This is a genomic window from Tenacibaculum skagerrakense (assembly GCF_004345825.1).
GTDB classification, from domain to species: Bacteria; Bacteroidota; Bacteroidia; order Flavobacteriales; family Flavobacteriaceae; genus Polaribacter; species Polaribacter skagerrakensis.
Genome location: NZ_SLXM01000010.1, coordinates 57,672 through 115,342 on the forward strand (window position 1 = coordinate 57,672; position 57,671 = coordinate 115,342).

The window sequence follows — 57,671 nt, forward strand, 5'->3', positions numbered from 1 at the left end:
CTGTTGAAATTTATTCAGAAGAGAATGTCGTTTTAGGGAAAGGTGTTGTAATTGCGGCTAATTCAGTATTAACAGTAAATATTGAAATTTCAGATTTTGTGTATATAAATACTGCTGTAGTTATAGCTCACGATACTAAAATTGGAAAGTATAGTATGATTATGCCTACAGTTTCTATATCAGCAGGAGGCGAAATTGGAGAGAAGGTTTATATCGGAAATGGAACTAAAATTGACTATGCTATTCAAATAGATGATAATGCTGTAATTAAAGCAGGATCAATCTTAACTTCATAAAACGATGTTTATTTAACATATTTGGTTAATTTTAGTGTTTTATAACTAAGTTAATGAAAGGAATTATACTAGCAGGTGGATCAGGAACAAGATTATATCCTATTACTAAAGGTGTATCTAAACAATTACTTCCTGTATATGATAAACCGATGATATATTATCCTCTTTCGGTTTTGATGTTATCGGGTATTAGAGAAATTTTAATCATATCTACACCAGACGATTTACCAAATTTTGAAAAACTTTTAGGAACAGGAAAAGAGTTAGGTTTAAAATTAAGTTATGCAGAACAACCTTCTCCAGATGGATTAGCTCAAGCTTTTATAATTGGCGAAAAGTTTATAGGGAAAGATGATGTTTGTATGGTTTTAGGCGATAATATTTTTTATGGTCATGGACTTCCTGAGTTATTTGCTAGAGCTATTAATAATGTTACAAAAGAAAATAAAGCTACAATTTTTGGATACTATGTAAAAGATCCTGAACGATATGGAGTAGTAGAATTTGATAAAAGTAATAATGCTGTTTCTATTGTAGAGAAGCCAAAAAAGCCAAAGTCAAATTATGCAGTGGTTGGCTTATATTATTATCCTAATTCAGTTGTAGAAGTGGCAAAAAATGTTCAACCTTCCGATAGAGGAGAATTAGAGATAACCTCTGTAAATCAACACTACTTAAAAGAAAACGAACTTAAAGTTGAGTTAATGGGAAGAGGTTTCGCATGGTTAGATACTGGAACACATGAGTCATTAATGGAAGCTGGACAGTTTATAGAAACGATTGAAAAAAGACAAGGTCTTAAAGTAGCTTGTATAGAAGAAATAGCTCTTTATATGGGGTATATAACAAAAGAGCAAGTCAAAAAATTAGCAGAGTCCTTGCAGAAGAATAATTATGGTCAATATTTACTAAACTTGGTTAAAGATTAATTATGAAGTTTATTAAAACAGCAATTCCTGATTTAACAATTATAGAGCCGAAGGTTTTTGGCGACCATAGAGGATACTTTTTTGAGTCTTTTAATTTTAATGAGTTCAAAGAAAATATTGGAGAGGTTCATTTCGTTCAAGACAACGAATCAAAATCTTCCAAAGGTGTTTTAAGAGGATTGCATTTTCAGAAGCCTCCTTTTGCTCAAGCTAAATTAGTAAGATGTATAAAAGGTAGGGTGTTAGATGTTGCTGTAGATATCAGAAAAGGTTCTCCAACTTATGGGAATTATGAAGTAGTTGAATTATCTGAAGAAAATAAAAGACAGCTTTTTGTTCCAAGGGGTTTTGCCCATGGTTTTATAGTGTTGTCAGAAGAGGCAATATTTGCCTATAAAGTAGATAATTGGTATGCACCAGAGTATGAATCTGGTATACTATGGAATGATGAAAGTTTGCAAATAGATTGGAAGATTACTGTAGATGAAATACAACTTTCTGATAAAGACAAGGTATTGCCTTTATTTAAAAATTTAGAGAGTCCCTTTACGTACTAATATGAACATACTAATCACAGGAGCTTCCGGACAATTAGGATCTGAAATAAGAGAAGAATCTAAAGAATCGTCTCATACTTTTTTTTTCGAAAACTCTAAAACGCTCGATATTACTAATTTCTCTAATGTTGAAAAGTACATAAAACATAATAGTATAGATTTTGTAATCAACTGTGCAGCATATACCGCAGTAGATAATGCAGAAGATGATAAAGTCAGTGCTATGAATGTTAATGCCGAAGGTGTTAAAAATTTAGCCGAAGCAATAAAAGAGAGAGGAAAGATGATTCATATTTCTACAGATTATGTTTTTAGTGGAAATAATACGTTTCCTATTAACGAGTCTGAGGAAGTTGACCCAGTTAATTATTATGGAGTTTCTAAACAAAAAGGGGAAGAATATTTTTTAGAGTCAAGAGTTCATGGGATGATAATTAGAGTGTCGTGGTTATACTCTTGTTTTGGGAAAAATTTTGTTAAAACAATGATGCGATTAGGAAATGAAAAGCAAGAAATAAACGTGGTTGATGATCAGATAGGTACTCCTACTTATGCAAATGATTTGGCTAAACTTTGCATTTTTTTGATAGATACCGATTTTAAAAATAAGGCTAGAATTTATCACTATTCAAATAAAGGAGCTATATCTTGGTATGAGTTTGCTAGGGAAATAATGAAAACAGCTAATCTATCTTGTAAAGTAAATCCTATCAAAACAAAAGATTATCCTACTACTGCAAAGAGACCTAGTTTCTCGGTAATGGATACTTCTAAAATAAAGGGTGATTTTAATATTGAAATTCCGTTTTGGAAAGATGCATTAGAGAGATGTATTAGAAATTGTAAAGAGTAAGATTATGGAAAATATTTTAATAACTGGAGGTGCTGGTTTTATCGGTTCACATGTAGTTCGATTATTTGTTAAGAAGTATCCTAATAAAAATATTATCAATCTAGATGCTTTAACCTATGCAGGTAATTTGGAAAATCTAAAAGATATAGAAGGAGAAAAGAATTATACATTTGAAAAAGCTGATATCTGCGAACTAGAACATATTAATTTCTTATTTAAAAAGTATGCGATTGACAGTGTTATTCATTTAGCAGCAGAATCTCATGTAGATCGTTCTATTAAAGATCCTTTAGCATTTGCACGGACTAATGTTATGGGAACTCTAAATTTATTACAAGCTGCTAAAGATAACTGGGGAGATGATTTTACAAATAAATTATTTTACCATATTTCAACGGATGAGGTTTATGGCAGTCTAGATGATAAAGGGTTTTTTACTGAAAATTCACCTTATGATCCTCACTCTCCTTATTCGGCTTCTAAAGCGTCATCAGATCATTTTGTAAGGTCTTTTTATGACACGTACCAGTTGCCTGTAATAATTTCGAATTGTTCAAATAATTATGGTTCGTATCAATTTCCTGAGAAACTAATACCATTATTTATTAATAATATTTGTAATAAAAAGCAGCTTCCAGTTTATGGAAATGGAGAAAATGTTAGAGATTGGTTATTTGTTGAAGATCATGCTAGGGCAATAGATATAATTTTTCATAACGGTAATATAGGTGATACTTATAATATTGGCGGGTTTAATGAATGGAAAAATATAGATTTAATAAAGGTGTTAATAAAGACTGTTGATAAAGTATTGGGAAACCCTGTTGGCACATCTGATAAACTAATAAACTTTGTGAAAGACAGAAAAGGACATGATTATAGGTATGCAATTGATTCAACTAAATTAAAAGAAGAATTAGGATGGGAACCTTCATTACAATTTGAAGAAGGTATTGAAAAGACTGTAAAATGGTACCTAGAAAATCAAGATTGGGTAAAAAACGTGACAAGTGGTGACTACCAAAACTATTATAAAGAAATGTATGAAAATAAAAATCCGATATAACTAACTTTACTATATCGGATTTCTTATTTTTTTATTGATTGTAAGAACTACTTCAAACGCTCTAAGGTTAAGTCCTTTGTGTATCTTACAATAAATAATCCTCTGTTATTTGTTGTACCTAGGAACTTTTTCTTAAAATCAAATTTGTTTACTAGTCGCATAGATATACCTTCTTTATAAGTATCTATTAAATCTTCACCAGAAGCCATTCTAATTAATACATCATAAGTTAAATCAAAACCTCGAATAGCATATTCAGAAGGAATATCTTTATTTTTAGAATTATATTTTTTAATAAAACTCTTTAGATTTTTATCATTTTCATCGTAAAAGTTATCAGTAACATACGTGAAGTCAATTCTAGCTAACGTGTTGTTATTGATGTCGTTATATGCAGGTGCTTTGTCAATAGTAAAAACTTGAGCAGTTACATCTTCAGGTAATACAACCATGCTATTAATTGCATCGGCTATATATGATTTTTCATCGGAAGTGAGAATTACCCAGTTATGAACATTAGGCTTCATTTTTTCAGTAAAACGTTCTTTTTTAATAAAGCCATCTTCTGGTTTTAATGTGTAAATATGTTTTATTGAATCATTTTTCTTAAACTGTTTTTCAAGAAACTCTAATTGTTCGTCCGATTGCTTTTGTCCATCACTAACAATAAATATAGTTTCTCCTTTGTAAATTTCATTTAAATACTCAACTAAAAAAGCACTATGAGTCTTTTTATCTGGAGCAGATTTAATTACGTTAGAAGAAGAAAATTCGTCTTGACTTTTTGAAAAGTGTGGAAAAACAACAGCGTTCTTAGCCTTGTCAGCCACTCTTTCAACTTGATCAGAATAAAAAGGACCAATTATAACATCACTCTCTTGAAGTTTATCTTCATCGATAATTCTTTCAATTAAACTTCCTCTGTTTCCAGTATCAAAAACTGAAACATCAACTTGGATTCCCATGCTAGTAATTGAGTCCAAAGCCATTTCTGCTCCCATGTAAAAGTCCGTTACCATGTTCGCTACTCTAGCGCTACCTCCAGATTTTAAAACATCAAAAATATCTTCTTCTGGAAGACTATCAAGTTCTTTTGCTTTAAACGGTAATAAGAAAGTAAGTTTTATAGGTTCTGAAATAGCAATTGTATCTAAATACATAGTTGAGCTATCAGAAGTTAGTTTCTCTTCAATTGGTCGAATTCTTAAAACCTGACCTATAGTTAATGAATTATCAGCAATTTCTGGGAACTCAGGGTTTAAATCAATAAGTTCTTGTTTGCTAATATTGTAAAAACGAGTTAAACTATAAACTGTTTCCTTAGGTTGTACGGTATGAGTAACATGATTTTTTAAGTCTTCTTCTCTAGAAATATATACCACCTTTTTCTCAGCTACTTTAACTTTTAATTCTTGTCCAACACTTAATAAATTATCCTTAATCTTGGGAAACTCAGGGTTTAACTTAATTAGTTCATCCTTAGTGATATTGTAAGTTTTAGTCAAGCGATACACAGTTTCACCTGGTTGTACTGTATGAAACTTATAAGTATATATAGTTCTTACAATTTGAGTAGAGTCAGGAACTTCTTTAACTTTATCTACATCAGTTGTGTCTGGAATTTCTTGATCAGTTTCGGTTTCAGTTACCACCTCCTTATCTTTTCCTTTATCTGTTTTTTGAATTATAGGAAGTGTTTTCTTAAATTCTGGATTTGGTATAATGATAGTACTATTAACAGTAGGATTATCTCCAACATCAGGATTTAATCTTTCTAAATCTTCAGTTTTAACATTAACTTTCTTAGCGATGTCTTTCAAAGTTTCACCCTCTTGTACTTTATAAGAGATATACCTTTTTTGTTGACTACAAGAAACCAAAAGTGCTAAGACACATGTAATAGCCCAAAATTTTATTTTATTCATATAACTTTTTTTAAACCAAAAATGAGACCAATTTTTATTCCCATTCTATTGTTGCTGGAGGTTTAGAGCTGATATCATAAACGACTCTATTTACTCCTTTAACATTGTTTATTATTTTATTAGATGTTTTTTGTAAAAATTCATAAGGTAAATTTACCCAATCAGCAGTCATACCATCGGTACTTTCAACTGCTCTTAGTGCAACTACCTTTTCATATGTACGTTCATCTCCCATAACTCCAACAGAATTAACAGGTAATAAAATTGCGCCTGCTTGCCAAACGTTGTCGTACAATCCATTTTCTTTCAATCCGTCTATGAAAATAGCATCCACTTCCTGCAAAATACGAACTTTTTCTGAAGTGATATCTCCTAAAATTCGAATTGCTAATCCTGGTCCAGGGAAGGGATGTCTACCTAATAACTCTTTGTCAATTCCCATCGATGCTCCTACACGTCTAACTTCATCTTTAAAAATCATACGTAAAGGCTCTACAACTTTCAATTTCATAAAATCTGGTAAACCACCTACGTTATGATGACTTTTAATTGTTGCTGACGGACCACCATTTACTGAAACTGATTCAATTACATCAGGATAAATAGTTCCTTGTGCTAACCATTTTGCATTTTCAACCTTGTTAGCTTCATCGTCAAAAACCTCAATAAAAACTCTTCCAATTGTTTTTCTTTTAGTTTCAGGATCACTAATACCAGCTAAGGCAGATAAAAAACGTTCAGATGCATCTACACCTTTAACGTTTAATCCCATTCCTTCGTATTGCTTAAGTACATTTTCATACTCATTTTTTCTTAGAAGGCCATTATTTACAAAAATACAGTGTAAGTTTTTACCTATTGCTTTGTGAAGTAAAACTCCAGCTACAGTTGAATCTACCCCTCCTGATAAACCTAAAATTACTTTATCATCTCCTATTTTTTCTTTTAAATCACTCACTGTTGATTCAACAAAAGAATTTGGTGTCCAGTTTTGTTCTAATCCAGCTATATCAACTAAGAAGTTTTGCAATAATTGAGTTCCATCAGTTGAATGATAAACTTCTGGGTGGAATTGAATTGCGTATGTCGTTTCCCCATCAATTTTATAAGCAGCATTTTCGACATCGTGTGTGCTAGCTAATAAAATTCCGTTTTCTGGTAAGTTTTTTATAGTATCTGAGTGGCTCATCCAAACTTGGCTACCAGTTGTTATATTTTTAAAGAAAACTTCATCTTGTTGGACAAATGAAAGGTTAGCTCTTCCATACTCTCGAGTATTTGAAGGAGCTACTAAACCACCAGAGAAATGAGCTAAATATTGAGCTCCATAACACACAGCAAGTAGTGGTTTTTTTCCTCTAATGTTTGACAAATCAGGATGAGGTGCTTCTTCTGATCTAACAGAATAAGGACTACCTGATAAAATCACTGCCTTAAAGTTGTCTATGTTTTCTGGAATCTTATTGAAAGGATGAATCTCACAATAAATATTTAATTCTCTAACGCGGCGAGCAATTAACTGAGTGTATTGCGAACCGAAATCTAAAATAAGTACGTTGTGTTGTTGCATCCGCAAAAATAATAGTTTGATTTTATTTTTGCTTGTATTTTTTTAGAATTTAATAACGATAAACAATTGCATTAATATTCATACCTGCTCCAACTGATGCTAAGATAATTACATCTCCTTTTTCAACAGTATGATTTTCAATTTTATTATTTAAAACTAAATCTAACAATGTTGGCACCGTAGCTACAGAACTGTTTCCTAGTTTATGAATACTCATTGGCATAATAAATTCCGGAACAGGTTTTTTATAAAGTCTGTAAAAGCGTTTGATAATTGCTTCATCCATTTTTTCATTTGCTTGATGGATAAAAACTTTTTTAACTTCAGAAATATCAACATTACTTTTATCTAACGCTATTTTCATAGCATTTGGAACATGATTTAAAGCGAATTCATATATTTTTCGTCCATACATTTTAATATAGCGAACATTTGGATCTTCATTTTTATCATAAGAATTTCCAAAATATAAATGAAAAGCTTCTTTTTTTGCAAAAGTTTGTGAAGCATGACTCAAAATTCCGCTTTCAGTATCTTCAGAAGCTTGAACAATACAAGCACCAGCTCCATCACTATAAATCATAGAATCTCTATCGTGTTTGTCAATAACTCTAGATAAAGTCTCTGAACCAATTACTAATACTGTTTTTGCTATTTCAGCTTTTATAAACGCTTTTGCTTGAATTACACCTTCAACCCAACCCGGACATCCGAATAAAATGTCGTAAGCAACGCAATTCGGATTTTCAATTTTTAATAAGTGCTTAACTCTAGTAGCCAAACTAGGTAGAATATCACTTTGTATAGCATCACTTTTTACATCTCCAAAATTATGAGCAAAAATTATATAATCTATAGTTTCGGAATCAATTCCTGCGTTTTCAATAGCTTTTTCAGCAGCTAAATAACCCAAATCAGATGCGTTAAAATGATTTTCAGCATACCGGCGTTCTTCAATACCAGTTATTGTTTTAAACTTTTGAATAATTACAGTATTGTTTGAATCAAAAGAAGATCCATCGGCATTTAAAAAACGATTGCCGTTAAATTGCTTGTTTTCCTTTTTGATGGTTGGAATGTAGCTACCAGTTCCTGTAATTATTGCTGTCATATTTATAACTATTAGGGCTTACTATAACAACAAATTAACAGGATTTAGTGTGTATAACCAATTAATTGTCAAAAGTATATTTTATTTTTATGAATTTCTAAATTTAAGATATTTTAAATTGTGTTATCCTTAAAAAATAAACATGAATATTATTAATAATTAATCTAAAACCTTTTAGTAAATGTGTTTTTTGCAATAAAAAACTTAAAATACTGAAAAAGTATAATTTAAAGGTATGAGCTGTCAAATGAAAAAGGTAGGAGAGAAGCTAAAGAGCTAACTTTAATAATTTTACCAGTTTCTCCCATAAAAATTATTTCAATAGGTTCTTTTTGGTTGAATTCATACTCATATAGTGCTTGTCTACATGCGCCACAAGGACCAACTGGATTTTTAACTTCTACTTCAGATGAAGCTGCTGTAATAGCTATTTTTTTAACAACCATATTTGGATACAAAGCTCCTGCGCTCCAAATAGCTACTCGTTCAGCACACATACCTGATGGATAAGCAGCGTTCTCTTGATTGTTTCCAGTTATAATTTTACCATTATCTAACAATAATGCTGCACCTACTTTAAATTTAGAGTATGGAGCATAGGCATTATTTCTTGCTATAATAGCTTCATTCATTAATTCTTGTTCATCTGAAGTTAACTCAGAAACAAGATCATACATTTTCGCTTTTAAAGAAAAATCGATTTCTTTCATAAATTTTAAAGTCAAAAAAAGCAGTCATGTCGACTGCTCTTCTATATTTTATACTAATATACTAAAAAACAATATTAATAATCTTCATAAATTTCTCCGATGTCAAAAGATAAAGAAAAACGTAATGTGTTTTCTAATGGGTTGTTAACATCAGATGTATTTACTAAATATGATAAGTCTACAGAAAAAGCTTGGGCTGTAAAACCAGCACCTAGTGTAAAGAATTTTCTATTTCCTTTTGTTTCACTTTCATTAAAATAACCAGCTCTTACAGCAAATGCGTTATTATATAAATATTCAGCACCTAAAGACCAGTTAACTTCTCTTAATTCTTCACTAAAAGGTCTATCTCCTAAAGAAGTAAACATTCCTTCAAACCATCCACGAGATGAAAGAGAACCACTTGATGGTACTAATAGTTTTCTAAATTCAAGATTTACACCTAAAGTGTTATAATCATCAAAGATGAAGTCAAATCCACCTCCTAATTTTCCAATTGTAGGAATAAAGTTTTCTTCACCAGGAGTATATTCAACTTTTGGTCCAATGTTAGCCACATTAACACCAATACGGTAGCGACCATTAAAAGTTCCATAATTTTCTTCGTCAGATTGATAATAAGCAGAAATATCTACAGCAAATGAATTTACAGCTTCTAAAGAGTTATTATCTACATCAAGATTTGAGTTAATATATTTTAAACCAACACCCATAGAAAACTTTTCACTTAATTTTAAAGAGTAATATCCTGATAAAGCAAATTCACTTGGATTAATGCTACCAGTACTGTTTCCACTGTTATCTGTTAAGTCAATTCTACCTAATGAGAAAAATTTTAAATCTGCTCCCCAAGCACTATTTTCACTAAATCTATTTACAACAGAAAAATTACCTGCAAAAATATCATCTGTTAAGTTTCGTAACCATGGTACATAACTTACTCCTACACTTAATTTACTTTTGTTAAAAGCAATTTTTGCAGCGTTGTGGAATAAAGCATAAGCATCTGAAGATGTTGCTACACCTATTTCTCCCATACCACCAGCTCTTGCATCGGTACTAATTTGAAGAAAAGGAACAGAGGTAGTAATTGCTCCCTCATTAATTTGAGCTCTTGTAGTTAGAGCTAAGAAGTTAATTAATAGTAGCGTTAATAGTGTTGATTTTTTCATTTTTAAATTTAACATTGTTTTGGCAAATATATAATTTTATTATAGTATAACCAGTTTCTCATATTTTTCTGCGGAAAGGTTGCTTACTGTAGATCTGACTTTTAGTTTGTATAAGTAAACGCCTTTACCAATTTTATTACCAAAATCGTCTAATCCATTCCAATTTATACTTCTAGATAATCCCCCAGTAGTTTGAACGGTTTGGTTTATAGTTTTAACGAGTTTACCTGAAATTGTAAAAACTTGAACTTGAACTTCTAAAGATTCATTTGGTTTGTTGTGATTGAACCAAAACTCAGTATAGTTAGTGAAAGGATTTGGATAATTCAGTACATTTTCTAAAACCAGTTTAGCATCGCTCACAACCTCAAAGGTTAACGTAGCTTCAGATGAATTATTATATGTATCCCATGCTTTTATTTTTATTGTATGTGTTCCTACAGATAAATCTCTAAGTTGGTAGTTTACAGTTCCTTTAGTAAAGTCGTCAAGATCCGTTTCATAAAAGTCATTAAGAATAATAGGTTCCGATTGATTGTCGTCTAAAATAGCAACAATATCATGATCAACAGCCGTTATGGATGTGTTAATTCCACTTATGTCGGATAGTTTTATGATTAAATTAGGAGAGGTATTTGTGGTTCCACCATCTATAAATGATTCGTCATTCATAAATGGTTGTATTTCCGGGCCAATAATATCTTCAGGAGCATTATTGTTAATTCCACCGACTATTACATCTAAATTAATTCCTGATTTATCAATTTCTTGATTTTCTGCATAAAAACTAACTTTTGCATTACCGTAAGTAATTTTAATGTCTTTAGGAACTATAAATTCGAAGCTAAAATTACCGTTTTGTACAGATGATTTCCCCCTAAAAATTTTACTTTCTTGAGAGTCAAAGGTGTTCACAATTCCAAAACCATCATTGTCTAAAGTAGTTTTATCAATTGGTTTATCAAAAATGGTGGTGAACACAGTACCATTAAAATTATTTAGCGGAGTTCCTGAGTTGTCGGTAACAATACCATCTATTTTAATTCTTGATAATGCCTTTAAAGTATCCACAGGCTGTGTTATTGGAACATCATTAATCCTGCTAATTCGAACGTCAGGTTTTGGAATGGCTAATTTCATAGCTGGATCTCCAAAATAATAAATGAAAAAACGCTGACTACTCGTAGTTTCATTTTTTGTTTTTATTAAATTAGTTGAAATTGCATCATTAGCATTATCAAAGTCCAAAACATAAGCAGTTAAATCTTTATTGAAAGCTTCTCCAAGAGAAATAAAAATATCTCTAGTGGTGGTAATCATACTAACAGAACCTCCATTCGGATTTAAAAATAATTGTTCTCCAGCAGTATCTCTTAGAGGATTATCAAAACGAGAAAATTCACATGTAACAGTTATAAATAGAGGAAGAAAATTATTGTTAAAATCTTGTATTTGCGGAATTTCTAAAACACGTTCCGCAGCTAAACCATCTTCACCACCATGTCCGAAATAATCAAAAACCAGCGTTCCTTTTTCAATAGCATTAGTAATTGCATTTTTCACTAATGGATAACGTTCACCACCTGATGAATTTTCTTGTTTGAAAGCATCAGCATAAATTTTATTAACATTAAAAATAGGTTTGTATTTTTTAATACTATCTGCAACTTCTTCCAAACCAGATTGTAATGTGGCATCTGTAGAAACATCAATATCATCGGCAACTAAAGTAACAGTGTTTCTCCAATCTCCGAGAGAAGTAGCATTGTAGTATTTTAAAATTTTATTGACAACATTATTTGCCTGTTGAACAGTTGAAACTGGGATTCTACCTGAACTGATATCTATGTTATCATTACCTAACATTCTTCCATCTGCATCATCAATCATTACAAAGTAATCATCGGTAACATAAGAAGAGACTAAGTCAAAACTTTGTGTAGCATGAAATGTTGGTACAATATTATTATTCCCAGAGATTCGATCTTTATAATCGTAAGATGAATCACCAAAAAAACAAACATATTTAAGTTTGTTTGTAGATGAGTTGTCGTAAAGAAATTTTATAAAATCTCGTATTCCAGTAATGTCTGGACTACCAGATGAGAATTCATTATAAATTTCTGACAGCAATACAACTCTAGCATTGAGACCTGAATTGTTTTGATGGTAATCAGCTAATCTCTTAGCTTCATTAAATAAGTTTTGATTAGTAATAATCAAATAATCTATATTGACTAAAGAATGTAAGTTTTGATTTGTGACTGTTCTATCTTGAATTTGAATAGGATTGTAAAAATCATTTTCATTTACAACTACATATTCATTTAAATTGCCTCCATTCGCATTAAAAATAAAGTTAGCAGTTGAACCAGATTCATTTTCTACATTGGTTATATTAATTGGGTCAGCAACATTCCACACTTGAAATATATCTGAAGAATTTCCAATAGAATATTGAATGATACCTGTACTTTTTGCTTGTGCAAAACTTCTAAAACCAAATTGTTTTCCTGAGGAAATTAGATTTTTCTTTCCAGTTACCTCAATGTAATCTAAAAATGCTCTAGCGGATGGATTACCATTATTATTGTAATCTAATTGAATTGAAATGGAATTAGTACCATTGACCTGAGATATACTTTGTCCATATCTTGCTAATCCTGAAGAAGTAGAAGTAGAAACAGGAGGGAAACCTATGGTAGGAGTGTTGTTACCATTAACGGTTATATTCATATTAGAAGCAGTCGAAGATTGAGCTGCTGCCGTAACCTTAACATTTACTAACGAACCAGGTTGAGCATTTTCAAATGGGATTGTAAAATTTTGAGAACGATTAACTGAAAAATTTTCTCCAAACCACAATCTACCTACAGCTAATAAACTAACATCTTCTTTTTCATAAAAGATAAAATCATCGTAGGCATTAATTGTAGTTGTAGGAGTTCCACTTACTAAATTCTCATTATTAATTCTTTTGCCAGGCGTATCTCCAATAGTTATGAAATAATAAGCTTGATCTGAATAAATATTTTGAACGTGACTAGCAGTTTCATTTACAATATCCGTTGTCCAACTATGAGGTCCAATTCCATAAAAAAGAATATAATCATTACTATTAAAAGAACCGTCTTCGGCACCATTAATGTAAATAGCATTTTCTTGTAAATCAGAATATCTAAAGTCAGAAGCTAATTCAGGTAATGTTTTTCCGCCATTACCATATATTTTGATGTTATTAGGATTAATTGAATTGGTGTTGATTCCGAGATTTCTTAGAAAATTAGCATCTATTTTAAAAACTCCAGTAGTGTCGATTGCAAATTTATACCAAGTTCCAGAAGAAAGAACTGAATTGGTACTTTGACTACCACTGAAAAAACTTGTAAATAGGAATAAAAAAAATAGAAGTCTTTTCATAAATTCAAATAAGATAACGAAATGGTTATGACGTTAGTATATCTTTTTGCAAGATTACTTATAATAAAATGAAAAAGCAATCGTTAAGAAAGAGTATTTCATACATATAATAAAATTATTATATTTATATAATTGTATTCAATGATAAATGTTGTAAATTGCCGCACCCTAAAATTAAGTAAATACATGAAAAGTACATTTAAGTTATTTAGCTTACTAACTATCTCTATTGTCGTTCTATCTTCATGCCAAAGTTCATCAAGAGGATCAAGTTCTTCTTCTTTGACAGGTTGGAATTTTAACGATCCTAGCTATGGAAACTACCTTAAAGGAGAGTTTAAAGATAATACTGTACCACCAGGTATGGTATATATTGAAGGAGGAACTTATACAATGGGGTTAGTACAAGATGATGTGATGTTTGATTGGAATACTACTCCAAAACAAATGCATGTTCGTTCATTTTTTATGGATGAAGCAGAGGTTACAAACGCTGAATATGGTCTGTTTTTACAATATACCAAAGATGTTTTTCCTCCAGAAGATCCACAATTTAAACACATTTACCCATCAATTTTACCAGATACTTTAGTTTGGAGAAAAGGATTAGGTAATACAAATTTACTTTCGGAAAGTTATTTAAGACATCCGGCATATTCAGAGTATCCAGTAGTTGGGGTTACATGGTTACAAGCGAATGAGTACTGTAAATGGAGAACGAATGCTGTTAACTTAAAAATATTAATGGATAAAGGGGTAATTACTAATATTTTTAAAGAAGATTCGTTACAGTTTAGAGGGAAAAATAATTTTGATACTGATGTATATTTAGATCAACCATATGCTTTATTTGATGGTGATTCTACTATTTATAAAAAAGGAATTCCTGTGCCTAGAAAAAAAGGTGAACCAAAACCTGCTAAAGGAGAGTTTACAGGAAGACAAGTTACTTCTTCAGATGGTATTTTATCTCAGAAGTTTAGATTACCTACGGAAGTAGAGTGGGAATATGCAGCAAAAGCTATTTTTGAGAACAGAGAATATAATAATATTAGAGGTAGAAAAAAATATGCTTGGTCCGGAAAATATACTAGAAACAGATCAAATTCAAAAAGAGGAGATCAGTTAGCTAACTTTAAACAAGGTAAGGGTAATTATAGTGGTATTGCAGGATGGAGTAGTGATGGTGCAGATATTCCAAACGCTGTTAAAAGTTATCCACCGAATGCTTTTGGTTTATACGATATGTCTGGTAACGTTGCAGAATGGGTAGCAGATGTATATCGTCCAATAGTTGATGCTGAAGCTAACGACTTTAATTATTTTAGAGGTAATATTTTTACAAAGAAGTTAATTGACCAAGAAGGTAAGGTTGTAATCGTTGATGATAGCCAAGTTGAGTTAGATACTTTAGTAAATGGAAAAGTAATGCCAAAAGCTTTACCAGGTTCATTTAGATACATTCCGATTACTAAGGACGATACTTACATGAGAAGAAATTATTCTTTTGCAGACAACTCTGATTTGAATGATGGAGATCAAAAGTCGTCAAGATTTTTTAACTTAGAAGAAGATCAATTATCAGGTACACCTAGAATGTATAATTCACCAATTAGACCTGAAAGTGAAAGAGATTCTTTAGGTAATACTATTGTTAAATTAGAATACGATAAGAAAAATAGAACAACTTTAGTAAGTAATAAAACGAGAGTATATAAAGGAGGTTCTTGGGCAGACAGAGAGTATTGGTTAGATCCTGCTCAAAGAAGGTATTTCCCAGAATATATTTCTACCAATTATATCGGATTTAGATGTGCTACTGATAAAGTAGGTCCTATGGTTAGAAACGAAAAGAAAACAGCTACTCCTAGATATAATTATTCTAACAAATAAGATTAAAAATATTTATAAGTGTAATAATAAATACACATTAATAAAACCTCGCTGATTTCAGTGAGGTTTTTTATTTTTACTTCATGAATATAAAAGAACTTTACAAATTGTATAGTGCTAATTTTTTGGTTGATACTGATACTAGAAAAATTAGAAAAGGAACCATTTTTTTTGCTTTAAAAGGAGCTAATTTTAATGGGAATAAATTTGCTGAGGAGGCTTTAAAAAAAGGAGCAGCTTTTAGTATTGTAGATGAAGAAGAATATAAAACAAGTGATAGAATAGTGCTGGTTGATGATGTTTTAGAAACATTACAACAATTGGCTAATTATCATAGAAAACAGCTTGATATACCCATTATTGGTTTAACTGGTAGTAACGGTAAAACAACAACAAAAGAGTTGATAAATGCCGTTATATGTAAAAAGTATATTACAACAGCTACATCAGGCAATCTAAATAATCATATTGGAGTTCCATTGACAATATTATCTATGAATAGAGAAACAGAGATAGGAATTGTTGAAATGGGAGCAAATCATATAGGAGAGATTAAATTTCTATCTGAAATAGCTGAACCTTCTTTAGGATATATAACTAATTTTGGTAAAGCTCATTTAGAAGGGTTTGGTTCTGTTCAAGGAGTAATTGAAGGAAAATCAGAGTTGTATAACTTTATTAAGAACACAAATAATACATTAATTGTAAACCCTAATGATCCTATACAGATTGAAAAATCTATTAATACAAATCGAGTTTTATTTGAAAATACAATTGAATTTGTTGATGCAAATCCTTTCGTTAGAATCAAATATGATGATTTATTAATTCAAAGCAATTTATTAGGTGCTTATAACTTTAATAATATTGCTGCAGCTATTACCATTGGAGTATATTTTGATGTAGATAAAAAACGTATTAAAGAAGCAATAGAACATTATATACCAACAAATAATCGCTCTCAAATAGTTAAAAAAGGAACTAATGAAATTGTTTTAGATGCTTATAACGCAAACCCAACTAGTATGCAGGCTGCTTTAGAAAATTTTAATAACTATGATGCTGCTCGTAAAATGATAATTTTAGGAGACATGTTTGAACTAGGTAATGATAGTGCACATGAACATCAGAAAATTGCAGAATTAGCTGAAGGATTTTCATTTGCAGATATATTATTAGTTGGCGAAAATTTTAATAAAGTTCAAACGAATTCAGCTACTAAGTTTAAGCGTTTTGAAGACTTAAAATTATACTTAGAAACAAATCCTATTATAGCCAATACAACATTACTAATTAAAGGATCTAGAGGAATGGCATTAGAACGATGTTTGGATTATATTAGTTAATGTTTTTCTTATGAAATTCTAACAAATTATCTATAGGTCTCTGAATAATACCCGTAACAGATAAATTATGTTTATTAGCTACTTTTTCAAGAGTTTCTTTAAAATAGTAAGCTATAGAACCAATAAAGTAGATTGGAGTATCAGTATCTTTTTTATAAGGTAAGATTCTATATTTAAAAAACTCTTGAAATCCTTTTTTAATTAATTTCTTGATATATTTTTCATTCTTAAATTCAAACATGAATTTGGCAAATGAAGCGAGAAACATATTTGGATTTGGTTCTCTGTATAAATGCTGCTTAATATAATCAGCATCTAAATTAAATTCATTTTCAAATTTTTTAGAAATTGTTTTAGGCATTTTATTATAGTAGTAATCTCTAATTAAAAGCCTGCCAAAATAGTTACCGCTGGCTTCGTCCATTATAGAGTAACCTAAAGAAGCCGTTAGCATTTCTATTTCACTACCATTAAAATAACAACTATTAGATCCAGTACCTAAAATGCACACAATAGACGGAGTTGTCCCTGCGGCAGCATAAACAGCAGCAAGCATATCTTCAGCAATGTTAATTGTTGCGTTACTAAAAATGCTCTTCATTACATTGTGTAAAATTTGAACAGGTTTAGGAGTTCCACAACCAGCACCATAGAAGTGTATTTCTTCAACTTCATCTTTAACATTAATGAGTTGAAACATATTTATAATTCTGTTTCTTAATTCCTCTTCAGGAACAACTGCTGGATTTAGACCTAATGTTCTAGCTCTAAAAATTTCATTTTTATTCTTATCTAAGGCTATCCAATCGGCTTTAGTTGAACCTCCATCTGCTATTAAAATCATCTCATTAATTTATTGTGTTATTCAAATATATATTATCAATTCTTCTTATACAATAGCACACTAAAACTCAATCGTTTTCGAAGTAAAGAAAGTCGTTTTTTATTTAAAAAACTGTAATTTTGTTTGTTTAAATAGCTCGTATATGATGTTTTTATTCAAAGAAAAAATGATTTCTTTATCTGAAATTTTCAATGATACTTTTGTGGATATTCATTCACATTTGCTACCTGGAATAGATGATGGAGCCAAAAATATAGAGGATTCAATATCATTAATCTCAAAGATGTATTCTTATGGGATAAAAAACTTTATTACTACACCACACGTTTTAGGTGATGTATACCCTAATTCTACTCAAATCATTCTTGAAAAGCTAGATGAAGTTAAAAAAGCTTTATCTGATAAAGGTTATGCCGATATTACAATTAATGCAGCAGCAGAGTACATGATAGATGAGCAGTTTGTTGCTAGATTAGAAAAGGATGATATTTTGACGTTAAAGGATAATATGATTCTAGTCGAAATGTCTTATTTCAATGCACCCATAAATTTGTATGAAATTCTTTTTGAAATACAACTAAAAGGGTATAAGCCTGTATTGGCTCACCCAGAAAGATATAACTTTTATCATAACGATTTTCAAAATTATTATAAATTAAAGAAGGCAGGATGTCTTTTTCAGTTGAATTTATTATCGTTAACAGAACAGTATGGTACTAGTGTAAAAAAAACAGCGGAAAGACTTATAAAAGAAAATTTATATGATTTTGTTGGAACAGATACTCATCATAAGAATCATTTAAGATTATTAGAGAAAATTGGAACCAAAAAGACTAAAAATAAAATTTTAAATCTTGTTGAAAATAACAGTAAGTTTTATAAATAAAAAGAGGAACTCAATTGAGCTCCTCTTTTTATTTTTTATCCGAATAGTTTTTTGTACCAAGGTTTATCACCTTCTTCTTTTATATTACCATAACCATATCCGTATCCATAACCATATCCGTATCCATAACCTCTCTTCATATCAGTATCATTTAAAATAATAGCCATGTTTGGTAATTTATTCTCACGATATAGGGTGTCTGGAACAGAAAGTAATCTTTTATCTAAATAGTTAGCTCTACTAACATACAAGAAAACATCTGCATATTTAGAAATTAATAAAGTATCGGTAACTAAATTAACTGGAGCAGTATCAACTAAAATATAATCATACTGTTCTCTTAAAGTATTAAATAATTCATTAACTCTATCTGACATTAAAAGTTCGGCTGGATTAGGAGGGATTACACCTGATGCAATAATATCTAAATCCTTTAAAACAGGAACTTGAAACTTTAGAGAATCTATTGAAATATCAGTGTTTGTTATATAGTTTGTTATTCCTTTACGCTCAGGGATATTTAAATACTCAGTTACTTTAGGAGCACGTAAATCCATACCAACTAAAATTACTTTTTTACCTGAAAGGGCTAAAGTAGCAGATAAGTTTATTGATATAAACGACTTTCCCTCACCACTAGTCGTAGAAGTTATAAAAATAGTTTTTCCTTGTCCAGAGCTTTCATTGCCAGTTAGCATAAAATCAAGATTTGTTCTAACCAACCTGAATGCTTCAGCAGTACTCGATCGAGCGTCAACTCCAACAACAATTTTTTCTTTAGTTTCAGAATGAGGTATATCACCTATAAATGGAACTGAAGTCAAGTCTTGAATGTCTTTTTTAGTATGGACTTTAGTATCAAGTATATCACGAACATAAATTATGATAAATGGAATAATTAAACCAAGTATCATAGAAGCTAAAAATATTACCTTCTTTTTTGGTGATACAGGATCATCAGAGCCATAAGCCTTATCTATAATTTTTGCATTTGGCACAGTAACAGCTAATGAAATCGCTGTTTCCTCTTTTTTCTTTAATAAATAAGTATATAATCCCGCTATAATTTCTTGTTGTCTTGCTATATCTAAAAATTCTCTTTCTTTTGAAGGAATCGAAGATATTTTCGAATTGAATTTGTTAGCTTCTCTATTTAGATTGTTTACATTCAACTGTATTGATCTTTCTTGATTTTCAAGACTATTCTCAAGAGACTTTCTTAAACTATTGATATTTTCTTGAATTTCAACGATTACAGTATTTTTTTGTCCAGCGCTTTTTAATAACCTACGCTTCTTACTAAGTAATTCATTATATTCAGCTATAGACCGAGCAATATTCGGATCTTGTAATCCTAGATTTACAGGTAAAATACCTTCTGATTTAGCTAATTCTTTTCTTAAAGATTTAACAATGCTCAGTTGAATATTTGCCTCAATTAATTTTTCTTTATTTACCGTGCTAGTCTGAAGTATAAGTTGAGCTTCTGATTCAATATCAGTTACACTGTTGTTCTTTTTAAAATCTTTAACATTATCATCAACAATTGCTAATTCACTTCCAACATTTTCTAATCTTTCATTAATAAATTCAACTGTTTTTCTTGATACTTCACTCTTATCATTTTGTGCATCTAAGTTATATTGAAAAACTAGTTCGTCCAATACGTCTTCTGCTTTCTTTAGAACAGAAGATTGTAAAGAAAGTTTTATAACACTTGAATTTTTATTTATAGGAGCTATAACTACGCTACTAATTAGCCCGTTAATTATTACATCTTCAGGATATAAAGTAATAATGATTTTTTTACCTATATTTTCATTTAAGAAATTATTTGTTTTAGTTATAAATATTTCTTTTGGTGATAGAGAATTTAATTTATTCTCTTTTATAAAATCAAATTTTGCTCCAAAGGGAACATTTTTATGTAAAATACTACCTTCATCATCTAGAACATCGAACTCATTTTCGGATTGAATAATAATTGATAAAGTAATTGTTTTATCAATATTTTTTAAAAGCAAAGAGTCTGTATTGTTAAATAGGATAGGAGTAGAGTCGTAAACTTCAGAATTTTTTACTCTACCTTCTGATATATATTTTATATTTAGTTTTAATTTTTTTACAACATTTCCAATAATCCTTCTTGATTTCAGGATCTCTATTTCGTTGTCTGGATTATTGTTTGAACCTCCTCCAACAATTCCTAAATCTTTAAATGCTTCTAATTCAGCTGAAATTCCAGACTTTTTATTGTCCTTGATCATTATAGTAGCGGTAGCGCTGTATTTTGGAGAGCTATATCTAATATATAAATAACCTAAAGTCAGACTTAAAAATATACCGAGTATAAACCATTTCCAATGGATTAAATACTTTTCTAATTCTGCTCTAATATTAATGGTGTCGTGCTTTTCTATTTGTTGAGTGTTGAAAGTATTATTCATCAAAGAGGATTTATCTAGTTAAGACAGCAATCAAAGACACTATAATTGATCCAATAGAAACAAATAACCCAGTATTTCTATTAAATGCAGCATCTTGAGAAGAAGATCTATTTTGATCTACATAAACTAAGTCGTTCTGTTGTAAATAATAAACAGGAGATGTGAAAATTTTATTTGAACGTAGATCTACATCAAATTTTAATTTCTTTCCATCAATCTCTCTGAATACTTTAACGGTATTTCTTTTTCCTGTGATATTTAAATCACCAGCCAAACCTATAGCTTCCAATAACGTGATACGTTCATTCGGTATTGTATAAGTCCCTGGGTTTCTTACATCTCCTAATACTGTTACAGTATAATTTGCTATTCTTATATTAATTGTAGGATTTTTAACGTAATCAGGATCTAATTTACTTTTCAGCATAGAAATTGACTCTTCTCTAGTTAATCCCCCTATTTTTATTTTACCAATAACAGGAAAGTCTATGAACCCCTCATTATCAATTAAGTATGATTGTTGTTGAGGTGTTCCGACAGCTCTATCTGTAGTAGAAGCAAAACTAACAGCCGGTAGATTAAAAGATTTTACAGCTTCAAAATCAAGTGCTGAAATTGTAATTTGTAATAAATCGTCTGGTTTAAAAACAGTTTTATATGAATTTGATACATTAGCTTGTTCAATTATATCGTTTTGAAAGTAAGTAATATCTTTCTTTGACACACAAGAACTTAATGCAACCATTAAAACTATAAGAATGATTTTTTTTGCTTTTTGCATATTTGAATTTTTCGCGAAAGTAATCAATTTAATTGTTTTTTTTGCAATCTAATTCTTCATAAATTGAATTGTTAGATTTGTATTCTGGTACTATTTCTTTAATAAGTTTAACTGATAAACTATTGATGTTTTTTATGTTTTCAAAGCACAAAGACTCTATTTTGTCTTTTACTTGATTAACAGAAATCTTTTGATTTTTAGCTATCATAATTTTTTCATGATAAGTTGGAGTTGTATTTTCTCCATTAGCTAACAATTCTTCATATAACTTTTCACCTGGTCGTAAACCTGTTATTTCTATATCAATATCTTCAGGATATTTTAATCCTGATAAATGAATCATTCTTTTGGCTATGTCATATATTTTCACTGATTTACCCATGTCAAAAATATAAATCTCACCTCCATCTCCCATTGTGCCTGCTTCTAATACCAATTGACAAGCTTCAGGTATTGTCATGAAGTATCTTGTAATATCCTTATGAGTTACAGTTAAAGGGCCGCCTGATTCTATTTGTTTTTTAAATAATGGGATTACAGAGCCATTAGATCCTAATACATTACCAAAACGAGTAGTTGTAAATTTTGTTGTAGTGTTTAAGTTACTCAAACAAGAAATATACATTTCAGCAACACGTTTAGTTGCACCCATTACGTTTGTTGGATTTACTGCTTTGTCTGTAGAAACCATTACAAATCTCTCTACATTATATTTAACAGATAAATCCGCTATTGTTTTGGTGCCTCCAACATTAATCTTTATAGCTTCATATGGGCTTTCCTCCATCAAAGGAACGTGTTTGTATGCAGCAGCATGGTATACTTTATTTGGTTTAAATTCTTCAAAAACTGAATCCATTCTAAACTCATCCCGAACATCAGCCACAATTGCGGTAAAGTTCTTAATACCATTTCTTATGAGTTCTTGTTGTATTTCATATAATGGAGATTCTGCTTGATCAATTAATACTAGATGTTTATGATTGTAATTACTTATTTGTCTAGAAATTTCACTTCCAATAGAACCAGCAGCACCAGTAACCAAAATTACTTTATCATTAACATCTCTTTTTACAATAGGATTGTCAATAGAAATTGGTTTTCGATCTAATAAATCTTCGATCTTTACCTGTTTGATTTCATTAGCCTCAAAATCACCACCAATCCAGTTAGATAAAGGAGGAACAATTTTAGGTTTTACACCCAACTCCAATGTTTTATCAGTGAGGTATAATAATCTTTCGGATTTTATATTCTGTATTGAAAAAATAATTTCATCTACTTGTTTTTTTTCAATAAAATCTTTGTCAATTTCAGATCTACTATAAATTTTAACTCTATCTATTTTTTTTCCAACTTTAGTTTTATCATCGTCGATAAAACCAATTACTTCGTAATTGTTTTTTGTGTCTCTATTTAATGCACCATAGGTAATTAAACCGGATTCGCCAGCCCCATAAATCATGACGTTTGTAATCTCTTTTAATTCAGAAGAAATGATTTCATAGAAAGCTTTAAATATAAATCGACTTAAAATTAGAACAAATACAGTGATGAAATAATGTATAAGTATGATAGTTTTCGGAATGGTATGAGACGGAAAAATTTTATATACATTATTAATTGCAACAATGAATATTATACTCATAGAAGCGATTGTAACTCCAATAAATACATTGAAAGCATCTCTAGTTCCAGTATGTCTTATAATACCCCTATTAGAACCTACAAACCAAAAGCATACTAAAAAAATAAAGGAAATAAAAGGTATTTGATACGCTAAATCTTCAGTGTTAAAGTTTAAGGAAGCATTAAAACGTATTGTATAAGCTAGTATAAAAGACAATGCTACAAGTAAGGTGTCTATGAGCAACACAATCCAGTGTGAAGCGTGTCTATTTAATGCTTTTAAAAGAAAATTCCTAATCATTTTTCAGAGTCAAACTGGTCTAAAGATACAATAATATTGTTTAAAAGAAATTAGAGCTTAAATCTTCTTCATTTGCTGTTTTAGCATTTGAATTTGATCTTTTAACATACCATGTTTATCTAATTTTTTTGCTTCATTCATTAAAGTAGTAGCTTCTCTTTTTCTTCTTTTTGTCATAGCTATACCCGCTAACTGAAGTTTAGCCATAGCTAAATCATGATCCATCGATAATCCTAATTTTACGGCTTTTTTTAAAAATTTTTCAGCTTGTGTAATGTTCGTTTGAGAAAGCATAATTCCATGAAGATAATTATAATAACCTTGTTGTTTAGTTGTTAAAGCTCCTTCTGGATTTTTAATGTAAGCTAACCATTTTGTAGCTCCTTCAAAATTTTGTTTTCTTAATTGTAAAAATGCTAGTAAAATAAACTCGTTTTTAAAGTATAATAAAATAAAGATACCAGCTAAAAGTAAAATAGCAATTCCGTTACCTATATGTCCTTGAGAAAATTCATATACTGCCCAAATAGTTATTAAGACTGCTAAAATTAATTTTATATTTTTATTGAACATATTATTTTTTTAATTTGATTGGCAAATGTACATTTTTAAACGTAACTAGTTTAGTTACGGTAAAACTTTTTGTTTTTGTACCAAGCAATTGCGCCGATTAAGACTACAAATGCAATTGAATAGTACACTGAATTAGGTGTTATTACTTTGTCTCCACTTGCATATGAATGGAGACCTGAAAGATAAAAGTTAACGCCAAAATAAGTCATCATAATTGAAGCATAAGCAATTACAGACCACAGATTAAAGGTGTATTTGCTTCTTAAACCTGGAATTAATCTCATATGTAATACAAAAGCATAAATCATTATTGATATTAAAGCCCACGTTTCTTTTGGATCCCAGCCCCAATAGCGTCCCCAGCTTTCATTGGCCCACATTCCTCCTAAAAAGTTACCAACGGTAAGCATTACCAATCCAACGGTTAAAGACATTTCATTTATGATGGTTAACTCTTTAATATTTGTTTCCATCTTCTTCTTATTCTTTTTATTAGTAAAAATAATTAAGAATAGAGCTACAATTCCAAGTACCATTCCTAGAGAAAACGGCCCATAACTAGCTACAATAATAGAAACATGTACTAATAACCACCAAGAATTTAAAACAGGTTGTAAGTTCGCAATTTCAGGATCTAACCAATTTCCTAAGGCAATCATTAAAATTACACAAGAAACAAAAGTTGCTGCACCTATTGTTAAAGAAGATTTTCGACCTAAGTATAATCCAAACAACATCGTAGCCCAAGCAACATAAATAATACTTTCATAAGCATTACTCCATGGTGCATTACCACTTATATACCATCTAGAAAGTAATCCTAAAGTATGGAACACAAACAGCATAATAATGATGCCAATTAATCCTTTAACAATATAATTCAAGAATTTTTTCTGAGAGAAAATACTTAAGATTACAAATGTGATTAAAAGGAAACCAAACAAGCCATAAAATAAAAACAGCTTCTTAAAGATGTTAATTTTATTGTATGCGATTTCCAAGTTGATTTTATCTTCCGAAGGCATTACCTCATCGCCATATTTTTTTTGGAATTTTTTAATTCCTTCTAATATTTGATTCGCTTCTGAATAATCTCCTGTTTTTTTTGCGTTTTGAAGTAATTGCATGTAAACAGGTAACGATTGTCTTACAAAAACAGAATCTGTAGCTCGAAATCCAGCAGTAGCTGTTTCAGGTTGAGATACCCACTTATTTTCTTCATTACTCGGTATTGGAAATATTTTTAAAATTCCACCACCGAGTGCTTGTGATAATAAATAAATTCTTCGTTCTATTTTAATTAAATCTTTTTCAAACTTATTTTGAATTTTCTTTTTCTGAGCCTCAGCTACTAATTCGCCAATTTTTGAATTTCCTCTAGCATCGTAAAAATCTAAAAAGCGAGCATGGGTTGCTTCTTCCTCTAATCCTAAAATAGTTCTAATTTCGGTATTTCCTTTTTCAAGGTATATGAAAGGAACTTGAAGCCAAAAAGTTGGGTTTTCAGTAATTGATAATAACACCTGACTAGGAGTCATACCGTTAAACTTATCTGTTTGAGCTACTTTTCTAACTAATTCAGATGCAAAAGTATGAGCTGGTTTCATTCTACCGCCAGCATCTTGAATAACTAAACGACTAAATTGTTCGGCATGAGTAATATCAACTAAGTTAGATTTTAAAATACTATCAATTTTTTCGTCACTTAATTTTCTTTGAAGTTGATTTGTGTGGTCATCATTATGTTGTGCATAGGCAAATACAGATAAAAAGAAAAATGGAATTGCTAATGCAGCTTTCTTTTTTCTAATTTTTCTCAATCCTTTTTTCAAATCGTCGAATCTAGTATGTTTAGCAAAAAGAGATGAAATTAAGCCTATATATAATAATGAATACCCAATGTAAGTTATAAAAGTTCCCCAAAAATCATGATTTACAGATAGGTGTGATTGCTCAATAGCTTCTCCTGCATTTTGGTAACTTGCTTGGAAAAATTTATATCCTTTGTGGTCTAAAATATGATTCATGAAAATTCTATAATCAAAGGTTTCCTCTTTATCAACAACTGTAACTTCACTTGCGTAGGAAGAAGCGCTTTCAGATCCTGGATATTTTTCTAATTGAAAATCATTTAACTTTATGCTAAACGGGGTTTGAAGTAATTTAGCACCGTACCAAGCTCTAAAGTTAAGGTTGTCAATACTGAATTCTTCTTTTCCCTTAGTATTGAATTGTCCTCCTGTAAATTCAATACGTTCCGTTTTACCATTTGTGGTAACATCAAAAACAACGATATCAAATTTTGTGTTATCCTTTTTTCCTCTGATTGTTTTTATCTCACCTTTTTGAGCAGGTTCAGGCACAACAAATTGAAATCCATTTAACGTATGTAATGTTCTGTATTGGAAAAAATGAACACTGTCTTGAACAATTTGACCTTGCTTTTGATCTGCCATTCGCAACCATTGTCCATTTTGTTTAGAAGTCATTTTTAAGCTTCCGTCTTCATAAAACAAATTGATTGTAGCATTTTTATTAGGAGCATCAAAGCCAACTAAAATATTATGAATATTTTGAATAGTTCCTCTTTTAATATAATGGTCGTGTCTACTACCACTTGAGCTTTCCACAAATAATAAATGCTCCACTCCATTATCATCTAGAACAAGCTTAGTTTCAGCCCAAGGAATGTAATCAACTAGTTTGAAATTAATCTCTTGCTTAGGTTTGTTTTTGTTTGGTTGAAATACAAATGAAAACTCATTAGAATTCTTTCCCCAAGTAGATAGAAGTAATTCTTCTTCGTAGGATTTTTGAGAAGTATTATTATCAATAATTACATTCAGATAATTTTTTTCAGATAGAAACACATTAGTTGTCTCACCTTCATCAATAATCATCATTCCTTCATAACCAATATATCTTGTTATTCCAGCACCAATTAAAATAAAAAGAAAGGCAATATGAAACATAAAAACCGTCCATTTTTCTTTTCGTAATAATCGATATCTGAAAATATTTCCAAAGAAGTTAATGACAAAGAATAGCATTATTAACTCAAACCACCAGGCATTATAAATTAATTTTTTTGCTGTTTGGGTACCGAAATCATTTTCTATAAAAGTTGCAATTCCCATAGCTGCAGCAAAAACAATAAATAAAACAGCCATTAAACGGGTTGAGTAAAGTATATTTAAGATTTTTTTCATTGTAAAAAACGCGTAGATAAAAACTTTGCAAATTTACGTAAAGTTAGAAGAATTCACTTGAGAAATGAATTGTTTTTTGGCGTTTAAATGAAGTTGCTTAAGAATGAAAATTAGACACCTATTTTCTCACCCATTTTAACGAAGGTTTCAATCTTGTTTTTTGTGTTGTCTAAAATATCTTGATCGATTTTTATTTTATCTTTATCTATAAGAAGGACAACAGTTGAGCCTCCAAAAGCAAAATAACCCATTTCGTCTCCTTTATTGATTTTTTGATCTGGAGAATAGGTTTCTATGATACTACCAACCATAGTTGCACCAACAGGAGCAATAAGAATATCTCCTTTGTCAGCCGTTTTTAAAATGCAGTATTCGCGCTTATTTTCACAAAAGACTTTCGTAAAATTACTTGCCAATGCATAAGGAGATACCGATAAGTAATTTCCTTTGATTTTAGTCATGCTAGTTGGTGTTCCTTCATATGGAAAATGATAACGATGATAATCGTTTGGAGCTAAACGCAAAATAAGCAAAGAAGCATTAGAGAAAGAAGTGGCTAGTTGTTCGTCTTTTAAAAATTCTTTTAGTGTAAATTTTCTTCCTTTTATAAAGAAATTATGTACATGAGATATATTTTCAAATGCCAATAACTTCCCATCACCTGGTGACACAAAATCATTACCAATTGGGCGTGCTTCTGGTTTTAACTTTCGATAAAAGAAATCATTAAAAGAAGTAAAATCGTTTATAGACTTTGCAGCTTCGTTAATATCAATATTTAAATCATCAACAAATTTTTGAATTTTAGAAACAGAAGAAGGTTTGTTCATTTGTTTACCGTACCATTCTGATAAAAACTTTCTTTTTACCATTGGTAAGAAAGCTAATTTTCCAAAAGGATTATTGTAAAGCATTTTTAAAAATACTTCTCCTGGTGGAGTTTCAACTTCTGTTTTTCCAGTTTGTCTATTGATGAATTTAATTTGCATAATTATTCTTCAGTACTATCAATTAAAATTTCTAACATGTCAATTGCAGCTTGAGCAATTTTTGTTCCAGGACCAAAAACTCCCACAGCTCCAGCATCAAATAAAAACTGATAATCTTGAGCAGGGATTACACCACCAACAATCACCATGATATCTTCACGACCATAACTTTTTAACTCTTTAATAACTTGAGGAACTAATGTCTTATGTCCAGCAGCTAATGATGAAATACCAATAATGTGTACATCGTTTTCAATTGCTTGTTTTGCTGCTTCTTTTGGAGTTTGGAACAAAGGACCAACATCAACATCAAAACCTAAATCGGCATAACCTGTTGCTACTACTTTTGCGCCGCGATCATGGCCGTCTTGACCTAGCTTTGCAATCATAATTCTTGGTCTTCGTCCTTCAAGTTCTGAGAACTGATCAGCAAGTTCACTCGCTTTTTTGAATAATGAATCGTCTTTTATTTCTTTACTATACACGCCAGATATGGTTTTATGAACAGCTTTATGTCTTCCAAAAATAGTTTCTAAAGCATCTGAGATTTCTCCTAAAGTAGCTCTGTTTCTTGCTGCATTTACCGCTAAAGCTAATAAATTTCCTTCACCTGTTTTAGCACATTCGGTTAAAGCTTCTAAAGATATTACAACTTTACTTGAATCTCTTTTTGCTTTTAAATCCTCAAGTCTTTCAATTTGAGATTTACGAACTGCTTCATTATCTACTTCTAAAATGTGTAAAGGATCTTCCTGTTCTAATTGGTATTTATTAACACCAACAATTATATCTTGTCCGCTATCAATTCTAGCTTGTTTAATTGCTGCGGCTTCTTCAATACGCATTTTTGGAATTCCTTTCTCAATGGCTTTTGTCATTCCCCCTAACTCTTCAGTTTCTTGAATTAATTCCCAAGCTTTATTAGCAATTTCTTCTGTTAATTGTTCTAGGTGATAACTACCAGCCCAAGGGTCTACAGTTTTGGTAATATAAGTTTCTTCTTGTAAGTATATTTGTGTGTTTCGCGCGATACGAGCAGAGAAATCGGTTGGTAAAGCAATGGCTTCATCTAATGCATTTGTGTGTAAACTTTGCGTTCCACCAAAAGCAGCAGCCATAGCTTCAATAGTAGTTCTGGCTACATTGTTAAACGGATCTTGTTCAGTTAAACTCCAACCACTAGTTTGGCAGTGAGTTCTTAAAGCTAATGATTTTGAATTTTTAGGATTGAATTGCTTTACAAGTTTTGCCCAAAGCATTCTTGCTGCACGCATTTTAGCAATTTCTCTAAAATGATCCATTCCGATTGCCCAGAAAAACGATAGGCGAGGAGCGAAGGTATCAATATCCATTCCGGCAGCTAAACCTGTTTTAATATATTCTAATCCATCTGCTAACGTATAAGCTAATTCAATTTCTGGTGTAGCTCCAGCTTCTTGCATATGATATCCAGAAATAGAAATGGAATTGAATTTTGGCATATTATTACTGGTGTATTCAAAAATATCAGCAATAATTTTCATAGAAGGAGTAGGTGGGTAAATATAGGTGTTACGCACCATGAACTCTTTTAAAATATCATTTTGGATTGTTCCTGATAATTGCTCTGGAGATACACCTTGTTCTTCTGCTGCAATAATATAGAAAGCTAGAATTGGAAGTACCGCTCCATTCATAGTCATAGAAACAGACATTCTATCCAAAGGAATCTGGTCGAAAAGTACTTTCATATCCTCAACCGAATCAATAGCTACTCCAGCTTTTCCAACATCGCCTTGAACGCGTTCATGATCTGAATCATACCCTCTATGAGTAGCTAAATCAAAAGCAACTGACAATCCTTTTTGACCAGCAGCTAAATTTCTTCTGTAAAAAGCATTACTTTCTTCGGCTGTAGAAAACCCAGCATATTGTCTAATTGTCCAAGGTCTTCTTACGTACATTGTAGAGTAAGGACCTCTTAAATTTGGCGCTAAACCAGCAACAAAATCTTCGTGTTTTAAACTTTGATTCGTTGTAGAAGCTTTCTTTTCTAGTTGTATGTTTGATATATCTTTTCTACTCATTTTCGACGTATGAATTTAAGCATGCATAGAATAATTCAAATGCAATAAAGGTTTTAGTAGCTTTGTTTTTATAATCTTCATTGGTAAGATTCACTAAAGCTGTAGCTATTAATCCTGAGTCACCATTTCCATGTAACTCTTTAAATGTTGTTATTAAGTCAGCAATATCATCATTACTATTGATGGAAATGTTTTTACCGTATTCATCATAATAATTGATGGTGAGTTCAGAATCTTTGCTTTCAAGATTTTTGTAGTATCTAGTTGTTGTACTATCTAATACTTCTTTTACTTGAGGTGAAAGTTCAGAATAACTTAAATATTTTGATTTTTGTTGTTTTTGTTTCTTTGTTATCCAGAGATAATTTTTTAATTCGATTTTTGATTTATTGAGTAGTTTTATAGTCTTAGGAGTAATTATTCTTTCTAAATTTTTAAAACCTTTTAAAGTTTTACTAGAATCTTCAACATATTTCTTAATAGCTAAGGAAGAATTTTCAGACTCAATAGAATAGTAGCTGCAAACAACATCTTCAAAATGAGATGTCATAATTTCAATTAAATCATTCCTGCTCTCATTTAGAAAAGTGTTTATTTGAGAGTATGTTGTTGTGCTAATTATAATTATAAAGAGTGTTGAAATATACTTACTCATTTTCTAATCGTTCTTGTTCAAGTTGCTCTGCTAATCTTTTAGCAATAATAGGTTGAATTAACGTTTTTTGTGAACGTTTTTTTACAAATGGAAACAACTCCAAGTCATTCTTCATTTTATCGTTGCTGTTCTGAATCTTATTAGTACCTAACAATGCTAATTCTCCGTTATCAAAAAGGTCTTGTTCTTTTTGTGCAGATTCAGATATTTTACGTTGAATAATTCCTTCTTTTAGTTGTTTAAGGAAACCACCACCTTCTTCTATTTGTTTAAAAATTTCTAATGCTTTCTCTGCTAATTGATCGGTTAAACTTTCTATATAATAACTTCCGTTAGCAAAATGTTGTGCATTTTCAAAACCACTTTCCTCTTTTAAAATCAATAACTGATTTCTAGAAATTCGTTCACCAAATTCATTTGACTTATGGAAGATTTCATCATAAGAAACATTAGAAATTGTATTAGCACCTCCTAAAATTGCACTCATACATTCAGAAGTGGTTCTTAACATATTAGTGTTGTAATCGTATAAGGTTTTGTTTCTTAAGGATGGTTGCGCAAAAATATGTGTTTTACTTTCTTGGAATCCATACTCCTTTAAAAGAGCGCTCCATAGAAGTCTAAAAGCTCTTAGTTTAGCAATCTCAAAGAAATAGTTGGTTCCGACCGAAAAATTAAAATGGATTTTATTAGCAACTTTTTCTCCAAAATGATTTAAATATTCGTTAGCATGACTTAAAGCGTATGCAAGTTGTTGGCTACAATTTGCTCCTGCATTTTGGTAAATTCCACAATTCACCGCAATACTGTTGTTTAAATCAATAATAGCTTCTAAATCTTTATGATCGGTATTAAGGTTTTTAAACCAGTTACCAGTTTTAGCAAGATTTCCAATGATGTCAATGTTTAAAAAGCAATTTATAGAGTTAATATGATTGCTTAGTTTCTTTGTAAAATCAACATCTAAAAAATTCAGTTTAAAATAAATTTTTATTGATGATGCATCAATGTTTTGCGTAGCTTTTTTGAAATTGAAATCTTTGTTTGCGATAAACTCAATTGCGTTTGCACCTCTGTTTATTGCGTCGATAGCTAATTTGTTAGCTACAATTTCATTATCGATAAAAATAGATTGACAAATACTAAATCCTGAATTGGGAAGCTGAACAGTTTGATGAGGTCGGTCTTCTTTGGTGTAAAAAGGCTTAACAGTTATTCCTTCATTTGTATGCCATAAAAGAGTCTCGTTATAATCCAGTCCTTTTAAATCGGCCTGAATTTTTTGTTTCCAGGCTTTTTCTGAAATACCTTCAAATTCATCAAATAAATATGTTCCCATTATTTTTCTATAGTATCAAATTCAATTATGTATATATCTTCATCTTTCTTTTTCATTAAGTATTTTTCTCTTGCAAATCGTTCTAGTTCAAGAGAGTCTTGAAGATTTTTTATGGTTTGTTTGTCTTCTGCAATCTTTTTTTTATGGTATTCTATCCAAGTGTTTAGCTCTTTTATTTCTTTGTTGAATTCTTTGTGCATTAAGTATGAATTTTCATCGAAGAAAAGCATCCACACTACAAAAATAGTTAGAATGATAACATAGATGTTTGTTATCACTTTTACTACAGGTTTGTTTTGTATAGACTTTAAATTCATCCTATAAACGTTCACTAATTACTGTTCTAACAATATCAATAGCTACAGTATTGTATCGATCATTTGGAATAATAATGTCTGCAAAATTTTTAGTTGGTTCAATAAACTCTTGATGCATCGGTTTTAAGGTGTCTTGGTATCTGCTAAGCACTTCATTAATGTCTCTACCTCTTTCTGAAATATCCCTTTTAACTCTTCGGATTAATCGTTCATCAGCATCAGCATGAACAAAGACTTTAATATCACACAAATCACGTAATTCCTTATTGTTAAAGATAAGAATTCCTTCAACAATAATAACTTTTCTAGGATGCGTTTTTATTGTGTCTTTAGTTCTATTGTGAGTTACAAAAGAATAGACAGGTTGTTCAATTATTTCGGCTCTTTTTAATTTGTTTAGATGATCGACAAGTAATTCGAAATCTATAGCACGAGGATGATCAAAATTAATTTTTGATCGTTGATCGTAAGTAAGATTATTAGTAGCGTTATAATAAGAATCTTGTGAAATTACGCACACTTCATCTGGTGGTAATTCATTTATAATTTGATTTACTACGGTAGTTTTTCCACTTCCAGTTCCACCTGCGATACCTATAATAAAGATGTTTTTCATTGTTGTAGTTTGTATGAGCAAATTTAGAAAAAATAGAGCATAAAAAAAGACATCATTTCTGATGTCTTTAATTGTTTTGAGCCGATAGAGGGACTCGAACCCACGACCTGCTGATTACAAATCAGCTGCTCTAGCCAGCTGAGCTATATCGGCTGTTGCTTTTTAAAGCGTGGCAAATATAAAACGTTTTTTGATTGTGGCAAATATTTTTTTATTTTTTTTCTGAGTCATTAAGATTCTATCTTAAAAGACAGCACTGGTAGTGGAGAATGATTAGCTACATCTTCAGTAATACTACCATCAAAAAAGTGTGCCAACCCTTTTCTTCCGTGGGTTGCCATGGCTATAATATCAGCGTTGTGACTCTTTGCAAAATTGATGATTCCCGATTCAATTGTATAATCAGAAATGTACTGTACGTCTTTAATATGATCGGCGCTTGTTCCAGCTTTGCTAAAGAAACCTTTAACAATTTCTCTCATTTCTGAAGAGCTTTTAAAAGATTTAGTAGGTGTATTTACATAAATCATTTTCATTTTACAATTAATAGACTTTGCAAACTTTCTTGCTTTTTTATAAACTTCAATAGAGTCATCTGAAAAATCACATGCAAAAACAGCATTTTCAAAAGTTTCCATAGGTTTATCTTTAACAACTAAAACAGGGATGTCTGAGTTTCTGATTACTTTTTGCGCATTAGAACCAATAAAAAATTCTTTTAAACCTGTAGCTCCTTGAGAACCCATAAAAACTAAATCAATATTTTCTTCATTACATAATTCATTAATCTCGCTGAATATTTTATAATGTTTAAAAATTGGAGTAATTTTTAAATCTCTTAAATATTCTTTATCAAGAAATTCATTCAACTTTTTTTCCATTAGCTTTAAATAAAATACTGTTTCCTTTGTGGTTACTGTATTTGTAGCCATTGCGTTGGATAGTTCAAGCATGTGTAAAACAACAAGTTCAAAGTCAAATTTTCTAGCAAAATTGGCAGCAGTAATAAGCGCATTTTCAGATTGGTTGGAAAAATCTATAGGTACTAAAACTTTTTTCATGATGTTGAATTTAGAATGTTACACTACATTAATTTACGAAAAATTATGTGATCTTCAACAAACTTACCTTTAAACTAATGAAAAGCTGTAGTTAAAATAAACGTTTTTAAAGATGAATATGTTTAAGAACTTCTAATTTAGAGCTTCCTTATACGTTTTTAAACAACGTTCACGAGCAAATTTGTGATCTACTATTGGAGTAGGATAGGTGAGTTCTTGAAATTCTGGCACCCATTTTTTTATATAGGAGAAACTATTGTCAAATTTTTTAATTTGAGTTGTAGGATTAAAGATTCTGAAATAAGGGGCGGCATCCACGCCGCAACCTGCTACCCACTGCCAATTACCAACATTACTTGCTAATTCAAAATCTAATAATTTTTCTGCAAAATAGGCTTCTCCCCAACGCCAATCAATCAATAAATGCTTACATAAAAAGCTACCTACTAACATTCGGACTCTATTATGCATAAAGCCTGTATTATTAAGTTCTCTCATTCCGGCATCTACAAGAGGATAACCAGTGTTTCCATTGCACCACTTTTCAAATTCTTCCTTATTATTTCTCCATTGTATTGTATCATAATCAGGTTTAAAAGTCTTTGTAACCGTATGAGGGAAATGCCATAGTATTTGCATAAAAAATTCCCTCCATATCAATTCTTTTAAAAATGTATTGTTTTCGCTTTTTTGTGCTTCGAGAACTGCTTCTCTAACAGAAACGGTTCCAAATCTTAAATGTACTCCTAGTTTTGAAGTGGCTTTTTCTGCAGGGAAATTTCTCTTTTCTTCGTAATTATCAATTAGTGTTGATGAAATATCATAGGTAGGAATATGAATATCTGAAGGTTTAAAGCCTATTTCTTCGAGAGAAAGAAATTTCTCTTCTGTTTTACGAATGCAATTTTTAATTAACTTTTCAGAAGGAAACGGAGCTGCATATTCCTTTTTAAAAGCAGTTAACCACTTTTTTGAATAAGGTGTATACACTTTATAGGGGTCTCCATCATCTTTTGTGATTTCATCTTTTTCAAAGATTACATGATCTTTATAAGTCTTAAAGTTAATTTTTTTAGAGGCTAAGAAGTTGCTAACTTCTTCGTCTCTTTGTAAAGCGTAAGGTTCGTAATCTCTGTTTGTGAAAACAGTATTAATGGTAAATTTATCTGCTAAACTTTTAAAAATTTCTTGAGGCTTTCCTTTAAAAACAGTTAAACCTGAATTGATCTCTGATAAACTTGAGTTTAAAGATTCTAGTTGTTCGTGTATAAAGTTAACTCGTGCATCGTTTTCGGGAAGTTTTTCTAAAATATTTGTATCAAAAATAAAAATGGGTAATACCTTTAAGTTACTACTAAGAGCATTATATAGTCCACTATTATCGTTAAGTCTTAAATCTCGTCTAAACCAAAAAATATTAATTACCTCCATTGTACTCTCCAAATAACTCAATTAGCTTTTTTTGTCGGTATTCAAAAATTTCTTTCAATTTAGGTTCTACCAAAATAGGATGCATTAATTGGCCTAGTATTCCCATAGGAAGTTTGTAATCTATTATATCCTCCATTTCTATTCCGCCTTCAATTGGATTGATAAAATGTTTGTGATGCCAAAGTGCATAAGGACCAAAACGTTGTTCATCAACAAAGTACTTCTTATCAACTACATGGGTGATTTCTGTAACCCATTTAGTTTTTATGCCTAAAACTGGTGTTACTATATATTGAATAATCTGACCAGGAAACATTTCTTTATCTGCTCCAGAAAGAATGTGAAACCCCATGTAATCTGGTGTGATGGTTTTTAAATTTTTTGGGCTAGATAAAAACTCCCATGCTTCATCTACCGTAATTGGTAGATTTTGTTTTTTGTGAAGGCGGTAGACTTTCATTTTAATTATGAATTAATATGTACAAGTTTAATGAAGTAGCTATACATAGCCATATAATGTAGGGTAAAAGTAATAACCTTACTTTCTTTAAATCTTTACTGAGATTGACAAAGAAAAACAATAAGGTTACTATTAAAAGGATTAATACTAATACTCCTAAGCTAACCCATTTTTGATTAAAGAAAATATAGTTCCAACTTACATTTAGTATCAACTGAAGTAAAAAGGTTAGTTGTACTTTTTTAGTGTTTGCTTCTGAGAATAGAAACCCCAAATAAATAGAAAAGCAAATCATTATCAAAGTCCAAGCAGCTCCAAAAACCCATCCAGGAGGTGTCCATGGAGCCTTGTTAAGAGATTGATACCAAACATCAGTTGGTCCTTCACCCATTAAAAAACTACCAACATACAAGGCGCTAAAATTGATGAAGAGAAATAATAGTGTAAATTTTACTTTATTCATGAGGTTAAGTATTTAGTTATTTTTTTACTATTAGGTTTGGTTAAAGAATACCAATAATCAACTAAATTACCATGTTCATCAACTAAGTACTTTTGAAAATTCCATTTAACAGAAGAACTTTTCTTACCGTTTAATTTCTTGTCTGTTAAAAAGGTATACAGTGGATGTTTTTCACTTCCTTTTACATTAATCTTTTCAGTTATTGGAAATGTTACTCCGTAATTAATAGAACAAAACTCTTGAATTTCATCAGGGTTTCCAGGTTCTTGTCCGCCAAACTGATTACAGGGAACACCTATTACCACTAATGAATTTTTATAGTTTTCTTGTAATTTCTGGAGTTCTTCGTATTGAGGAGTGAATCCGCATTTTGAAGCTACATTTACGAACAACAATTTCTTTCCCTCAAAGTTTGAAAGCGTAAGCTCTTCGCCTTGTAGGTTATTGATTTTTATTTGGTAGATTGACATAATTTGTGTCCCCGTAAGAATATAGGGTTTTGTTAAATTAACATTTATGCAGTTAAAGGAACTCCCTTTAACCTTTTTTCGATTCGTTGTTTGATAACGGTTAGTCTTTTCATTATTTCCATAAGATTAGCATCTTTACTTTTCTTATATTCTTCATTTATTTCTAAGATTAAAGCCTTAACTTCTCTTGATGCTATAATTCTATCGCTTGTAGTAATAAACTTAAATTTTCTGTTTTCAAATTCTGTTGCTTTCTGTACTAATGTCATAACTATTAAAATTTTAAAGTTATTCCCTGCTTTTGCTTGGGGTATTTAATTGGGAAATTAGACGTAGAATAAGTAATTTACTTTCATTAAATACAATCTAATCTGTAATTGTGGACCACCAAATGTATGTATAACTTTACTTTTTACAGGTATATAGTTAATTGTTTTATACAATGAAACGATATATTTTTCTTATATGCTTTGTTTTTGTTTATTTAAAATTATAAATCGTTAAACAAATGTATGAAAAACCTTTTTATTTCAAACTCATACAAAAAATAAATTTTAGTATAAAATAAAAAAGGAAACAGTTTTTTGGGAAAGATTTTATCAAAAAAAAAAGCCTTTTCTGCGGAGAAAAAGGCTTTTTAGTAAAACTTAGGGATTTGTTATTATTGATTTAAAAGCTTGTTGAAATCATAAAAAAAGAAATTTTTGTCATCATTCATAGCCACAAATAGTCCGCCAGAGAATTTCGAGTTTAATGAAATTGTGGTAACATCGCATCCATCAGTTTCAAGAGTACTGAGATTTACAGCTTTTATGAATTTATTAGTTTCTCTATCGAAAATATTGAATGCGCCTCTTTGTTGATCAGAAACAATTATATAGCCTGATCTTTCTCCAGTTTTTGCGATGGCAATTCCTTCAATGTCGGATTTAAATTTATCTTGTGCAAAACATGAAACTTCTTCGTTCCCTTTTTGCGGTTCAGCATAGTATTTTCTAATACAATGTTGTTCATCAGAATAATAAATAAAGCCAAGTTCATTGTCTACAGCAATCGCTTCAATTTCTTTTTTACCACTAAAATTCCCGAACTTTCTCACAAGTTTTGAAGTAATTCCAGTAGAATCAGGAGCTAACTCGTATTGGTATAAATAATTTGATTTTGGTCCTTCTTTTCGGCTTACAATGGCGTACGTTTTGTTTGAGATAGGTGATTTGTACAAAGCGATTCCCATCGGATACTTGAAGTTTTCTTTAGATTCATCTTCAAACACTTTGAAGCCTCCATTATCAAGCGCGTTCATTTCTGGAACAGAAAATAATCTGATTTGTTGATTTTCACGTTCTGTAAAACCAATTACATCAACTTTTGTAGAATCATTTAATTGAAAATCATAAGAAAGATCAACGTTATTAGGTCTTTTAATACCTTTTATTGTTTTATCCTGAATTATTTTTCCTTCTAAATCGAAAGCGTAAATAGCACCGTTGGTATCTTTATCTGTGCCGAAAACAATACTTTTTGAAGGGTCTTTTTTGTTTACCCAAATAGCTGGATCATCAGAGTCGTTTGCTGTTTTTTCACTTATGATGTCTGGGCTTATTTTTTTGAGACCGCTGTGTTCTCCACAGGAATTTAATGTTACAATTCCTGAGAAGAATACAATACTATATAATTTTGAAATTTTATTTTTTGAATAAGTCATATTTTAATCCTAGAGTTAAGCGTCTTCCGTAATATTCTACTTGCATTGTTCTTTCTTTTGCGCCTTGATAAAAGCGTAAAGGTTGATCGGTGATGTTGGTAAAATCAGCATATAAGCGAAGATTGTTCGTGATAGCATAACCAACATTAAAATCTAAAAAGAATTGCTTGTCATAAAATCTATCTTCAAATTCACTTCCTCCAAATTCATCTATATAAGCATCAGAGAAGTTTGCTGAAATACGGGCAGTTAATTTTCCATCATCATAACCTAAAGAACCGTTAAACATGTTTGGTGCTGTATTAGGTAATTCTAAGTTATTACTTCTATCGTTTACACCATTGGCTTCTGAGGTTAAGAATGTGTAGTTTGCATAAACATTAAAATTTCTAGCAAAACCAGGTAAGAAATTTAACTTCTTTTGAAAAGCAAATTCAGCACCTAAAACAGTTGCATCATCTCCATTTTCTGGTCTAAAAACAGTAAAACCTTGAGTGTTTGAACCTAAGCTATTATCTGTAGCTTGTGAGAAAGAAACATATGAGAAATCTTTAATGTCTTTATAAAAAACACCAACAGAAATTAATCCGATATCGTCGAAATAGTATTCTGCAGATAAGTCTAAATTCATTGATTTAGCTGGGTCTAAATCAGGATTTCCTAACTCAATAGCATCATCCTCTCTCAGAATATTTCTAAATGGAACTAACTCAACATAATTAGGTCTTGCAATTGTATTCGTATAGGCAAAGCGAATAATTGTTTTTGGATTAATACTATATTTTAAGTGAACGCTTGGTAAAATGTTGGTATAAGAACCTTTGTCAGTTACAGGAACAAAACTTTCAAAATCTCCATCACTATCATAGTTTACAATGTTTCCAGTTGCAACGGTTCTGGTGCTCTCAATTCTAACACCAGCCAAAACTGTAAACTGATCGGTTACTTTTTGTTCAGTCATTATATAACCAGCGTAAACATCTTCTTTAGCAAGAAAATTTTCTCCTAAATATTCATCAAAAACAGGATCCCCATTCGATAAATTTAAATCTCCTAACCATTCTTCAGAAGCAAATCTACCTGCTTCATATCTACTTCCTGCTAAGAAATTACCTTTTGTGTAATCTTTTGTAATAGCATCATTTAAAGTTGGAAATGCACTTTCTAAATCAAATTCAAAGAAGTTGTTATCTCTTTCTTTAGTTTTTAAACGAGTTCTTAATCCAAATTTTAATATTCCGTCTTTAGAGTTGAACATTTGTAAAGGAAGTTGAAGATTTGCAAAGAAATTATAATCTTCTTCTTGAGTGTATTGATTTTCTTCTGTGATTTCGTCGAATTCAAAGTTGCTTAAATCATTTGCGAATGCGGCATCTACTGGAGTGTAAAAAGGAAATCTAGGATTCGAGTTTCTGTTGTTAATTATATATTCGCTTTGGAAGCTTGCATATCTTTCGTTTGAACGTTGTTCAGATGCTCTCGCATAAGAAGCTAGCCAATCAACTTTTAAGTTATTGAATAAATGATCTCCACCCAACGTATAATTTTGCATACGTTGATCTTCTAAACGACGACTTTTATTTCTGCTGTTGTTAATTCCTCCTTTTGTTTCTCTTGAAACTTCTACAGGAAATCGAGTTAAATTGTTATTTGCATCAATAACGAAATCACCAAGGCTAATGTCTTCACCATCTAAAATTTCCTGTTTTAATCTTAAACGGTTTTCTCTATCATCTCGCCAGTTGTACATCGATTTAATGTAAATTGTATTGTTATTATCTAATTGGAAATCGAAATTACCAGCAATACTTCTTCTTACACGTTGTACTAAGTATGTTCTTTGTTGAAATTCTTTTGAATAAGGGTTTACATCTACTTCTTGAAGAATATCATCTCCACTTGTATCTTGAACTCCGGTGTTGTATTCAAATTCATTATCCCATTCAGCTTCAATATTGTGAGATTCAAAATCGGTGTCGTTAATAGAAGCAGAAAGCATCCAACCAACTTTTTTGTCTTCAGTTCTGTCTCCTACTAAAAAAGAACCATTAAGGATTCTTCTGTTATTAATCAAAGTCATACCAGAACCAGCTGTGGCAGAAAGTCTGAAACTTTGTGGAGCTGTTCTTGTTACTAAATTTACAGATCCACCTAAAGCGTCTGCATCCATGTCGGGGGTAACTGCTTTATTAACTTCAATTGTTTGGATCATATCAGATGGAATTAAATCCATTTGAATATTTCGGTTATCACCTTCAGCAGAAGGAATTCTACTTCCATTTAAAGTAACAGAATTTAATTGTGGTGATAAACCACGAACAATAATGTTTCTTGCTTCTCCTTGGTCAACTTGCATTGTAATTCCAGGAACTCTTTTTACGGCATCACCAATATTCGCATCCGGGAATTTACCGATCTGGTCTGTTGAAATTACGTTTGTAATATTGGTATTCGATTTTTGTTTGTTAATGGCTTTTGCTTCGCCTCCAATAGCTGTTGAAATTGTAATTTCATCTAACAAAGTAGTGTTTGGTTTTAGAATGATTTTTACAATCGCAGTGCTATTTTCAATCACTATAACTTCCTTTTGAATTTTTTCATATCCGATAAAAGTTACATTAATTATGTGTTTACCAACTTTTACATCGAGTAAAGTGAATTTTCCATCAAAATCAGTGTTTGTTCCTTTGAAAGTTTGGTCAAGAAGGACTGTTGCTCCGGGAAGATAAATTCCGTTTTCATCTGTAATAATTCCGCTAATTGTACCAGTTTGTGCTGCTACTTTTGAATTGAAAAGTATACCAATAAGCGTTACAAAAAGCAATTTTAAAAAGCTTGATTGTTTCATTAGTTTTAGTTTTGTTTTTTGAGCAAAGCTATATGATTACTGTTGTCTCGAGTGGTTTTAGATGGCAACAAACTGTAAAAACAATAGAAACAAATAGGCAACATTTAACTTAAATTTACATAGAGGAAATGTTCAGTAAATATTTACAGATGTATCATGAAATTTACTAAGTCTTCTTTTGGAGAAATGGGTAATTTTTTTCGTAATCGATAACGAGCAATACGAACACTATCTGGAGTAACATTTAAAATTTCAGCAATTTCTTTCGATGTTAAATTCAGTCTTAAAAGCATTGCTAACTTAATTTCTGAAGAAGATAATTTTTCTGTAGAAATTTGTGTTAGTTGTTTGCTAAAGTCCGGATGTATTTCTTTGAAGAGATTGTTAAAATCAATCCATTGATCATCATGTTTGAGTTTAAAGTCAATGTCTTTGGATATATTTTTTAATTTACTCTTATAATCGATGTTATTTCGAATTGAGATCTTTTTTAAATCCGAAGAAATATCGGTTAAGATTTTATTTTTTTGAGATAAATGCAAGCTGTATTTCGTAAGAGAAGCTGTTTTCAATTGTATGTCATTTTGTAATGTTTTTTCTAAAGCTTGTTTTTTTTCTAGTTCAGCTTTCAAAATACGTTGCTTATACTTTTGTATTTTTTGCTGAGTTTTTATTCTTTTTTGGTAAATGTATCCAAGAATAGCAGATATTAATATGATACACAATACAACTACAATCAGTAATTTTTGATTTACAAGATTTACTTTGTTCTGTTCTTTGAGTAATTTTATTTCAGCTTCTTTTCGATGTGAATCATAAATAGTTTGTAGAATATTTAATTGACGAGCATTTTGGTTATTTAAAACAATCTCTTTGTATTCGTTCGATTTTAAGCGATACTCATATGCTTTTTTATAATCTTCAATGATTGAATATGTTTTAGCTAAATCTTTATATGCACTTTCTATAAGTTTAGGTTGATTTATCTTTCTAGCAAGATCTAAAGATTTATGAGAGTAGAATAGAGCACTATCAGTTTGATTTTGCTTTCTGAAAATATCCCCGAGATTATTAAGAATGTCTGCTTCGGAATAATTATTTTTTCCTTTTAAGAGTTGATAAGCCGACTGAAAATAGGTATGAGCGTTTGAAAACTGGTTTAAATCTTCATAGATACTCCCAATATTTAATTTTACGTGCGCTGTTCCATTATTATCTTTAATTTTTAAAAATATTTCTAAACTCTTTTTTTGAAGTTTTAAGGCTTCTAAATAATTGCCTTCTTTTTCTTCTACACTTCCTAGAAGTGCAAGTGTAATTGCTTTTCCTCGAAGAAATTTAATTTGAATGGATAGCTCGAGAGCTTCGGAGTAGAGTTTCTTTGAAGTGGTATAGTTTTTCATTGAAAAATATACATTTCCAATTTCATTTTTAATGAGTACAGCTAATGTGTCTAATCTTGTGGTTAGTTCTAATGCTAAATTTAAGTTTTCAATTGCCTTGGTATGAATTCCATTTTCGGAGAAGTTTTTTCCTTGTAAGTAATAAAAATGACTTGATTTTGGGTTAGAGTCATTAAAATCATTTGATTTTATGATATCTTCATGTACGTTAATGATTGTAATACCTAGTAAAAAACCTATAATTTTCAGCATAATCAACAAAAATTGAAAATGATTGAAAAGTTGAAGTTAAATGAAGGTTATGATAATAATAAGAAAAAAGCCTCGCAAATATTGCAAGGCTTTTAGTCGGGGTGGCAGGATTCGAACCTGCGACCTCCTGCTCCCAAAGCAGGCGCGATGACCGGGCTACGCTACACCCCGAAAAAGTGTATTGTTGTAGTGTAGTTTATTTCGAGCGAAGTCGAGAAGCTACACCCCGAATTTTCGGATTGCAAATATAAATGTTTTTTTACAATATTAACCTCTTTTTTGAAATTATTTTTGATTATCTAGCAATTGATAAAAGATATTTGTAAAACCTATTAGTTTTTAAAAAAAAATTACATTTGTAGTTCTATTTAAATAATACCCAATGTCAAATACTGTTGAAAGAATTAAATGTTTAATAATTGGATCTGGACCAGCTGGTTATACCGCAGCGATATATGCAGCTAGGGCAGACATGAAACCTGTAATGTATACAGGAATGCAAATGGGAGGGCAATTAACAACTACTACCGAAGTTGATAATTTTCCTGGATATCCAAATGGAACGGATGGAACTGCGATGATGGAAGATTTAAAAAATCAAGCTGAGCGTTTTGGAACTGATGTTCGTTTTGGAATGATTACGAAGGTTGATTTTTCTACTGAAGTAGGAGGGATTCATAAAGTAGTAGTAGATGAAGCAACTGAAATAGAAGCTAATACAATTATTATTTCTACGGGAGCTACTGCAAAATATTTAGGATTAGAAAGTGAACAACGTTTAATTGGTGGTGGAGTTTCTGCTTGTGCTACTTGTGACGGTTTTTTCTATAAAGGTCAAGATGTAGTTGTAGTTGGAGCTGGTGATACTGCTGCTGAAGAAGCTACTTATTTAGCAAATATCTGTAGTAAAGTTACTATGTTGGTACGTAAAGATCATATGAGAGCTTCGAAGGCAATGCAACATAGAGTAAACAAAACTCAAAATATTGAGGTGTTATTTAATACTGAAATTGACGAGGTTTTAGGAGATAATGTTGTTGAAGGAGTAAGAGCAGTTAATAATCAGACTGGTGATAAGCATGATATCGCTGTAACTGGTGTGTTTATTGCAATTGGTCATACACCAAATACTCAACTTTTTAAAGGAGTTTTAGATATGGACGATACAGGTTATTTAATAACTAAAGGAAAGTCTACTAAAACAAACGTTCCTGGAGTTTTTGCGGCTGGAGATGTTCAAGATAAAGAATATCGTCAGGCAGTAACTGCAGCAGGTACAGGTTGTATGGCGGCATTAGATGCTGAACGTTATTTAGGAGCTTTAGAATAATAGATTCTTACGATCATAAAAACAAAAAAAGAGGCACTTGTGCCTCTTTTTTTGTTTTATATGTACTAAAATGGACTATATAGTTAGTAACACAATAGTTCCTCTTCTATAGGTTTTGATTCCATTTCTGTTTTTACGTCTTCAATAAACAAGTCTATTTGATCTTTAGTAACGTTTGGCATACAAATAATGTGAGTAATATCCTCTTCAGTTGCTAATTGCCATTTATTTTTTAATTCTTCAGATATTTTAGGAAAAACAACTGTAATAGAGCCTGGATTGCTCCATGCATTTATACTGATGTTTTGTAATTCTTGTCTACAATAAGCTGCAACTTCTAAACTATGTTTATAACGTGCTTTTAATCCTTCAACACCCATTTTTTGAATGGCATACCATAAAAATAATGGGCTATGACCATTTCTGGAACCGGTGATTGTTGTATCTAATGAACCGATATAAGAAATTCCTTTTGATACTCGATCACGTAATGAACGTTTCGTAACAATTACTCCAGCAGGAATCGGTGAACCAATAAATTTATGACCGCTTATTGATATACTATCAGCACCATCGATAAAATCAAAAGGACTACGAGGTTCTGCAAATGCACCAAAAGTTCCAGACAAAGCACCATCACAATGAATATAATGATCTTGGATAGCTAATTTTTTTAGAATTCCTTTTATTCTTGAAATATCATCTTTAGCTTCTTTCATGGTAGTTCCATGAGTAGCAAGAACTATAGCAGGTTTATGTCTATTAAACTTTAAAGTTTCTTCTAAATCCTCGTAATCAATCTCTCCATTTTCTTGAGATCGAATAACAATACTTGGAATATTTAACAAGTGAATGTTTTTTCGAACACTGTAATGAGTAGATTCCGAATAATATACCATAGCTTTCGGGTACATTTCTCTAGCAATATATAATCCGTATAAATTACTTTCTGAGCCCCCATTAGTAACATATCCCCAATAATCTTTTGGGTTTGCTCTAAAAAGTTTTGCAAAAAAATCAACTACTTCACGCTCTATTTCATGGGTGTGAACTTTATAAGTACTACTTTCAAATGGATCTCCTAGATTGTTGATTGGATATTGTAAGAAATCATAAAGAGGAGAATAGTCAAAGTCTTTAGATACTGGATAACCTAAAAAAGAATCTCTTGCATTTTTAACTTTATCTAGTAAATCACTTAAACGCTCATTTAAAGAATTATCAATCATCATAAGTTTGTGAAATAATATTTTGGCAAATGTATGTTTTTATAGAAATAAAAACCAATAATAGTATTAAATTAGAAAAATAAACTATTTTTGATTTGTTTTTAAAGTATTAATTCTGCTATAGATAAGCTAATACTTGTTTTTTAGAAATTTCTTCTGATTATGGATATAGTTGACAAAAAAATATTTAATGAATTGCAAAATAATGCAAAGCAAAACACTAAGGAAATTGCTACAAAAATAGGGTTGTCAGTTACACCAACCTACGAACGAATTAAGCGATTAGAGAAAACAAGAGTGATAAAGCAATATGTTGCCTTGATTGATAGAGAAATCATAGGGAAACAAATTATTGCTTATTGTCAAATAACATTATTTAAGCATCAAAAAAGTTTGATTGATGATTTCAAGGAAAAGTTGTTTAATTTATCGGAAGTTATGGAATGCCATCATGTTTCAGGGAATTTTGACTTTCTTATAAAAGTTGCAGTAAACGATATGAATAGTTTTCAGGTGTTCATTAATGAAAAGTTGTCTGTGGTTGAAGGAATTTCAACAATTCATAGTTCTTTTGTGCTCGATTCGTTTAAAGAAACTACAGCGTACCCATTGTAACTTTATTACTACAAATCGTTTTTTTAGTTGAATTTAATTTTATTTTCATTGATAATAATTGCTCAGATGATATTATAATTCATAGTTAGTACTATAATAATCCTTTTTTATAAAAAAGATCACTGAAGTAAATCAGTGATCTCTAAACAAACAACTAAATTCTAAAACCTATAAAAGTTGAAGAAATTTTGTAAAAAACTGCTTTTTACTTAGTTTCAAAAGCAGTTTAGTATTATTAGAAGCAGTATTTATTTTCTGCTTTTAATTTCTCTGCGATTGTATTACGTAATTCAACTACATTAGGGTAGTTTGTATATTTAGTAAAACGCTTTAATCCCATTAACATCATACGTTGCTCATCTCCTTCAGCGAAAGAAATGATTCCTTCTCTACCACTTTTAGTAATGATTTCAACAGCGTTGTATAAATATAATTTAGCCATAGCGATTTGCTCTTTTTGAGCAGCTTCACCAAAACGCTTAACATTCTTTTCAGTTCTTAAAATTGTAGATTCAGCCATGTAAATCTCAATTAAAATATTAGAAGCAGCCGTTAATAATTGTTGATGCTTTTCTAAATCTGGACCAAACTTTTGAACAGCAGAACCAGCTACCATTAAGAATACTTTCTTTAAACGAGCGATGATGTCTTTCTCTTCAGAAAATAATTCAGAAAAATCAGGAGCGTCAAATGAAGGAATACCCATTAATTCATTTCCAACAGCTGTAGCTGGTCCTAATAAATCAACATGACCTTTCATTGCTTTCTTTACTAACATACCTACAGATAACATACGGTTAATTTCGTTTGTTCCTTCATAGATACGAGCAATACGAGCATCTCTCCATGCTGATTCCATTGGAGTTTCTTCAGAGAATCCCATACCACCAAAGATTTGGATTCCTTCGTCAGCACAGTTTTGAATATCTTCTGATACTGCTACTTTTAAGATAGAGCACTCGATAGCAAATTCTTCAACACCTTTTAATTCAGCATCTTGATGAGAATTTCCTTCAGATTCACGAATTGCGATTCTATCTTCAATGTTTTTAGCAGCTCTATAAGAAGCAGATTCACCTGCATATGCATTAGTAGCCATTTCAGCTAACTTCATTTTAATAGCTCCGAATTCAGCAATAGGAGTTTTAAACTGCTTACGCTCGTTAGCATATTTTACTGCATCAGTAATAACTCTTCTTTGAGAATCTAAACAAGCAGCAGCTAATTTAATACGACCAACGTTTAAGGCATTCATTGCAATTTTAAATCCACCACCACGCTCAGATAACATGTTTTCAACTGGAATTAACGTATCGTTAAAGAATACTTGACGAGTAGAAGACGCTCTAATACCTAATTTATGCTCTTCTTCACCTAAAGTTACTCCGTTTGGATTGTTTTTATCATATTCTAAGATAAATCCAGTAATATTTTTATCATTTTCTATACGAGCAAAAACGATAAAGATTTCAGCAAAACCTGCATTTGAAATCCACATTTTTTGTCCGTTAATTTTATAATGCTTACCATCTTCAGTTAACTCAGCAGTAGTCTTTCCTGAGTTAGCATCAGATCCTGCACCTGGCTCAGTTAAACAATAAGCTCCAAACCTTTCACCCATTGCTAAAGCTGGTACGTATTTTTGCTTTTGCTCTTCAGTACCATATAAAGTAATTGGCATAGTACCAATACCTGTGTGTGCACCAAAAGCAGTACTAAAAGATCCTGTACCACTAGAAATGTAATCACAAGTTAACATCGTAGAAACGAATCCCATTCCTAATCCTCCGTAAGCTTCAGGAACAGCAACTCCTAAGAATCCTAATTCACCAGCTTTACGCATAGTTTCTTCTGTTAACGCATAATCTTTTGCTTCAAAACGAGTTTTATGAGGAATAATCTCACGCTCGTTAAATTCTTTTACAGCATCGCGCATCATTGTTTGCTCTTCTGTAAAATCTTCTGGAGTAAATACATCTTCACATTTAGTTTCTTTAACTAAAAACTGTCCTCCTCTAATGATATCTTTATTTAATGTTTCAGCCATTTTTAATAATTTTTGTTCGTTTGAAATGTTAGTTTAAAAATTCAAAAATACCAGCAGCTCCTTGACCAGTACCTACACACATAGTTACCATTCCGTACTTATTTTTCATTTCACGCTTACGCATTTCATCAAATAACTGTACTGATAACTTCGCTCCTGTACAACCTAATGGGTGACCTAAAGCAATAGCTCCTCCATTTACGTTGATGATATCAGGGTTTAATCCTAACTCTCTTATTACTGCTAATGATTGAGAAGCAAATGCTTCGTTCAATTCAATTAAGTCAACATCGTTTTGTTGTAAACCTGCTTGTTTTAATGCTTTTGGAATAGCAGCAACTGGTCCGATTCCCATAATTCTTGGAGGAACACCAGCAGCAGCATAACTTACCATACGAGCAATTGGTTCTAAGTTTAATTCTTTTACCATTGCTTCGCTCATTACCATAACAAAGGCAGCTCCATCACTCGTTTGAGAAGAGTTACCAGCAGTTACAGATCCGTTTGCAGCAAAAACTGGGCGTAATTTAGCTAAAGCTTCAACGCTAGTTCCTTTACGAGGACCTTCATCTTTAGTAACTGTAAACTTACGAGTAGCTTTTTTACCGTTTGCATCTACATAAGTTTCTTCTACTTCAATTGGTACGATTTGATCTTGAAAACGATCTTCAGCTAATGCTTTTAAAGCTTTCATGTGAGAGTTATAAGCAAACTCATCTTGATCAGCACGAGAAACATTATACTCTTGAGCAACAGCTTCTGCAGTATTTCCCATTCCCCAGTAATAATCTTCATGACCAGCATTAACAATATTATAGTTTAATTCTGGTTTGAAACCTGTCATAGGAACAGAAGTCATACTTTCCGCACCACCAGCAATAATACACTCTGCCATTCCAGATTGAATTTTTGCAACAGCCATACCAATTGTTTCTAATCCTGAAGAGCAAAAACGGTTAACGGTAACACCAGGAACATCTACAGAGTTCAATCCTATTAAAGAAATGATACGCGCCATGTTTAATCCTTGAGATCCTTCAGGCATAGCATTTCCCACAATTACATCATCAATACGTTTAACGTCAAACTCAGGAAGTTTTCCCATCATGTATTGAATTGTCTCAGCAGCTAATTCATCTGCTCTTTTAAATCTAAAACCACCTCTTTTTGATTTACCTACGGCAGTTCTATATCCTTTTACTATATATGCTGTTTTCATTGTTTAATTTCTTAATGGTTTACCAGTTTTTAACATGTGCTGAATACGCTCTAATGTTTTACGTTCTGTACATAGACTTAAGAAAGCTTCTCGCTCAATGTCTAATAAATATTGTTCAGATACTTTTGTTGGTTCTGATAAATCTCCACCAGCCATTACATAAGCTAGTTTGTTTGCAATCTTTTGATCGTGCTCTGAAATAAATTTACTTGCTTGCATAGAATCTGTAGCTACCATAAATGCACCTAAAGCTTGCTTACCAAGCACTAATACATCTTTACGGTTTACAGGTTGTGTATAACCAGCTTCAGCTAATAATCTTGCATGTTTCTTAGCTTCTGCAATTTGACGGTCTCTATTAACCACTACAACATCTTTACCTTTTTGTAATAAACCTAAGTCAAAAGCTTCGTAAGCTGATGTTGAAACCTTAGCCATACCGATAGTTAAGAAATATTCTTGAAGAACATTTAATTGTACGTCTCCAGCACGGAAAGTGTCAGATGCTCTTAAAGCCATTTCTTTAGATCCTCCACCACCTGGAATTACACCAACTCCAAATTCTACTAATCCCATGTATGTTTCTGCAGCAGCTACAACTTTGTCAGCATGTAATGATAATTCACATCCTCCTCCTAAAGCCATTCCATGTGGAGCAGCAATTACAGGAATAGAAGAATAACGCATACGCATCATTGTATCTTGGAAGTATTTGATAGCCATGTTTAGCTCATCGTATTCTTGCTCAACAGCCATCATGAAAATCATACCGATGTTTGCTCCAACAGAGAAGTTAGCACCTTGATTTCCTACTACTAGTCCTTCAAAATCTTTTTCAGCTAAATCAACAGCTTTGTTTAATCCAGCTAACACATCTCCACCAATAGTATTCATCTTAGATTGGAATTCACAGTTTAAGATACCGTCTCCTAAATCTTCGATTACAACCCCAGAATTTTTGAATACTTCGTTAGATTTTCTAATGTTATCTAAAATGATGAATGAATCTTGACCTGGTTTTTTAACCTGAGCTTTTTCATTTACATCATAATAATAAGTAGCACCTTCTTTAACAGTATAGAAAGCAGTTTCTCCTTTAGCAACCATTTCAGTTACCCAAGCAGCAGGTTCTTTACCCTCAGCTTTCATTAATTCGATACCTTTTTCAACACCAACAGCATCCCAAATTTCGAACGGGCCGTTTTCCCATCCGAAACCAGCTTTCATGGCATCGTCAATTCTATATAATTCGTCAGAAATTTCTGGAATTCTGTTTTGAACATAAGCAAACATTGCAGCGAAGTTTTTACGATAAAACTCACCTGCTTTGTCTTTACCACCAACTAATACTTTAAATCTATCAATCGGCTTGTCAATCGTTTTCGTTAATTCTAAAGTAGCAAAAGAAGCTCTTTTGTTAGGACGATATTCCATCGTATCTAAATCTAACGTTAAGATTTCTTTCTTACCTTCAGCACTTACCGATTTTTTGTAGAAACCTTGTCCAGTTTTGCTTCCTAACCATTTGTTTTCCATCATTGTATTGATGAAACCTGGTAGTTTAAATAATTCGTGAGCTTCATCATTTGGACAGTTATCGTAAATACCATTAGCAACGTGTACTAACGTATCTAATCCAACTACATCTACCGTACGGAAAGTAGCAGATTTTGGACGGCCAATTACTGGTCCGGTTAATTTATCTACTTCCTCAACAGTTAAACCTAATTCTTTTACTTGATGGAATAACGATTGAATTCCGAAGATACCAATACGGTTTCCAATAAATGCAGGAGTATCTTTAGCTAAAACAGAAGTTTTCCCTAAAAACTTATCTCCATATTCCATTAAAAAGTCTGTAACCTCTGGTTTACAATCTGGACCAGGAACAACTTCAAATAATTTTAAGTAACGAGGAGGGTTAAAGAAGTGTGTTACAGCAAAGTGTTTTCTGAAATCTTCACTTCGTCCTTCATTCATAAACTTAATAGGAATACCAGATGTATTTGAAGAAATAATTGTACCAGGTGTTCTGTATTTTTCAACCTTTTCAAAAACACTTTTCTTAATATCTAAGCGTTCTACCACAACCTCCATTACCCAATCTACATCTTTAATCTTGTGTAAATCGTCATCAATATTACCAGTTGTAATTCTATCTGCAAATTTCTTGTGGTAAATAGGAGATGGTTTAGATTTCAAAGAAGCTGTTAAAGCATCTTTAACTAAACGATTACGAACAACTTTGTCTTCTAGTGTCAATCCTTTTGCTTTCTCAATATCGTTTAATTCTCTTGGAACTATATCCAAAAGTAATACATCAACACCGATATTGGCAAAGTGACAAGCAATTCCTGATCCCATAATTCCAGATCCGATAATTGCTACTTTTTTGATTCTTCTTTTGCTCATTACTTGAATAGGTTTGATTGTTATACAGCCTCAGAAGACATATCTCCATATATCTGTTTATCGGCTATAAGTTTGTTTATGATTTCGGTTACTTTAAAAAATGAATTTATTTCGGTTTCGGTTAAGTTTTCACGTATTTTATTATTGAATTGATATACATGTCCTTTCGAGATTTCTCTTTTCTCTCTACCGAATTCTGTAAGTTTTATAATAACACTCCTTCCGTCCTCAGGGTTTTTCTCGCGAATTATTAAACCTTTATCTTCCATTGATTTTAAAATTCTAGAAAGACTAGTTGGTTCCATTCCCATTAAAGGACCTAATGCCGTAGAAGGAGTTCCTTCTTCGATATCTATATTAAGTAACACAAATGCCATAGCCATTGTACTATCATGTTTTGAGGCTTGCTCATTATACATTTTAGCCACGGCTTGCCATGTTGCTCTTAATTGATGATCTATTGTTTTACTTTTATCCATATTAGCGATTCCAAATATACAGAAATTTATTATGCGTGCATAGTAAATTGAAAAAAAATTATGCATGCATAATAAATATTAACAATTAATTAATACAGAAAACTGAGATTATGAGATTATAACTGCAATATTTTTAAGGGATTATCAATTTTTTTGGAAAAACAAAAAAACGAAGAGTTTTGTTTTTTTGCTGATTTATAGCCAATCATGTAACAAATCAGAATCTAATTCTACTAATCTTTCGAAAGTATGTATGTTTGTACTACATCTTACTAAACTAAAAATCAACTTAAGCCTATGAATAACTTATTAGAAATTAATAATGTAGTAAAACGTTATGGGGATTATACTGCATTAAATGATGTTTCTATGCATATCCCGAAAGGAAGTGTTTTTGGATTACTAGGTCCAAACGGAGCAGGGAAGACTTCACTTATTAGAATTATTAATCAAATAACAATGCCAGATAGTGGAGACATAATTCTGGATGGAGAAAAACTAGCTCCTAAACACATTGCACATATTGGATATTTACCTGAAGAAAGAGGGTTGTATAAATCTATGAAAGTAGGGGAACAGGCTTTGTATTTAGCTCAATTAAAAGGAATGAGTAAATCCGAAGCTAGACAAAAACTCAAGTATTGGTTTGATAAATTTGATATTGGTGCTTGGTGGAACAAGAAAATTGAAGAGTTATCGAAAGGTATGGCGCAAAAGGTTCAATTTGTTGTAACTGTATTGCATTCACCTAAACTATTAATTTTTGATGAGCCTTTTTCTGGATTTGACCCAATTAATGCACAACTAATTGCTAAAGAAATATTACAATTAAGAGATGAAGGATCAACTATTATTTTCTCTACACATAGAATGGAGAGTGTTGAAGAAATGTGTGATCATATTGCATTAATCCATAAGTCAAATAAAATTTTAGATGGAAAGTTAGAAGATATTAAGAGACAATATCGAACTAATGTTTTTGAAATTGGATTTAAAACAGATAATCAAGATTTGATTTTAGGAGAATTAAAAGAAAAGTTTGAAGTAAGTACTGCAGATTTTAAATCGTTAAATGAAGGTTTAAAACTAAAAGTAAAGTTAATCAATGGTAATACATCTGGAGATTTGTTATCATATTTAACTTCAAAAGGAGAGGTAAATCATTTTGTAGAAATGGTTCCTAGTGCAAACGATATTTTCATTCAAGCAGTAAATAAAACTCAATAAAGGTTATGGACAAGTTAAAATTAATTATACAGCGAGAATTTTTAGCGAAAGTTAAAAATAAGTCATTTATTATCATGACATTTTTGAGTCCATTACTAATGGTAGGAATGGGAGCTTTGGTGTATTTCTTAATGAAGAAAAACGAAGAAAAAGTTAAAAAGATTGTTTATGTAGACAACTCGGGAATTTTTTCTAAAGAAACTTTTAAAGATTCTAAAACTGTAACCTATGAAGATTATACAAAGTTAGGTGTAGAAGAAACTAAGAAGAAAGTTGAAGAAGGAAATTATTACGGAGCATTGATTATTCCTAAAAAAGATAGCTTAGAGATTTTAGCAAACTCAATAGAGTTTTATTCTAAAGATTCTCCTGGTTTATCATTTATGGGAGAAATTGAGAGTAAAGTAGAAACAAGATTGAAAAACTTAAAGCTTACAAAATTTGGTATTGACTTAGAAAAAATTGAAGCTTCTAAAATTTCTTCAGATATAAAGATGTATAATTTTTCTGGAGAAGAATCTACGAAGGCCAAAAACGTTGCAAGTATTATTGCTGGTGGAGCAGCTGGTTATTTACTATTCATGTTTGTTTTAATTTATGGAACTTCAGTAATGAGAAGTGTTATTGAAGAAAAGACAAGTAGAATTATTGAAGTGATAATTTCTTCTGTAAAGCCATTCCAATTAATGCTTGGTAAAATTATAGGAAATGCTTCTGCAGGTTTGGTACAATTTTTTGTTTGGGGAATTATCATTTTCATTTTAAGTATGGTGTTACCAATGGTTTTTGGAATTGATATGACCGAAATGCAATCTACTAGAGTTACACCAGAGCAAATGGAAGCAATGAAAGAAGCTGCTGGAGGTGGGAAACTAGAACGATTAATAAAAGAGGTTTTAGATCTTCCTTTGTTAAAAATGTTTACCCTTTTTATTTTCTATTTCTTTGGTGGATATATGTTGTATAGTTCTTTATTTGCGGCAATTGGTGCTGCTGTAGATAATGAAACAGATACACAACAATTTATGACTCCAATAATGTTACCGTTAATATTAGGTGTATATGTGGGATTCTTTACCGTTATCAATGATCCTCACGGACCGATATCTGTTATTTTTTCGTACATTCCGTTCACCTCTCCAATAGTAATGTTAATGAGAATTCCATTCGGAGTAGCTTGGTGGGAAATAGCTTTGTCTCTTTTCTTATTAATAATTACCTTTATGAGTTCCGTATGGATTGCTGCTAAAATTTATAGAGTAGGAATTTTAATGTACGGTAAAAAAGCAAATTATAAAGATCTATGGAAGTGGATTCGATATAGTTCTTAAACATATAGTTACAAGCAATAATGGATGAATTAAAGAAATTTTTAAATTATTCCTTTAAATATAATGATCACATAAGTATTAGTGTAAAGTCTTTGCTAATACTTTTTGTGATTATTATGCTAGTTTCTTTTTTGTTGAAACTGTTTAGAAGGTATGTGCAGAAGAAACTTCAAGAGCAAGATCAAAATAAATTTGATACTGTTTTTTCTTTTGGAAAATGGTTGTTGTATATCATTATTTTCCTAATTACACTTCAAAGTTCTGGAGTTGAAATAACCGCTTTTTTTGCTGCATCTGCTGCTTTATTAATTGGTGTTGGTTTAGCGTTACAAACCTTTTTTCAGGATATCATTTCTGGAATTTTCATCATTTTAGATCAAAGTGTGCATGTTGGAGACATTATTGAGTTAGACGGAAAAGTTGGTAGAGTAGATGAAATTAGATTGCGAACAACCAGAGCAGTTACCATTGACAATAAAGTATTGGTAATTCCAAATCACTTATACCTAACAAATAGTTTATTCAACTGGACGCAAAACGGAACAACTACTAGAGAAAGTGTTGAGGTTGGTGTAGCGTATGGTAGTGATGTTGAACTAGTAAAAGAATTATTAATAAAAGCAGCTTCAAGTCATCCTAAAGTTCTTGAGTTTCCTGAGCCGGTTGTGTTTTTTACAAACTTTGGAGATAGTTCGCTGGATTTTAAACTTGTTTTTACTTTAGATGATAGTTTTCAAGCAGCAATTCCTAAAAGCGATATTAGATTTACTATTAATAAATTATTTAAAGAAAATAATATTTCCATTCCTTTCCCACAGAGAGATGTACATATTATTGAGAATCCTAAGAAGTAAATAGATAAATTCTAAATAATTTTTTATGAAGATGAGAAAGATAATCAGCTTGATAACTCTTGTTTGTTTTATCTTGTTTTGGATTTTCAGTTTCATTGAGTTCGAATCATCTATTATGATTGTCGTACTTCTTATATCCTTACTTGTGAGTATTAAGACCTTCAAGGTTATTATGTTTTATTATTTGAAAAACAAAAGAAAAAAGTTAGGAGAGCTTGAACTGTTTACAGGTAAATATAGAGACTTTTTGATATCAATAGTAGTTGTAGCTTTATTGTATTTTAGTACTAAATATTCCTATTTAATTGATTTTGCTCCTACGAAATTTCTAAATTATTTTTTTGACATTTCTCGAAATCCACTACCATATTTTATAATTTCATTAGCGTGTCTTATAGGAATGTTTCTAACTAATAATCATGTGTTTTATATAACAGAAAGCGGTTTGATTACTTTCGGAAATTACTTTGAATCGTATTTTTGGAATGATTTTATTGAGTTTTCAATAATTGAGGAACAGTCTTTGATTAGGTTTAAAAAGAAAAACAATAAATTTCTTTTTGTTAAGTTCGAAGAATCGTATTTTGAAGAAAATAAAGAAGAAATTTTAAAAGTATTGAATAAAAACATACTATATGTCTAAAATATTAATCATAGAAGACGAAGCTGCAATTCGTAGAGTATTAAAAAAAATTATTTCTGAAGAAAGTGATAGTTATCAAGTAGAAGAAGCTGAAGATGGTTTAGAAGGTATTGAAGCTATTAAGAATAACGATTACGATTTGGTATTATGTGATATTAAAATGCCAAAAATGGATGGTGTAGAAGTGCTTGAAAAAGCTAAAAAAATAAAACCTGAAACGCCTATTGTAATGATTTCTGGACATGGTGATTTAGATACTGCTGTGAATACAATGCGTTTAGGAGCTTTCGATTATATCTCTAAGCCACCCGATTTAAATCGTTTATTAAATACAGTTCGCAATGCTTTAGATAGAAAAGAGTTGGTTGTTGAAAATAAGCGACTAAAAAAGAAGGTGAGTAAAAACTATGAAATGATTGGAGAAAGTGAGGCGATTACCCACATAAAAGATATCATTGAAAAGGTAGCAGCAACTGATGCACGTGTTTTAATTACTGGTCCAAACGGAACAGGTAAAGAGTTGGTAGCACATTGGCTACACGAAAAATCTGATCGTTCTAAAGGACCGATGATTGAAGTCAACTGTGCGGCTATTCCAGCTGAGTTAATAGAAAGTGAATTGTTCGGTCATGTTAAAGGAAGTTTTACCGGAGCAAATAAAGATAGAGCGGGAAAATTTGAGGCTGCTAATT

47 protein-coding genes and 2 tRNA genes (2 of these 49 cut by a window edge) are annotated in these 57,671 nt (G+C 31.1%); 15 read left to right on the top strand and 34 right to left on the bottom strand.

Annotation, left to right across the window (positions count from 1 at the left end):
- The 5 genes in view from EV195_RS14615 to rfbB are tightly spaced (at most 53 nt apart) and all read left to right on the top strand, a layout consistent with a single transcriptional unit that may run on beyond the window.
- Positions 1-296: the 3' portion of a PglD-related sugar-binding protein gene (locus tag EV195_RS14615; protein WP_132795711.1), read on the top strand. It extends 289 nt beyond the left edge of the window; only the last 296 of its 585 coding nucleotides appear in the window; its start codon lies off the left edge, out of view; its stop codon occupies positions 294-296.
- Positions 297-349: 53 nt separating this feature from the next.
- On the top strand, positions 350-1,225 hold the full coding sequence (gene rfbA / locus EV195_RS14620) for a glucose-1-phosphate thymidylyltransferase RfbA (RefSeq protein WP_132795712.1): 876 nt from the start codon (positions 350-352) through the stop codon (positions 1,223-1,225).
- Between the two features lie 2 nt (positions 1,226-1,227).
- The gene (rfbC, locus tag EV195_RS14625; protein ID WP_132795713.1) at positions 1,228-1,782 is read left to right on the top strand and encodes a dTDP-4-dehydrorhamnose 3,5-epimerase; all 555 of its coding nucleotides are present in this window, start codon (positions 1,228-1,230) and stop codon (positions 1,780-1,782) included.
- A 1-nt stretch (position 1,783) separates the two neighbouring features.
- Positions 1,784-2,635 (top strand): dTDP-4-dehydrorhamnose reductase, encoded by an 852-nt coding sequence (rfbD, locus tag EV195_RS14630; RefSeq protein ID WP_132795714.1) that lies wholly within the window; start codon positions 1,784-1,786, stop codon positions 2,633-2,635.
- Position 2,636: 1 nt separating this feature from the next.
- Complete coding sequence (gene rfbB, locus EV195_RS14635; RefSeq protein ID WP_132795715.1) at positions 2,637-3,701, top strand: dTDP-glucose 4,6-dehydratase; 1,065 nt, start codon at positions 2,637-2,639, stop codon at positions 3,699-3,701.
- 47 nt (positions 3,702-3,748) lie between these two features.
- Here the strand turns inward: rfbB and EV195_RS14640 are convergent, their stop codons facing one another.
- From EV195_RS14640 to porU, 6 genes are all read right to left on the bottom strand, one after another.
- Entirely contained in the window at positions 3,749-5,626 is a 1,878-nt protein-coding gene (locus tag EV195_RS14640) for an amino acid ABC transporter substrate-binding protein (RefSeq protein WP_132795716.1), read from the bottom strand.
- A 34-nt stretch (positions 5,627-5,660) separates the two neighbouring features.
- Entirely contained in the window at positions 5,661-7,196 is a 1,536-nt protein-coding gene (guaA, locus tag EV195_RS14645) for a glutamine-hydrolyzing GMP synthase (RefSeq protein ID WP_132795717.1), read from the bottom strand.
- A 49-nt stretch (positions 7,197-7,245) separates the two neighbouring features.
- Positions 7,246-8,307 carry a 3-oxoacyl-ACP synthase III family protein gene (locus EV195_RS14650; protein WP_132795718.1) on the bottom strand — a complete coding sequence of 354 codons (1,062 nt, stop codon included), beginning with the start codon at positions 8,305-8,307 and terminating at the stop codon, positions 7,246-7,248.
- A gap of 227 nt (positions 8,308-8,534) precedes the next feature.
- Complete coding sequence (cdd, locus tag EV195_RS14655) at positions 8,535-9,017, bottom strand: cytidine deaminase (protein WP_132795719.1); 483 nt, start codon at positions 9,015-9,017, stop codon at positions 8,535-8,537.
- A 74-nt stretch (positions 9,018-9,091) separates the two neighbouring features.
- Positions 9,092-10,189, bottom strand: a complete 1,098-nt coding sequence (gene porV, locus EV195_RS14660; RefSeq protein ID WP_132795720.1) for a type IX secretion system outer membrane channel protein PorV — start codon at positions 10,187-10,189, stop codon at positions 9,092-9,094.
- Between the two features lie 39 nt (positions 10,190-10,228).
- Complete coding sequence (porU, locus tag EV195_RS14665; RefSeq protein WP_132795721.1) at positions 10,229-13,609, bottom strand: type IX secretion system sortase PorU; 3,381 nt, start codon at positions 13,607-13,609, stop codon at positions 10,229-10,231.
- A 186-nt stretch (positions 13,610-13,795) separates the two neighbouring features.
- Between porU and gldJ the strand changes: the two genes are divergently transcribed.
- On the top strand, positions 13,796-15,502 hold the full coding sequence (gene gldJ, locus EV195_RS14670) for a gliding motility lipoprotein GldJ (RefSeq protein ID WP_132795722.1): 1,707 nt from the start codon (positions 13,796-13,798) through the stop codon (positions 15,500-15,502).
- 83 nt (positions 15,503-15,585) lie between these two features.
- On the top strand, positions 15,586-16,848 hold the full coding sequence (locus tag EV195_RS14675) for a UDP-N-acetylmuramoyl-tripeptide--D-alanyl-D-alanine ligase (protein ID WP_132795723.1): 1,263 nt from the start codon (positions 15,586-15,588) through the stop codon (positions 16,846-16,848).
- Here EV195_RS14675 and EV195_RS14680 read toward each other — a convergent pair.
- Positions 16,841-17,692, bottom strand: coding sequence for an N-acetylglucosamine kinase (locus tag EV195_RS14680; RefSeq protein WP_132795724.1), 852 nt, complete (start codon positions 17,690-17,692; stop codon positions 16,841-16,843). The two genes, EV195_RS14675 and EV195_RS14680, sit on opposite strands and share 8 nt — an antisense overlap.
- A 142-nt stretch (positions 17,693-17,834) precedes the next feature.
- Between EV195_RS14680 and EV195_RS14685 the strand changes: the two genes are divergently transcribed.
- Positions 17,835-18,578, top strand: a complete 744-nt coding sequence (locus tag EV195_RS14685; RefSeq protein ID WP_317128233.1) for a tyrosine-protein phosphatase — start codon at positions 17,835-17,837, stop codon at positions 18,576-18,578.
- Between the two features lie 35 nt (positions 18,579-18,613).
- On the opposite strand, the gene EV195_RS14690 is transcribed toward EV195_RS14685, so the two are convergent.
- From EV195_RS14690 to EV195_RS14795, 22 genes are all read right to left on the bottom strand, one after another.
- On the bottom strand, positions 18,614-21,025 hold the full coding sequence (locus tag EV195_RS14690) for a GumC family protein (protein WP_132795725.1): 2,412 nt from the start codon (positions 21,023-21,025) through the stop codon (positions 18,614-18,616).
- A gap of 10 nt (positions 21,026-21,035) precedes the next feature.
- Positions 21,036-21,806 carry a polysaccharide biosynthesis/export family protein gene (locus EV195_RS14695; RefSeq protein WP_132795726.1) on the bottom strand — a complete coding sequence of 257 codons (771 nt, stop codon included), beginning with the start codon at positions 21,804-21,806 and terminating at the stop codon, positions 21,036-21,038.
- A 28-nt stretch (positions 21,807-21,834) separates the two neighbouring features.
- Positions 21,835-23,736 carry a polysaccharide biosynthesis protein gene (locus EV195_RS14700; RefSeq protein WP_132795727.1) on the bottom strand — a complete coding sequence of 634 codons (1,902 nt, stop codon included), beginning with the start codon at positions 23,734-23,736 and terminating at the stop codon, positions 21,835-21,837.
- 57 nt (positions 23,737-23,793) lie between these two features.
- On the bottom strand, positions 23,794-24,309 hold the full coding sequence (locus EV195_RS14705; RefSeq protein ID WP_132795728.1) for a DUF2892 domain-containing protein: 516 nt from the start codon (positions 24,307-24,309) through the stop codon (positions 23,794-23,796).
- Positions 24,310-24,359: 50 nt separating this feature from the next.
- A complete protein-coding gene (gene ccsA / locus EV195_RS14710) occupies positions 24,360-27,518 on the bottom strand; it encodes a cytochrome c biogenesis protein CcsA (protein WP_132795729.1) in 3,159 nt (1,052 codons plus the stop codon).
- Between the two features lie 110 nt (positions 27,519-27,628).
- Positions 27,629-28,507, bottom strand: a complete 879-nt coding sequence (locus tag EV195_RS14715; protein ID WP_132795730.1) for a phosphatidylserine decarboxylase — start codon at positions 28,505-28,507, stop codon at positions 27,629-27,631.
- A 2-nt stretch (positions 28,508-28,509) separates the two neighbouring features.
- Positions 28,510-30,573 carry a methylmalonyl-CoA mutase gene (gene scpA, locus EV195_RS14720; protein ID WP_132795731.1) on the bottom strand — a complete coding sequence of 688 codons (2,064 nt, stop codon included), beginning with the start codon at positions 30,571-30,573 and terminating at the stop codon, positions 28,510-28,512.
- A complete protein-coding gene (locus EV195_RS14725; protein ID WP_132795732.1) occupies positions 30,566-31,228 on the bottom strand; it encodes a hypothetical protein in 663 nt (220 codons plus the stop codon). Before EV195_RS14725 ends, scpA begins: the two co-directional genes overlap by 8 nt.
- On the bottom strand, positions 31,221-32,567 hold the full coding sequence (locus EV195_RS14730; protein ID WP_132795733.1) for a methylmalonyl-CoA mutase subunit beta: 1,347 nt from the start codon (positions 32,565-32,567) through the stop codon (positions 31,221-31,223). Before EV195_RS14730 ends, EV195_RS14725 begins: the two co-directional genes overlap by 8 nt.
- A complete protein-coding gene (locus tag EV195_RS14735) occupies positions 32,567-32,845 on the bottom strand; it encodes an FtsB family cell division protein (RefSeq protein ID WP_317128234.1) in 279 nt (92 codons plus the stop codon). Before EV195_RS14735 ends, EV195_RS14730 begins: the two co-directional genes overlap by 1 nt.
- A gap of 40 nt (positions 32,846-32,885) precedes the next feature.
- Positions 32,886-33,491, bottom strand: a complete 606-nt coding sequence (udk, locus tag EV195_RS14740) for a uridine kinase (RefSeq protein ID WP_132795776.1) — start codon at positions 33,489-33,491, stop codon at positions 32,886-32,888.
- A gap of 88 nt (positions 33,492-33,579) precedes the next feature.
- A tRNA-Thr gene (locus tag EV195_RS14745) sits at positions 33,580-33,653 on the bottom strand.
- Between the two features lie 77 nt (positions 33,654-33,730).
- Complete coding sequence (locus EV195_RS14750; protein ID WP_132795735.1) at positions 33,731-34,561, bottom strand: universal stress protein; 831 nt, start codon at positions 34,559-34,561, stop codon at positions 33,731-33,733.
- 132 nt (positions 34,562-34,693) lie between these two features.
- Entirely contained in the window at positions 34,694-35,992 is a 1,299-nt protein-coding gene (locus EV195_RS14755; RefSeq protein ID WP_132795736.1) for a cryptochrome/photolyase family protein, read from the bottom strand.
- A complete protein-coding gene (locus EV195_RS14760; RefSeq protein WP_132795737.1) occupies positions 35,979-36,452 on the bottom strand; it encodes an SRPBCC family protein in 474 nt (157 codons plus the stop codon). The genes EV195_RS14755 and EV195_RS14760 overlap by 14 nt, the downstream gene beginning before the upstream one ends.
- 1 nt (position 36,453) lies before the next feature.
- Positions 36,454-36,915 carry a TspO/MBR family protein gene (locus EV195_RS14765; protein WP_132795738.1) on the bottom strand — a complete coding sequence of 154 codons (462 nt, stop codon included), beginning with the start codon at positions 36,913-36,915 and terminating at the stop codon, positions 36,454-36,456.
- On the bottom strand, positions 36,912-37,385 hold the full coding sequence (locus tag EV195_RS14770; protein WP_132795739.1) for a glutathione peroxidase: 474 nt from the start codon (positions 37,383-37,385) through the stop codon (positions 36,912-36,914). Before EV195_RS14770 ends, EV195_RS14765 begins: the two co-directional genes overlap by 4 nt.
- Before the next feature lie 44 nt (positions 37,386-37,429).
- Positions 37,430-37,654 carry a hypothetical protein gene (locus tag EV195_RS14775; RefSeq protein WP_132795740.1) on the bottom strand — a complete coding sequence of 75 codons (225 nt, stop codon included), beginning with the start codon at positions 37,652-37,654 and terminating at the stop codon, positions 37,430-37,432.
- A 392-nt stretch (positions 37,655-38,046) separates the two neighbouring features.
- Entirely contained in the window at positions 38,047-39,090 is a 1,044-nt protein-coding gene (locus EV195_RS14780; RefSeq protein WP_132795741.1) for a phytase, read from the bottom strand.
- Positions 39,071-41,938 (bottom strand): TonB-dependent receptor, encoded by a 2,868-nt coding sequence (locus EV195_RS14785; RefSeq protein ID WP_132795742.1) that lies wholly within the window; start codon positions 41,936-41,938, stop codon positions 39,071-39,073. Before EV195_RS14785 ends, EV195_RS14780 begins: the two co-directional genes overlap by 20 nt.
- A 143-nt stretch (positions 41,939-42,081) precedes the next feature.
- On the bottom strand, positions 42,082-43,593 hold the full coding sequence (locus EV195_RS14790; protein WP_132795743.1) for a tetratricopeptide repeat protein: 1,512 nt from the start codon (positions 43,591-43,593) through the stop codon (positions 42,082-42,084).
- A 96-nt stretch (positions 43,594-43,689) separates the two neighbouring features.
- A tRNA-Pro gene (locus tag EV195_RS14795) sits at positions 43,690-43,764 on the bottom strand.
- A 211-nt stretch (positions 43,765-43,975) separates the two neighbouring features.
- Here EV195_RS14795 and trxB point away from each other — a divergent pair.
- Complete coding sequence (gene trxB / locus EV195_RS14800; protein WP_132795744.1) at positions 43,976-44,923, top strand: thioredoxin-disulfide reductase; 948 nt, start codon at positions 43,976-43,978, stop codon at positions 44,921-44,923.
- A gap of 83 nt (positions 44,924-45,006) precedes the next feature.
- Here trxB and EV195_RS14805 read toward each other — a convergent pair whose 3' ends face one another.
- Positions 45,007-46,155 (bottom strand): histidine decarboxylase, encoded by a 1,149-nt coding sequence (locus tag EV195_RS14805; protein ID WP_132795745.1) that lies wholly within the window; start codon positions 46,153-46,155, stop codon positions 45,007-45,009.
- Positions 46,156-46,314: 159 nt separating this feature from the next.
- Here EV195_RS14805 and EV195_RS14810 point away from each other — a divergent pair, with 159 nt between their 5' ends.
- A complete protein-coding gene (locus EV195_RS14810) occupies positions 46,315-46,767 on the top strand; it encodes an Lrp/AsnC family transcriptional regulator (RefSeq protein WP_132795746.1) in 453 nt (150 codons plus the stop codon).
- Between the two features lie 235 nt (positions 46,768-47,002).
- Here the strand turns inward: EV195_RS14810 and EV195_RS14815 are convergent, their stop codons facing one another.
- The 4 genes from EV195_RS14815 to EV195_RS14830 are packed head-to-tail and all read right to left on the bottom strand — an operon-like array spanning position 47,003 to position 52,924.
- Positions 47,003-48,814, bottom strand: coding sequence for an acyl-CoA dehydrogenase family protein (locus tag EV195_RS14815; protein WP_132795747.1), 1,812 nt, complete (start codon positions 48,812-48,814; stop codon positions 47,003-47,005).
- Between the two features lie 28 nt (positions 48,815-48,842).
- Complete coding sequence (locus EV195_RS14820) at positions 48,843-50,033, bottom strand: acetyl-CoA C-acyltransferase (protein WP_132795748.1); 1,191 nt, start codon at positions 50,031-50,033, stop codon at positions 48,843-48,845.
- A 3-nt stretch (positions 50,034-50,036) separates the two neighbouring features.
- A complete protein-coding gene (locus EV195_RS14825) occupies positions 50,037-52,445 on the bottom strand; it encodes a 3-hydroxyacyl-CoA dehydrogenase/enoyl-CoA hydratase family protein (RefSeq protein ID WP_132795749.1) in 2,409 nt (802 codons plus the stop codon).
- A 20-nt stretch (positions 52,446-52,465) separates the two neighbouring features.
- Positions 52,466-52,924 carry a MarR family winged helix-turn-helix transcriptional regulator gene (locus EV195_RS14830; protein WP_132795750.1) on the bottom strand — a complete coding sequence of 153 codons (459 nt, stop codon included), beginning with the start codon at positions 52,922-52,924 and terminating at the stop codon, positions 52,466-52,468.
- 297 nt (positions 52,925-53,221) lie between these two features.
- On the opposite strand from EV195_RS14830, the gene EV195_RS14835 reads away from it, so the two are divergent.
- The 5 genes from EV195_RS14835 to EV195_RS14855 form a co-directional block, all read left to right on the top strand.
- A complete protein-coding gene (locus tag EV195_RS14835; RefSeq protein ID WP_132795751.1) occupies positions 53,222-54,151 on the top strand; it encodes an ABC transporter ATP-binding protein in 930 nt (309 codons plus the stop codon).
- A gap of 5 nt (positions 54,152-54,156) precedes the next feature.
- Positions 54,157-55,482, top strand: coding sequence for an ABC transporter permease (locus EV195_RS14840; RefSeq protein ID WP_132795752.1), 1,326 nt, complete (start codon positions 54,157-54,159; stop codon positions 55,480-55,482).
- Positions 55,483-55,637: 155 nt separating this feature from the next.
- On the top strand, positions 55,638-56,336 hold the full coding sequence (locus EV195_RS14845; protein ID WP_317128235.1) for a mechanosensitive ion channel family protein: 699 nt from the start codon (positions 55,638-55,640) through the stop codon (positions 56,334-56,336).
- Positions 56,337-56,520: 184 nt separating this feature from the next.
- Positions 56,521-56,979 (top strand): hypothetical protein, encoded by a 459-nt coding sequence (locus EV195_RS14850; RefSeq protein ID WP_132795754.1) that lies wholly within the window; start codon positions 56,521-56,523, stop codon positions 56,977-56,979.
- A protein-coding gene (locus EV195_RS14855; protein WP_132795755.1) for a sigma-54-dependent transcriptional regulator crosses the window boundary here: on the top strand, positions 56,972-57,671 show its 5' portion. The gene runs 464 nt beyond the window's last position; only the first 700 of its 1,164 coding nucleotides appear in the window; the start codon lies at positions 56,972-56,974; its stop codon lies off the right edge, out of view. Before EV195_RS14850 ends, EV195_RS14855 begins: the two co-directional genes overlap by 8 nt.

Coding starts and splice junctions, on each gene's coding strand:
- EV195_RS14840 (WP_132795752.1), top strand. CDS start 54,157: ATGGACAAGTTAAAATTAATTATACAGCGAGAATTTTTAGCGAAAGTT.
- EV195_RS14650 (WP_132795718.1), bottom strand. CDS start 8,307: ATGACAGCAATAATTACAGGAACTGGTAGCTACATTCCAACCATCAAA.
- EV195_RS14730 (WP_132795733.1), bottom strand. CDS start 32,567: ATGGGAACATATTTATTTGATGAATTTGAAGGTATTTCAGAAAAAGCC.
- EV195_RS14790 (WP_132795743.1), bottom strand. CDS start 43,593: ATGCTGAAAATTATAGGTTTTTTACTAGGTATTACAATCATTAACGTA.
- EV195_RS14830 (WP_132795750.1), bottom strand. CDS start 52,924: ATGGATAAAAGTAAAACAATAGATCATCAATTAAGAGCAACATGGCAA.
- EV195_RS14815 (WP_132795747.1), bottom strand. CDS start 48,814: ATGGCTGAAACATTAAATAAAGATATCATTAGAGGAGGACAGTTTTTA.
- EV195_RS14780 (WP_132795741.1), bottom strand. CDS start 39,090: ATGACTTATTCAAAAAATAAAATTTCAAAATTATATAGTATTGTATTC.
- EV195_RS14705 (WP_132795728.1), bottom strand. CDS start 24,309: ATGTTCAATAAAAATATAAAATTAATTTTAGCAGTCTTAATAACTATT.
- EV195_RS14760 (WP_132795737.1), bottom strand. CDS start 36,452: ATGAAAGTCTACCGCCTTCACAAAAAACAAAATCTACCAATTACGGTA.
- rfbD (WP_132795714.1), top strand. CDS start 1,784: ATGAACATACTAATCACAGGAGCTTCCGGACAATTAGGATCTGAAATA.
- ccsA (WP_132795729.1), bottom strand. CDS start 27,518: ATGAAAAAAATCTTAAATATACTTTACTCAACCCGTTTAATGGCTGTT.
- trxB (WP_132795744.1), top strand. CDS start 43,976: ATGTCAAATACTGTTGAAAGAATTAAATGTTTAATAATTGGATCTGGA.
- EV195_RS14775 (WP_132795740.1), bottom strand. CDS start 37,654: ATGACATTAGTACAGAAAGCAACAGAATTTGAAAACAGAAAATTTAAG.
- porU (WP_132795721.1), bottom strand. CDS start 13,609: ATGAAAAGACTTCTATTTTTTTTATTCCTATTTACAAGTTTTTTCAGT.
- EV195_RS14785 (WP_132795742.1), bottom strand. CDS start 41,938: ATGAAACAATCAAGCTTTTTAAAATTGCTTTTTGTAACGCTTATTGGT.
- EV195_RS14700 (WP_132795727.1), bottom strand. CDS start 23,736: ATGATTAGGAATTTTCTTTTAAAAGCATTAAATAGACACGCTTCACAC.
- EV195_RS14675 (WP_132795723.1), top strand. CDS start 15,586: ATGAATATAAAAGAACTTTACAAATTGTATAGTGCTAATTTTTTGGTT.
- EV195_RS14685 (WP_317128233.1), top strand. CDS start 17,835: ATGATGTTTTTATTCAAAGAAAAAATGATTTCTTTATCTGAAATTTTC.
- EV195_RS14755 (WP_132795736.1), bottom strand. CDS start 35,992: ATGGAGGTAATTAATATTTTTTGGTTTAGACGAGATTTAAGACTTAAC.
- porV (WP_132795720.1), bottom strand. CDS start 10,189: ATGAAAAAATCAACACTATTAACGCTACTATTAATTAACTTCTTAGCT.
- EV195_RS14810 (WP_132795746.1), top strand. CDS start 46,315: ATGGATATAGTTGACAAAAAAATATTTAATGAATTGCAAAATAATGCA.
- EV195_RS14805 (WP_132795745.1), bottom strand. CDS start 46,155: ATGATGATTGATAATTCTTTAAATGAGCGTTTAAGTGATTTACTAGAT.
- rfbC (WP_132795713.1), top strand. CDS start 1,228: ATGAAGTTTATTAAAACAGCAATTCCTGATTTAACAATTATAGAGCCG.
- EV195_RS14770 (WP_132795739.1), bottom strand. CDS start 37,385: ATGTCAATCTACCAAATAAAAATCAATAACCTACAAGGCGAAGAGCTT.
- cdd (WP_132795719.1), bottom strand. CDS start 9,017: ATGAAAGAAATCGATTTTTCTTTAAAAGCGAAAATGTATGATCTTGTT.
- EV195_RS14750 (WP_132795735.1), bottom strand. CDS start 34,561: ATGAAAAAAGTTTTAGTACCTATAGATTTTTCCAACCAATCTGAAAAT.
- EV195_RS14715 (WP_132795730.1), bottom strand. CDS start 28,507: ATGCAAATTAAATTCATCAATAGACAAACTGGAAAAACAGAAGTTGAA.
- EV195_RS14690 (WP_132795725.1), bottom strand. CDS start 21,025: ATGAATAATACTTTCAACACTCAACAAATAGAAAAGCACGACACCATT.
- scpA (WP_132795731.1), bottom strand. CDS start 30,573: ATGAGTAGAAAAGATATATCAAACATACAACTAGAAAAGAAAGCTTCT.
- EV195_RS14695 (WP_132795726.1), bottom strand. CDS start 21,806: ATGCAAAAAGCAAAAAAAATCATTCTTATAGTTTTAATGGTTGCATTA.
- EV195_RS14640 (WP_132795716.1), bottom strand. CDS start 5,626: ATGAATAAAATAAAATTTTGGGCTATTACATGTGTCTTAGCACTTTTG.
- EV195_RS14835 (WP_132795751.1), top strand. CDS start 53,222: ATGAATAACTTATTAGAAATTAATAATGTAGTAAAACGTTATGGGGAT.
- EV195_RS14765 (WP_132795738.1), bottom strand. CDS start 36,915: ATGAATAAAGTAAAATTTACACTATTATTTCTCTTCATCAATTTTAGC.
- rfbA (WP_132795712.1), top strand. CDS start 350: ATGAAAGGAATTATACTAGCAGGTGGATCAGGAACAAGATTATATCCT.
- EV195_RS14825 (WP_132795749.1), bottom strand. CDS start 52,445: ATGAGCAAAAGAAGAATCAAAAAAGTAGCAATTATCGGATCTGGAATT.
- EV195_RS14820 (WP_132795748.1), bottom strand. CDS start 50,033: ATGAAAACAGCATATATAGTAAAAGGATATAGAACTGCCGTAGGTAAA.
- EV195_RS14725 (WP_132795732.1), bottom strand. CDS start 31,228: ATGAGTAAGTATATTTCAACACTCTTTATAATTATAATTAGCACAACA.
- EV195_RS14680 (WP_132795724.1), bottom strand. CDS start 17,692: ATGATTTTAATAGCAGATGGAGGTTCAACTAAAGCCGATTGGATAGCC.
- gldJ (WP_132795722.1), top strand. CDS start 13,796: ATGAAAAGTACATTTAAGTTATTTAGCTTACTAACTATCTCTATTGTC.
- guaA (WP_132795717.1), bottom strand. CDS start 7,196: ATGCAACAACACAACGTACTTATTTTAGATTTCGGTTCGCAATACACT.